Source organism: Rubrobacter aplysinae (assembly GCF_001029505.1).
GTDB lineage: Bacteria > Actinomycetota > Rubrobacteria > Rubrobacterales > Rubrobacteraceae > Rubrobacter_A > Rubrobacter_A aplysinae.
The window spans coordinates 1-57,671 of sequence record NZ_LEKH01000012.1 but is presented as its reverse complement, the minus strand read 5'-3'; the positions used below and the strand labels follow the sequence as shown (position 1 = coordinate 57,671).

The window sequence follows — 57,671 nt, the reverse complement described above, 5'->3', positions numbered from 1 at the left end:
ACTGTAAGGGAAAGTGTGAGACTCGGACCATCGCTGAAGACTGCCAAAGAGCAGCGGGCCTCCAAACGGGCTTCTCCCGCTGTACAACCCGAGCTGCGCTACGAGCTCATCCCCACCGAAGGGGCAGCGGGGGAGGCAAACTCCCTCCCACCGGGCACCAGGGTGAGCGTCACCTGCTCCCCCTCTTTCGGGCTGGACGCCTCGCTGGGGCTCGCGGAGCGGCTGGCCGCGAGGGGGCTGGAGGTCATCCCACACCTCTCGGCCCGGCTAATCGAGAGCGAGGAACACCTGGAGGACGTCGTGCGGCGGCTGGAGGCAACGGGTATCCGGGAAGTCTTCGTCATCGGCGGAGACTCCGAGGAGCCCGCAGGCTCCTTCTCTAGCGGGGCGGAGTTGCTCGGGGCGTTGGCCGGGTTGGATCACGGCCTCGAAAGGATCGGGGTCCCGGCCTACCCGGAGCCCCACCCGCTCATAGAGGAGGAGGCCCTTTTCGGGGCTCTGCTGGAGAAGCAGCGGTTCGCCTCTTACGCGGTTACCCAGATCTGCTTCGACCCCGGTGCCGTGCTCCGCTGGATAGAGTGGGCCCGCGAGCGCGGGTTCGATCTGCCGGTCTACGTCGGTATACCCGGCGTGGTCGGCAAAGCCCGGCTACTCCGCATCTCGATGAAGATCGGGCTCGGAGACTCTCTGCGCTACCTGACCAAACAGCGCGGGCTCGCCGGACGCTTGTTTGGTGCCGGGGCTTACCGTCCGGATGAGCTGATAGACGCGCTACTACCCTACATGGGCGATACTCGCTACGGCCTCGCCGGGTTCCACATCAACACATTCAATCAAGTGTCCGCCACGCAAGCCTGGCTCAGGAAGCGTGGACTATTCCAGCCCGCCGGATAGCCGGAGGAGTCCGCAGGGACGTAGATAAACCGTACAGCCTCTCCCAGAATCGGCGGAGCACCCGTACAATGACGAGGTGGTGGTAGAAGGCGGGCGCTGGACGGTCAGCGTCCCGGTGCGCGACACTCTGATTCGTAAGGAGCTTGGTATGGGGCGTGGCTCGACGGGAGACGCGGTAGAGCGGCAGGAGGAGAACGGGGCGTCTTCCAAGACGGGCACCTCCGCCCTGCGCAACGGCATATACGTCCTCCAGGCGTTTAGCCGGGAGGAGCCGGTGCTCGGGGTGAACGAGATCTCCCGCCGCCTCCAGCTGCACAAGAGCACCGTATCCCGGATACTCGCCACCCTGGAAGAGACCAGCCTCGTCGAGCGGGACCCCGCGAGCGGCCGTTTCCGGCTCGGCATCGGGGTCATCGCACTCGCAGGCCCGATGCTGGCGAACATGGACGTGCGGCGCGTGGCGCGGCCGTTTCTGGAAGACCTATCACGCGAGACGGGCGAGACGGCCGTGCTCACCGTGTGGAGTGTCCGGGAGACGGTGAGCGTCGAGCAGGCCGCAAGTCCCCGCAAGGTCAAACACACCTCCCCCGTGGGCACCCGCTACCCGGAGGCCGCCAGCTCTTCGGTGCGGGTCTTTCTCGCCGAAGATCCGGAGGAGGCCCAGAAGTTCGCCGAACGTGGCCTCGAAAGGCTCACCGAGCGCACCACCGTGGACCCCGACGCCTTTTTCGAGGACCTACGCCGTATCCTCCAGAGAGGCTACGCGATCAACGACGGTGAAACCTCTCTCGAGGAGACCGGCATCTCTGCCCCCGTCCGCGACAATCGGGACCGGGTAATAGCCGCCGTACTGCTGACCGCCCCGCGTTACCGCGTACCCGCAGACCGCACCCACGACCTGGGAAAGATGGTCAGGCAAACCGCAGAGCGGATCTCGATCAGCCTGGGCAGCCACGTAGACGCTCCGGAGGCCGACGCTCCCGGAAGCTGAGTAGGCCCGACTCATGTAACCCTCTCCCAAAAGGTGAGCATATCCCGGCGAACGCAGAACCCGACTCGCCCGCACGGGAGACCCCACCACGCGGACCAACGCCACTCTCCCCACTCGCGATACATCCGGTACGCTCCGCGTCCTCCAAGATATCCAAGAGCTCCAAAAGCTTCCTCAGCCGCATGGCCGATAACTGCCGATCCTGACACGCGACTACCCAGGATCATGGCGTGAGTCTCATTCCAGACACCGTCAAATCTGCGCTCGTCCCAAAAAAATTGTGAAAACTTACCCTGAATCGTTGACAGCCCTATTACCAGCGTTTACCTTGTTCACAACACCGTTGCTATAAATGCAACTGTATTTGTGGGAAAGGCCGGGAGGTACGATTTGTCGGTTCGAGGAGACGCAGCGGCGCCGGAGGCTCGGGCTTCCGCCGTCAGACGGGCCGTTACGGGCGCGGCGGTTGGGAACCTGATCGAGTGGTTCGACTACGCTTCTTACGGGTATCTGGCGGCCACGATCGGGGCGGTATTTTTCGCCTCGGGCAACGAGACGGCCGCACTTCTGGGAGCTTTCGCCGTCTTCGCGGTCTCGTTCGTGGTGCGCCCGATAGGCGGTCTGTTCTGGGGTCATTTCGGGGATAAGCTGGGCCGCAAGCGGATCCTGGCGCTAACGATCATCATCATGTCCGCCTCGACCTTCTCTATCGGTCTGATACCCAGCTACGCCACGATAGGGCTGGCCGCGCCGGCGCTGTTGCTCGTCGCCAGGCTGGTACAGGGGTTCTCAGCCGCCGGCGAGTATGCCGGGGCGGGCTCTTTCATAGCGGAGTACGCACCGGAGGGACGCCGGGGGTTTCTGGTGAGCATGGTCCCGGCGAGCACGGCGGCCGGTCTGGTACTGGGAGCCGGCGTCGCCTCGCTGCTCCAGTTCAACCTGGGGGAGGCCGCGCTGCAGGGCTGGGGCTGGCGGCTCCCGTTTCTCGCGGCGGGTCCGCTCGGGCTAGTCGGCCTTTACATCCGCCTGAAGCTGGAAGACACTCCGCTCTTTCAGGAGCTCGAGCGCAGCCGGGAGACCGTACAGGCGCCCCTGATCGCGGGTCTACGCCGCAACTACAAGCAGATCCTCGTCGCATTCGGCATCGTGTGCCTGAACGCCGTAGGCTTCTACATGATCCTGAGCTACATGCCGACCTACCTGTCCGAGGAGCTCGGCTTCGACCCCGTCGCCTCGATTCTTACCACGATAATCTCGCTTGCCGCCTACGTGATCATGCTGCCGATAGTGGGATCGTTGAGCGACCGGATCGGCAGGAAGCCCGTGCTCATCAGCGCGTGCGTGCTGTTCGTGTTGTTCACCATCCCGGCGTTCGGATTGATGTCGCTCGGGGGCATAGGATTCGCCATACTCGCCCAGATACTGCTCGGCGCGATGCTCGCGGGCAACGACGGCGTGCTCGCCACCTTCCTCACCGAGATGTTCCCGACGACCGTGCGCTACAGCAGCTTCGCGCTCTCGTTCAACCTCGGAAATGCGATCTTCGGCGGCACCGCCCCTTTCATCGCCACCTTCCTCATCGCCCAGACCGGCAACGACTTCGCCCCCGGCTTCTACCTGATAGCGGCGGCCATAATAGCCCTGGTGGCGATGCTGATGACACGAGAGACGGCCTGGCAGCCCCTGCAACAGGAGCAGGACGAGAGCCCCGCAGCAGATACCGCCCCCCGGCCAGAACCGGACCTCATGCCGGAGGCCAGAGCGACCAGGGTGGATAACACACCGGACAAGACTCTATAGGTCCGCAGGACAGAGAAGGAGGTAAAAGGATGACGGCATCCACGACCAGGACCACCGTACCGGGGGTCACGCACAACGTGCTGGACTCTATAGGTAATACCCCGCTGGTAGAGCTTGAGGGCTTCTACGTCAAGCTGGAGTACCTGAACCCTTCGGGCTCCGTAAAGGCCCGGATTGCCCGGTACATGATCGAAAAAGCCGAGGAGGAAGGCCGCATAAAGCCCGGAGACACCATCGTCGAGGCCACGAGTGGAAATACCGGCAATGCGCTCTCGATGGTCGCCGCGGTAAAGGGCTACAACATGCTCGTCGTCATGCCGACCGGCCTCTCCGGCGAACGGGTCGCAATCAGCCGGGCGCTGGGGGCCGAGGTCCTGGAGGTCGGCCACTTCCACGTTGACGAGGCGCTGGCAAAGGCTCGTGAGCTCGGCCAGCAGGACGGATACTTCTGCCCCGCCCAGTTCGAGAGCGAGCACAACGTCGAGGAGAACCGGACCTGGCTCGGCCCGGAGATACTCGCCGGCTTGCCGGAAGGTGTCGTGCCGGACGCCCTGGTGATGGGCGTCGGGACCGGGGGCACGCTGGTGGGCGTCGGACAGGCTTTCAGGGAGGTCAACCCGTCGGCGAAGCTCTTTGCGATGGAGCCCGACGAGTCATGCACCATTCTGTGCGGCGAGATCGGCCAGCACCTCGTGGAAGGAATCTCCGACGGGTTCGTGCCCGGCATCTACGAGCGTCACCGGAGTATGGTGGACGGGGTGCTGCCCGTGAGCTCCGAGGAAGCCGTCTCCGAGATGCGCCACCTGGCGCGCACCTACGGGCTGTTCGTCGGTCCTTCGAGCGGGGCGAACCTGGTGGCGGCGCGGCGGGTGCGCCGAGAGCACCCGGAGCTCGAAAACATAGTCACCCTGCTCTGTGACGAGGGCGAGAAGTACATCTCAGAGCACTTCACGCAGGGTTACGCCGGAGGATGAGAGACGCCCCCTCAAGCAGAGACATCTTGAGCAAGGATACGGCATGACGTAGGCCGGAGGGTCCGGCGCGGAGTGTATTTCAAACCCCAGAAGAGAAGGAGAGCGACATGCAGCAGATAAGCGACCTGCCGAAGACGAAGCTGATCCACAACGGAGAGAAGGCGACGCCCACCTTCTCGAACGAGGAGATGGAGCGCCGCAACGCCAGGCTCCGGCGGCACATGGCTGATCAGGGCATAGAGGCAGTGCTGTTCACCTCCTACCACAACATCAACTACTACAGCGATTTCCTGTACACCCAGTTTGGCCGCAGCTACGGGCTGGTGGTAACCCAGGAGGAGAGCATCACCCTCTCGGCCAACATAGACGCCGGCATGCCCTGGCGCCGCAGCTTCGGCGAGAACCTCGTATACACCGACTGGCACCGGGACAACTTCTTCTACGCCGTGCGGCAGGTTCTGGAGGAGGCCGGTCTCACACGGCTGCGCCTCGGCGTCGAGGATGACGACATGACCCTGGAGACGAGGCGCAAGGTGCAGGACGCCCTGCCCGAGGCCGAGCTCGTGGACATCTCGCAGGCGACGATGGCCCAGCGTATGATCAAATCCCCCGAGGAGATAGACCTCATAAAGAACGGCGCCCGCGTCGCGGACATCGGCGGCGCAGCGGTCGTGGAGGCGATACACGAGGGCGTGCCCGAGTACGAGGTCGCCCTGGCCGGCACACAGGCGATGGTGCGTGAGATCGCCCGCACCTACCCCCACGCCGAGCTGCGCGACACCTGGGTGTGGTTCCAGTCGGGGATAAACACCGACGGCGCCCACAACTGGCCGACCTCCCGCGAGGTCCAGCACGGCGACATCCTGAGCCTGAACTGCTTTCCCATGATAGCCGGGTACTACACCGCACTCGAAAGGACGCTGTTCTTCGGCGAGGCCTCGGAGAAGGCACTGGAGCTGTGGGAGGTCAACTGCCAGGTTCACCGGCGCGGCCTGGAGCTGATAAGGCCCGGCGTGCGCTGCATGGACATCGCGGGCGAGCTGAACGAGATCTTCCGCGAGCACGGCCTGCTCTCGAGCCGCACCTTCGGCTACGGCCACTCCTTCGGCGTACTCGGCCATTACTACGGCCGCGAGGCCGGGCTCGAGCTGCGGGAGGACATCGAAACGGTGCTGGAGCCGGGCATGGTCGTCTCCATGGAGCCGATGATCATGGTCCCAGAGGGCGAGCCCGGCGCCGGCGGCTACCGAGAGCACGACATCCTCGTCGTCGGGGAAGACGGCGCGGAGAACATAACCGGCTTCCCGTTCGGCCCGGAGCACAACGTCATTGGAAGCTAGCCAAGTATAAAGCCTCGGAGCGTGGCGGAACTGGTGGGGACCGGGCCGCGCTCCGAGGATAAACGAGGGAGACACGCCCATTCTTCGAGACCAGGGTAAAAGCCGGCGGGGTCGGGGCCGGATCCCCCTCCCGCCAGCGGGAGAAACCCACGGCGGTTGTGGAGCAAACCTGGGCCCGAGGGACGTGAGAGCGGCCAAGAAATCAGGACAAAGCAGGGAAAGGAGCGCAAGATGAGCCAGAGTCAGGCGGCAAGACAGGAAGAGAGCAAGCAAGACTACCCGCTGCAGGCGGTGCCACAGGGCGCGCGGAGGTCGGACTGGACGATAGCCCTGATCCTGCTCGGGTTTACCTTCTGGGTGGGCTCGATGTACGCCGGGGGCCAGGTCGGTCCCGGCTTCTCTTTCTGGAATATGGTCGGCGTCGTGATGCTGGGGAGCGCGATGCTCGGCGCGTACGTCTGCGTCCTCAGCGTCGCCGCCCAGCGCAGCGGCCTGAACACGGTGCTGCTGGCCCGTTTTAGCTTCGGCGAGAAGGGCAGCAAGATTGTGGACAGCCTGCTCGGCTTTACCCAGATCGGCTGGTACGCCTGGGCGATAGCCCTGCCCGGCGTGATCCTGGCCGACATTATAGGCCCGGGGTGGTTCATACCGCTGGTCATCCTGTTCACCCTGGCCTTTACCTGGACGGCGTACATCGGCATCTCCGCGCTCGCCATACTGAGCCGCGTGTCGGTACCCACGATGCTGATTCTGATAGGCATAAGCCTGTGGCTGGCCACCGGTGACGCCGGCGGCCTCTCGGACCTCACCGGCATCGGCGCGACCTCCGAGGTCGGCATCGCGCTGGCGTTGACCCTGATCATCGGCACCTTCGTAAGCGGTGGCACCCAGATCACCAACTGGACCCGCTTCTGCTCCACCACAAAAGGCGCCATCCTTGCTGGATTCGTCGCCTTCACCCTCGGCAACGGCCTCTTTATCTTCGCCGGAGCGATGGGCGCGCTGGTGTATCAGGAGGCGGACCTGACCCGCGTGCTCGGCATACAGGGCCTACTGGCCGCCGGGCTCCTCCTGATGCTACTCAACGTCTGGACCACCGCCGACCGGACCGCCTACGCCTTCTCCGTAGCCGGGGCGAACTTCTTCCGCACCGAGAAGCGCCGGGGGATCGTCATCGGCGGCGCGCTCATCGGCATCGTGCTCGCCATCAGCGGCTTCTACAACTTCCTGGAGAGCTACCTGATCCTCCTCGGCACGTTCATCCCGCCGGTCGGCGCCGTGATAGCCGCCGACTACTTCATCAAGTGGCGGGCCAACGTCCCGGATCTGGACTCGGTCCGACTTCCGGCGTTCAACTGGGTCGGCATCGTCACCTACTTCGCGGCCTGCCTCGTGGCGCAGTTCTCGCCCGGCGTGCCGCCGGTAAACGGCCTCATAGCCGGTGTCGTGATCTATCTGATCCTCAACAAGATCGCCGAGAAGGCCGGCGCGACGCCGGAGTCCGTCGTCCGTCAGCCCGAACCCCGCAACGCCGAGCCGCGCGCCGAGCACGAGGAGGAACCCGTACGGGAGTAGCGGTACCGAGCCCAACAGCCGCGACGCATCGAGGAGCCCGGGTGGAGTATGTCTCCCGGTCTCCTCCGCGGTAAGCCAACGCCTGGATAGCTAGATAGGAGAGAAAGTGGCACAGAGAACCAGGACGCTATCTGAGATGACGTGGCCCGAGGTCGAGGAGGCCATCGGGCGCGACGCCGGGGTGTTCATACCCATCGGGGCGACCGAGCAGCACGGCTACCACCTGCCACTGGCGACGGACACCATCCTCGCCACCGAGCTATCGTACGCGGTCGCCGACGAGCTGGATTTCCTCGTCGCACCGCCCATCGAGTACGGCTACCGCTCGCGTCCGTTGAGCGGCGGCGGCCAGGGGTTCGTCGGCACCACGTCTCTAAACGCCCGGACGCTGATGTCACTGGTGGAGGACGTGGTCGGGGCGCTGGTGGATCAGGGCTTCAAGCGCCTGGCGCTGGTCAACTGGCACTTCGAGAACCAGAACTTCATCTACGAGGCGGCCTACCTGGCGCTGGAGCGTCACCCCGATAGTGGTGCCCGCATAGTCCTCGCAGAGCATCCCTTCGCCGAGCTATCCCAGGAAACCCTCGACGTGCTCTTCCCGAGCGGCTTCGCGGGCTGGGACGTGGAGCACGCCGCCGGCATGGAGACCTCGCTCATGCTCCACCTCCGGCCCGAGCTCGTCATTTTCGACCGGGCGGTGGACGACGCCTCCGAGCGCCACCCCTGGTACGACGTGCTCCCCGTCCCCGACGACTTCGTACCGGAGTCCGGCACGTTGTGGAAGGCGACCCAGGCCAGTGACCGGCAGGGTAAGGTGGCCTGGGAGGAGATAGTAGCGCAGTTCCGCTCGGCCGTCGCCACGGAGGTATCTCCCGCCAAGGACAAGGCGCCGGGAGTGTAGAGTCCGGCCCCCATAGGAGGTTTGGCGGACGCGAGCCTTGAGGCGTTTGCTGGCTCCACGTCCGCCTCTATAAGCCCACGCTCCCGGTCCGGTACCCGGCCGGTCCCCTACGGAGCACGAGACGACGTGGGGTTCCGGCAGGGAGGCACGGAGTTGTCAGACGTAGCCGCCTCTCACCAGCCGTAGACGGGGCTCGCCGCGTAGACCGCTTCGTGAACCACACGTACCACCGCATAGGAGACGTCGGCCTCCGCTCCGTGGGTGGGCGCGTCGGGCTACACCAAGAGCCGCGTGATTGGAGCCTATCCGGTAGCCGGGGGCTAAGTTAGGAGGTTATGCTAGTATCTGGCGGCATTGTCAGGCCCCGCCACAAACAGGATCATACCGGAGACCGTACTAGAGCCGCCACGTCAGAGCAGTAGCGTGGAGGAGCCCCGAGAGGCGGCTCCCGGGGTGGCGATGACCTTCGACGATGGGCCAGACCCGATCTGGACCCCGCTCGTGCTGCGGGCGCTGGAAGAGGCGGAGGCCAGGGCCACGTTCTTCGCCGTGGCGCCGCTGGCCCGACGTTATCCGGGTTTGATCCGCTCTGCTCTCGGGAACGGGCACCGGGTGGAGCTTCACTGTAGCCGGCACGTACGCCACACAGAGATGACCAGGGACGAGGTCGAGCAAGATGCCCGCGCCGGGCTGCGAGACCTCGCGGAGGCCTGCGCGAGCCCCACGCTCTGGCGTCCGCCGTGGGGCGTCTGTGCCCCGTGGACGCAGGAGGTGGCCGCCGATATGGGTCTCGGCCTGGCCTTCTGGACCGAGGACACCCACGACTGGCGCGGAGACGCCGCAGGCGAGATGCTGGACGGCATCGGCGACGATATCGGTCCCGGCTCCGTGGTGCTGATGCACGACGGCCTCGGCCCCGGAGCCCGTCGTAAGGGCTGCGAGCAGACCGTCGCGCTGGTCGGGAAGCTGTCCCGGCGTATCCGCGAGCTCGGCTGCGAGCCACGGCCCATGTCCCCCATACCCCACGTGACCGACGTGACCGGCGGCGCGGACTCTCTGGAGGGGAAATGAGATCTACGACCGGCGATACCCGCGAGACCAGTAGGCTGGATGAGAGCACCCCGCTTCCGGGTCTGGATCACGCCGTCCTGGACGACGCCCTCGCCGAAATACGGCGCGGCGCGGCCGGGCGTGACGAATCCCCGGCTTTCCCCCACCTCCCTTTCGAGTTGCTCGCACGGGCGGGGGCGCTCGCCCTGCCCGTACCGGAGCCGGTATCGGGCCCCGGACGCCGGGCAACGTTCAGGAAGGAGTGGTCCGCGCTCAGAGCGGTAGCCGATGCCGACGGCTCCGTCGGACGGATCTACGACGGCCACCTCAACGCCGTCGAGCGGCTCTCCATCGCGGCCCCCGAGCCGCTACGCAGCCTGGAATTGGAGAGGGTCGCCGGCGGTGGGCTACTGCTCGGGCTCTGGGGCGCGGACCCGGTCCCCGGCGAGGGCGAGCCCGCGCGGCTAGCCGGGGCCGGAGATAAGACTACCCTGCACGGCGTCAAGACCTTCTGCTCCGGCGCGGGCGGCGTGGACCGGGCCCTGGTGCTGGCCCGAGGGCCGGAGGGCTCTCCGCCAGGACCACCGTATCTGGCGTACGTGGACCTCTCGGGAGCGCCCGAACGCCACGAGATAGACCGGGGCTGGTACAGGAGCGCGGGCATGCGCTCCTCGGAGAGCCACCGAGTCGTTTTCCGGGACGCTCCGGTGCTCGCCGTGCTCGGTGGTCCGGGTGAGATCTCCCGCGACCCATATTTTGGCCGCGACGCGGTCCGAACCGCCGTCTCCTGGGCGGGCATCGCCGACCGCGCCGTGGACTCGGCCCTGGCGACGCTGGCGGAGAAGACGGGCGGAGATCCCGACGACATAGTCTCGCTCGCCGCCGGCAGGATGCTGGCCGAGCGGGGCACGATGGACCGCTGGATCGAGCACGCCGCCACCGTCGCCGACGCGGACGCGGAGGCGTCGTTCGCCGGGCTCTCGATCCGGCTCCGCTCGACGATCGCCGACTCGTGCCGCAGGATGCTCGACGAGGCGGCCCGGGCCTGCGGCTCGCGCCCGTTCGCCGTCTCCGGCCCGCTGGACCGCGCCCGGCGCGACCTAGAGCTGTTTCTGCTCCAGCATCGCCTCGAACCGGCCCTCGCCCGCGCCGGCCGGGAGGCGATCCTGGACTCCAGGGGAGCGGACGAGCGGTGAGCCGCGCCGGACGGCTGGATCGCGAATACTTCGAGGGACTGTACAGAGCCTCCGACGACCCGTGGAACTTCTCTACCAGTGACTACGAGCGGAAGAAGTACGAGGATACCCTGTCCGCGCTCGGTGGTCGGCACTTCGGGCGGGCGCTGGAGATCGGGTGCTCCATCGGGGTGTTCACCGCGATGCTGGTCCCGTACTGCGACAGCCTGCTCGCCGTGGACGCCTCGGAGAAGGCCGTTGCCCTGGCCCGCGAGCGGCTAGCCTCCGTACCGAACGTCCGGGTCGAGCGTCGCACGATGCCCGAGGAGACGCCGGAAGGCCCGTTTGACCTGATCGTGGCCTCAGAGGTCCTCTACTACTTCGACCGGGAGACGATGCTCGCCGCGCTGCGTGGTCTAGAATCGGCGCTCGCCCCCGGCGGCACGCTGCTCGCCGTCCACTGGCGGCACCAGACGCGGACGTACCCGCTAGGGGGCGACGAGGTACACGAGGCTATCCGGGCCAGCACCATGCTCTCCCCGCGGATCCAGCGGGCGACGCCGGACTACCGGCTAGAGCTGTACGAGGACGACCGGAACGGAGACACCGAATGACCCAGCAAGCCCGTCAGAACCAGCAAGAGCGCGTGGTGATCGTAGGCGGCGGCCCGGGCGGTATATCGGCGGCTAGAGCCTACCGGGACACCGGCGGCACCGGGCACGTGACCCTCCTGGCCGGGGAGCAACACCCGCCCTACCGGCGGCCGCCGCTGACGAAAGAGTACCTGCGTGGCGAGCTGGAGAGAGACGAGCTCCCGATGCAGCCCGCGACCTGGTTCCAGGAGAACGGCGTGGAGCTCAGGCCGGCGACTCCGGCCTCCTACCTGGATGCCGGGCGCGGCGTCGTGGGTGTGGAGGGCGGGGACGAGATCCCCTACGACGCCTGCGTGCTGGCCACCGGCTCCGAGCCGATCCGGCCACCCATCCCCGGCGCGGAGGACCCGGAGGTCCTCACCATGCGCACCGTCGAGGACTCCACCAGCCTCTCCTGGCTGGCCGCAAATGGTAACAGCGTAATCGTCGTGGGCTCCGGCTTTATCGGCTGCGAGGCCGCCGCCTCCCTGGCGATGCGCGGCGCCGAGGTCACGGTGGTCAGCCTGGACGAGCTGCCGCAGGGGGCCCTGCTCGGCGAGGAGGCCGGCGGGCGCATCCGGCACTGGCTGGAAGAATACGGCGTCCGGCTCCGGCTCGGTGCGGAGGTCGAGAAGATAAGCCGCTCCGAAAAGGGCTTCGAGGTCGCGCTTGGCGGCGGCGAGCCGCTCGCGTCTGGCGCGGTCTTGCTCGGGACGGGCGCGAGGCCCCGGCTGGAGATAGCCCAGAACGCCGGCCTTACCGTCGAACCCGGCGGCATCCTGGCCGACGCCGCGATGCGCACGGAGGCGCCCGGCGTGTACGCCGTCGGCGATATCTCCTACGCATACAACCCCTCCGCAGGCCGCAGGCTGCACGTCGAGCACTGGGGGGAGGCGCTGAGCATGGGCAGTGTGGCGGGCACGGTCATGGCCGGCGGCGAGGCGCGGTGGGACACCGCCCCCGGCTTCTGGTCCACCATCGGGGGACGCACGATCAAGTACACCGCTTGGGGGGACGGCTCGGACGAGGCGAAGTTCGTCCCCCACGACGGCTCGGAGGAGTCCTTTACCGTGTGGTACGGACGCGAAGATATTTGTGTGGGTGTGTTGACACATAACTTCGATAAGGACTACGAAGAGGGCCGGCAGCTGGTGGAGTCCGGGGCGCCCATGCCCGTATGAGCGGCGTAGAGCTTCCACCTCTCGGGCCTCCCGAGCCGAGCCTCAAGGTCTCGGTCGTGGTACCGGCAAAAGATGAAGAGGATCTCATCGGGCGCTGCATACGCTCGCTGGCCGTGCAGAGTGGGGTAAAGCCCGAGGAGTACGAGGTGATCCTGGTGCTAGACGGCTGCTCAGACGCCACCGCGGACCGGGCTCTGGAGGCGGCCTCCGGTTACCCGGAGTTAAGGCTTGCCCTGCTTGAAGGTCCCGGTCTCGGGGCGGGCCACGCTCGGCGGGCGGGCATGGAAGCGGCCTGTGGGCGGCTGATCTCCCTCGGGCTCCCGGACGCTCTCATAGCCTCCACCGACGCAGATACTGTCGTCGCCCCGGACTGGGTCTGCCGGCAGCTCCGGGCCGCGGAAAGAGGAGCGAGGGCGATCGGGGGCCGGATAGAGCTCTTGGACGAAGACGGACTATCAGACGAGGTACGATCCTGGCGCGAGCGCCGGGGCGAGGCACGTCATCAGGATATCCTCGGGCGGCGGGACGATCCAGGCTCCGACTCCCGGGCAGAACACTGGCAGTTCTCGGGCGCCTCGATGTCCCTGACCGCCGAGGCGTACCAGGAGGTCGGCGGCCTGGAGCCCCGGGCCGCCCTGGAAGACGAGCAACTGGAGAGCGCACTGGAGCGTTGCAACGTACCGATACAGCGCCCGCTAGACGTGCGGGTCTCGACCTCGCCCCGGCTCGTCGGGCGTGCGAGCCGGGGGCTCGCACGGGACCTCTCCCTGGCCTCCTGGCTAAAGAACAATACCTACCCCGAGCCACCGGAGAACCTGGTGACCGGCGGGCGCGTCACGGTCAGCATAATAGCGCCCACGCACGATGAGACCCCCGGTCCCCTGGAAATGCAGGATCTGAGGGTTCTGACAGGGCTCACGGAGTTCACAGACGCGGAGCCAACCCTGATACCGGTCCCGGTACGAGGCGGCGGCGCGCCTCTAACGGAGGAGTTGGGCCTGGTAATGGGCAGGGGCGACGCGCTGTGGCGGGGACTATCTGAAGCGGACGGGGAACTCGTCGTCCTGCTGCCGGACCCGCATCCAGGGTCTCTGGCAGCGGTCCCGGCTCTGCTCGCCCCACTGCTCGAACGCCGCAGCCTGCACATGGTCAAGGGGTATTCGCCGGGTGCCGGCTCCGAGCTATCCAGGCTGGTGGGAGTGCCCATGATCAACCTCCACCACCCCGAGCTAGCCGGGTTCACCGAGCCCCTGTCACACTTCGTAGCCGCCCGCCGCCCGCTGCTGCGCTCGCTCCCCTTCCCCGTCGGCCCCGGAGTGGACGCCTCGCTGCTGCTCGATGCGGTATCCCTGCACGGGATACACGCCACGGCCCAGGCCGCAATCCCGCCGCAGCCGGACCGCTCCCCCGCAGCCGTCGAGGAGTCCCACGCGATGATCTCCGCCTTTCTCTCCAGAGTCCCGGGGCATACCATCCCCTCCCCGGCTCCCCTGATCGTGCCCGGTGTGGGCACGGAGGGGCCAGAAGGCTTCGACGTCGTCCGGGTGCAGACGGCGGAGCGGCCCCCGATGGGCAACTCGGACGGTTCCGGGAGATCAGAGAGGATAAAAACGTACCAGTCCCCGGATACAGCCGGGTCGTGGGTATAGTCTCCTGCGCCTCGACGGGCCAGGACCGCAGCGAGATTGCATCGCTCGTGACACGCTCTATCCCGTAGAGTCCGGAAAGACAAGGACGTTGAAGGCCGCATCATCTGGCATGGGCTCTCTATCCTGGTTGAAGATGGCCCATCTGTCCCTGCTGGCGTCGTACCATACTCCCACGGAATGGTCATTGTAGGTTCCGCCCTGGCCTCCCGGGTTCCAGCTCTGCGTAACGACTACGACGACCGCAGGGTTACCGTTGGTTAAAGGGTTGTCCAGGTAGGTGCTATTGGCTGAATTGTTCTCTGGTGTTACGCGGTGGACGAACACGGTAGACTCTCCCGGGAGGCCCGCCGAATCCTCTACCGCGGAAGTGGAGCCAGAGTCCACAGAGCCGGAGTCCGGGAGACCCGAGGGGAGGTTCGCGTAGTACGAGTAGAGGTAGTATCCCTCTGTAGTAAGTACCAGAATGAGGATCAAGACCAGCGACAGCTTTACGACAGACCTGATTCTCATCGGCCCCCCAGGTTATTCTCACGCAAGCCTACTTATCTAACAGGCCACGCAGAGCCTCTCTTCCGAGATGCATGGCAGAACACAGAGGACTGCCGTTCTAGAGCCTCGCGATCCTCTCAACCCTCCCATAGCTCTCGTAACCGGTGCCCCGTCGCGCCCCGAGGTTAATACTCTTTCTTCTTGTTCGAGGCACTCCCGTACTCTTTCACCGGGCAAGACACCCGAGGGCAGTTCGGGCGCCCCATCTCCTTACCCCATCATTCCTGGAGCCGGTACGCGATTCTGCCCAGTTACCGAACGTACACAACGCACCGAGTAACGTCGTGTAATAGGCGACTATACGGGTTCAGCGGCGTCCTACCTGCCTGATCAAAAGCATGCCGGCTCCGAGCATCGCTAGACCCGCCAGGCTCAGGAGGAGGGCGGGTCCGCCCGTATCGGGGAGCACGCTTACCGCCTGGCTCGCGGATCCCGCGGCGGCTCCCGGCTCACCAGACTGGGCGACCGAGGCGCTTGCGACATCTCCGGAACCGGCGCCTTCGGAACCAGTGTCTCCCGAACCGCTCTCGCTTGGACCAATCGAGCTTGCCGGATTCCCATATTGCTCGTCGGCGGGAGGGCCTCCCTGTTGCGCCGCCGCTACCGAAGACCAGGACAGCGTCAGCGCCAGCGTAGCGGCTATGATTACCATCATACGAAGGCTCGTCTGCAGGATACCTTCTCTACTCATCCGTTCTCCTCCGTTTGCTGCCGCTGGAAACATCTACGTCGTTTTTCCTGTAGTGTTATTCATCACCTATTTTTATAAGCTAACCACGACTACCAGGGGCTGAAAAGGGCCTCACCTCCCCTCTTTACCCGCAAGGCACCTTAAGCATGCAAAGGGGTCAAAGAATGCTAACCCTGCGGCAGCACCTAAGTGCTAGATAACTCGAGCATAGGTCTTCTGAACAGGGAGCCGCAAGGATAGAGGAGGCAGCCTTACGAGGCGGCTCCGAGCTCTTCTGCCCGTTTCTGCAGTTCCGGGTCCAGTGGGTTGAGCTCTATGGCCTCCCGGTACATCTCACGGGCCTTCTCGGTCTCGCCCTGACGCTGGTAGAAGACGGCGAGGATCTCAAGCGGCGCGTAGTGCTCGGGGTTAAGACGGGCGGCCTCAAGGTACGCCGTCTCCGCTCTCTGGGGGTCATCCGCCTGTAGCGCGAGCTCCGCTTCGCGCTGGTGCGGACGGGGATCGAGGGGGTTAAACGTCTGGGCCCTCTCGACAGCCGTTAGTGCCTCACCGGTGCTCGCGGTAGGGTTTGTACTCTGGTTCAGGTAATAGCCGGAGAGAGATAGCGGCAGGATAGCCGCCACCGCGAGCACCGAGATGCCGAGGCCCGCCGCGCGCAGCGGCCACCCGGCGGGCATATTCCTGGACCGCAGCCAGGGCAGCACTAGCACGGCCAGGTACACGAAGGCGGGCATCGTTACCGCCGGGAGCTGCCAGAACCACTCCGCGCTCGCGTGGACGAACCAGTAGGAGACCGCGGCCACCAGCGCGCCGACCTGGGCCTTACCCTGGGCGTTTAGTCCCGTGAAACGCTCCCACAGCCCGGCGGCGACGCACACGGCCATGAATCCCGCGAACAATACCCCGCCGACGAGGCCGCGCTCGGCCAGTATCTCTAACGGTAGCATGTGGGGCTGTTGCACGTAGCCGGCCACCGTATCCCGGTCTTGGTAGTAGGTGGCCTCGTAGTTCTGGGTCCCGACGCCTAGCGCGGGGTTCTGCGTAAAGTCCCCCCATGCCACCTCCCAGAGCGGGAAGCGGCCCGTCCCGGAGGCACTCAAAAAGCGACTCTGATCCTGCCCGGTGGTGTCGCTCGTTCTGAAAGCCTCCCACTTGTCCTGGGCCAGCGCGACCGGGCTCCCGACGCGTTCGTCCACGGCCACCAGTCCCGCGATGCACAGCACGGCGGCACAGACGAGTGTGGCCGCACCCGCCATCCTCACCAAAGCCTGAGGCGGTGTCCAGCGGCGGTCCAGCAGCCCCCAGAGCAGGCCGTAGAGCCCGGCTCCGGCGGCGGAGGCCCAGGCCAGCAGGATCACCCGGTCGAGCGTTACCCCGGGGCTCTCACCGTCCAGAAAACGCAGGTATACTTCGTTGAGCGCGGGGAAGGCTATGGCAACGGCAACGGCAACCGGGAGAAGGGCGAGCAACCCGCGCAGACGCTCGCCGGAGAAGACGAAGAAGACCAACGCAGACACCGCAAGCGCGACCATCGCCCCGCGAGATTGGGTAAGAACGGCCAGCTCGATGCAGAGGGTGGCACAGATCAGAACGCCAGCGCGCAGCACCGGGTTTATGGACCGAGACCCCGCCAGATACACGGCGACCCAGAAAGGGACGAGCAGAAAAGCCGCTTCACCGTTGTAATAGCCGACGGTCCCGACGAGCCTATTATCCTTGAAGAGCATCCCAACCTGTGAGGGTAGGCTTGAGAAGGTCAGCGCCGCCACTATCCCCGGCCCCGCAACCGAAGAGGCCAGGGCCCAGCGTCTTGAGGCTCCGAGTCGGATCAAGGCCGCCGCGACCAAGAATGAGAGGAGGTAGAGTAGCGCCTGCCCCGCGCCGAGCCAGGCCGCGCCCCCGTTTGGCGACCAGAGCATGGAGGCAAAGGTCCATGCCGTGTAAGCGGTCAACAGGCCTAGCGCGGCCACACTCCAGGGAGAGCCCGCCTCCCGCAGCAGACCCGTTACACAGAGGAGCAGCAGTAGTAGAGCCAGGATCAAGGCCACCGCCCCCCACTCTCCTACATAGTACCCGCCGCCCAAGTCTCCCATCCAAGTCACCATCAGGACGACCGCTACGAGTGCCAGGGACGGTGCCAGGCGGTTGTTTGTAAGAGTTTTGAAAGTGGTTCGCAGTCTGGAGAGGGCCTTCATCTTCTCCCGAATACTTTAATGTGCGACAAGTATATCGTCTCCGGCCGCGTAGAAGCACAGAAATGCGGTAGCGTGGCTGATTAGAGTCAGAAGTTAGAGTAAGAATGATCCCGCACAATAGAGGAAGCGTAGAATGTGGAGGAGTGTGGAATACAATTCTCCTGGAAAGTAGTGTTCGGATTGGTGAGCCTTTGAAAGGCAACGAACCGGGATATGCCGTCTCCCTGACAGACTTTCTCCGTATACTCTGGAGAAGGCTGTGGATAATAGTGCTGGCTGCGCTGCTCTTCGCCGCGGCGGCGGCGGGCGTGAGCCTCACGCAGACGCCGCGGTACGAGGCCACCACGACGATACTGGTCAGCCAGAGCCCTTCGCAAGACTCCACGAGCCTGGGGAGCGACGTGGCCGGCGTACAGAGCCTGGTGCAGACGGTCGTGGAGGCGGTTTCGAGCCGTCCTATAGCCGCTTCCGTGGTAGACAACCTCGGGCTCCAGGTGGAGCCGCAGGCCCTACTGGAAAACACCAGCGTAGAGGCCGTGCCGGACACCCAGTTCATAGAGGTCGTTTACACGGACACGGACCCCGCCCGGGCCGAGCAGGTGGCGAACTCCATCGGCCAAGTTTCATCCAACCAAGTTTCCGAGGTGAGCGGCGGTGTCATAACCGCGGAGGTCTGGGAGCCTGCGGTGCAGCCAACCTCCCCGGCGAGCCCGACCCCTATACTGAATGGACTGCTCGCCCTGGGTCTCGGGCTGATGTTCGGGGTGGGACTCGCTATATTGCTGGAGTTCATGGACGACAGCTGGCGCTCCGCGGAGGAGGTAGAGGAAATCTCCGGCGTGCCCACCTTCGGCATTATCCCCGAATTCGGCGCCTCGTCCGGCAGGAAGACGTCCAAGGTATCTAAGAGGTCCGGCTCATGAGTGAAGACTTCCAACGCCCCCAGGAAGATCCCCAGGACCAACAGCAACAGACCTCCGGCAGCGGCGTATCCGACGGTCTCGTGACCTTCCTCGACCCGGAAGGCGTCGCCGCCGAGGCGTACCGAACCCTGCGTACGAACCTGATCTACGCCCTCGTGGACGAGCCCCCAGAGGTGATAGTGCTAACCAGCGCCAATCCCCAGGAGGGCAAGAGCACGGTCTGCGCGAACCTCGGGGTCGTGCTCGCGCAGGCAGAGAGGAGCACCCTGATCCTGGACTGCGACCTTAGGCGGCCCTCTCTACACCAGATCTTCGGCCTGCGCAACATGCGGGGCCTGGTAGACGTGGTCGCCGGCGGCCGGGAGCCCGCCGGCGTCTGGCGGGAGCCGGTCGAGAACCTGCGGGTAATAACCTCCGGCCCTATACCGCCGAACCCGACGGAGCTTCTGGGCTCCAAACGGTTCTCGGAGTTTCTCTCTGCAATACGCCGGGAGTTCGACTACGTGCTGCTCGACGCTCCCCCGGTCGGGCTGGTCTCCGACCCCTCAATCCTCGCCAGTCAGGGCGACGGCGTACTGCTAGTGCTCGACGCTCAGAAGACCCGCAAGGCGGCCCTACGCCAGAGCAGGCGCAGCCTGGAGGCCGTCGGGGCGAAGGTGTTCGGCACCGTTATGAGCAACGTCGGCGGCTCCACCGCCGGATACTACGGCAAGCAGGCTTACAAGTGAGATGTCTCCCGACCCCGGCGTATCCCCGGTAGAGCGTGCGTATCTCCGGTAACGCGCCCGGCCATCTTTCGGCGAGAGTGTGGGCGCTGGTCATGATACTCGCCGTGGCAGGCGGCGCCGGGTTCGTGTACGCGCCGCTGCTCGCCCTCCTGGTCACCGGCACGGTCTTCGCGCTCGGCTTGTGGCTCATGGTGCGCGACAGCAGGATGAAGACGGAGGGGGATTGGACCGTTGGGCTTACCGGCGGTGCGCTACAAGGGTTCGCCAGCCACGTCTGGGTCGGAAGGCTGGTCGGAGCATACCTACTCTTGTTCTGGGTGATCATGGTCATACCAATGCTGGAGGTCGCCGAACGGGAGGTCGGGGACCAGGCGGTCCAGTCAGCCGCCTCCGGTTCGCTGCAGAACCAGGTGATGGTAGCCTCCTTCGGCATGCTCGGGATGCTGTTCCTACCGGCGGCGATGATGAAGTTCGAGGGGGCCTTCCGCTGGGCTCTGGGGCTGTGGGTGGTATATCTGGGCTGGGGATACTCCACGCTCTTCTGGACCACCTACGAGCCTCTTAGCACCCGGGGTCTCGTGGCCTTTGCCCTGGTCTCTCTCGGTAGCCTGGGCTTCGGGGCCGGATTCTACGGTGCGAGGCCGGATGGAGCCAGACTACTGCTCAAGCACATCTTTCTGGCGGGCATGCTCTCGGCTCTCGTGATCATACTGCCCCTACCTTTGCATCTGGGGACGTACAACCCGCTCGATCCGAGCCAGCGTCTGATCGTCGCTGGAGACTTCACCAAGTACATTTCCCGGCCGGTGCTCTCCGCCGTGCTCGTGCTCGTGATGGGCGCCGTTATGGGGCTCACGAGGTGGCGGCCTCGGGACTGGCTCTGGATCCTCTTCCTCGTCGCGCCCATACTGATCCTCAAGACCCGGGGTCCCATGCTGTGGGCGATGCTCGCCTTCGGCCTCGTCTATCTGCTCTACCGGGCGCGGGCCCACGAACGGGCCTTCCAGGCCGGGCTGCTGCTACTAGTAGCCTTCGCGACGTACATCTCCTACTCACGCGGGGCGCTGGATCTTTTGATCCCGTTTCTGGCCCGCGGAGACGTGGAGCAGACCCTGACCCTGACCGGCAGAACGGACCTCTGGGCGGCGCTCATCCCCGAGTTCCTGGAGCGTCCGTTTCTGGGCCACGGCTTCGCGGCCTTCTGGAACCCGGTAAATCTGCAAATCATGGAAGGAGCGGCGGGCTTCCCGGTGGTCTCCGCCCACAACGGCTTTCTCGAAGAGTTCCTCTCCACCGGAGTAATCGGGTTCCTCCTCTTTATGGCATTCTGGATCTACGTGATGCTCCTAGCCACTAACAGGGGCCGCCGGGGAGAGCCGCTAGGTTGGATGTTGCTGCTCTTTATGGTCTTCTACCTCTTCTTGAACGTCTCCACTAGCCTCATGCAGAACTACATGGAGATCCCGTTCATCATCGTCTTCGCTCTACTCGGGCTTATGGCGAGTCGCTCGGCCGCGAGTCCGCCTGCGGAGCCTGGTGACGAAGAGGCCGGTCCAGAAACTCCAGAGGACCCGAGTCGGGAGCCTGCCTCCCGGCATCCGGCTGTGAGATAATCGCGTTCAGCTGTTAGAGGGCAGTATGGAGGGTAAACCTTTGCAAAACTACGCGGCGCGGTGGCCTAAAATATCCATAGTCACCCCTTCCTTCAACCAGGCCGAGTACATCGAGAAGACTATTTTGAGCGTTCTGGATCAGGGCTATCCAAACCTGGAGTACATCATCATGGACGGTGGCTCCGACGACGGGAGCGCAGAGATAATAGAGCGATACTCGGATCACCTGGCGTACTGGCAGAGTCAGCCCGACGAGGGCCAGACCGACGCTCTTGCAAAGGGCTTCGAGAAGTCAACCGGAGACATCCAGGGCTGGCTCTGCTCGGACGACCTGCTTGAGCCCCACACCCTTCAGGAGGTCGCAAAGACCTTTACCCGTAATCCCGACTGGCAGGTCGCCTACGGTGACAGCCTGTGGATAGACGGCGAAGACAACCCGATCCAACCCAAGAAAGAGATACCTTTCAACCGCTTTATCTGGATGTACGACTACAATTACCTCTCGCAGCCCTCTACCTTCTGGCGCCGCGAGCTGTACGAGAAGGTCGGCGGCCTGGACCCGAGTTTCAACCTGGCGATGGACGCCGACCTCTGGGCGCGCTTCGCCGAGCACACCGGACTGCACCACGTACCGAGGCGCTGGTCGCGGATTCGGTTCTACCCGGAGCAGAAGAATCAGCGTCTACGGGACCGGAGCGATGAGGAAGACGCCGCCATCCGAGCCCGCTACCTGCCTAACGAGCCGCCCTGGAGCCAGCGGACCAAAAAGGTTCTCGCCAAAGGTATGAGGGTGGCGCTCAAGCTACGTCGGAGAGCCTACTGGTAACGGGAGAACTGGTCGTTCTGAAACAGCTAGACCTCCTAAACCATGCACGATGTTTCTCGAGTACATCGTTAGATGCTTTGTGCGCGTAATTCGAGGAGTCTAGTCACAGCGCTAGTCTTATGGTGCGACATGGTGCTAGCATTTTCATATACTTTGATGTTAATAAAGTGTAGTCGTGTGTAATTCCACTTCCATTTTCATACGCTCCTCTATATAAGTTACACCAATGTTGGTGACTAAAAGTTAAGAAACATAGCGAGTCGCTTACCGTCTTACAGTACGACTTCGCCAGACTATAGAGGAGAGGGGAGCGGACATGGAAACCGTTTTGCGTATTTCGGTTTCAGGGGGAGTATTCAGAGTAGGGCGTCTCATAATAACGTTCGCCGCTCTGATCGCCGCAATCGCGTTGTACCTCGGTTTTCCTTCCACTGCTCTAGCCCTCGAAGAGACGCCGGACGAGGGAACCTGGCACGTAACCGGTGGGCGGGTCGAAACTTCTGCTCTCTCCGAGGACGGACAAACCCTCTACATCGGGGGCAATTTCAACAAGGTTTGGCAGCAAGCTCCAGGAACAGGGGGGCAGAGCTTCGCCGCTAACGGACTCGCCGCCATAGATGTACAGAGCGGCGCCGCCATCCAGAGCTGGAACCCGCAGGCCAGCGGTGGTGAGGCACATGTCTACTCTCTCGCAGTAGAGGGCAATAGCGTTTTCGTTGGCGGCAACTTCTCATCAGTCAATGGTCAGCCAAGGCAGAACTTGGCAGAGCTAAACGCGATAAATGGCTCGTTGACCTCTTTCGCACCAGTGGTTGATGATGGGAACCTCGACATTACCGTTATCGTCCGGGCTCTTGAGGTCAGCAACGGCAAGCTCTACGCCGGAGGTCAGTTCCAGAGGATAGACGGCAGCCTGAGGAGTAACCTCGCCGCCTTCGACCTCCCCAGCCGAGATCTCAATCCGCAGTGGAAGCCTAGGACCAGGGGAGTCGTACGGGCTCTGGAGCCTGCCGTTGATGCGCAAACGATCTTCGTAACCGGAAGCTTCGACAACGTTATAGGTTCTACCGACGAGAATTTCAGCGAGCGCAAAGTAGTGGCGCGCTTTGACTCTGCCAGCGGAGAGTTGAGCCCCTGGTACGTCCCGAAGAATTTGCTGCGGGGAGATGAGCCCCAGACCGGCTGGGTCCTCCTGGCTACCTCCAACCGCCTGTACGGGGGTTTTGGAGACAGAGGCTCCAACTACGTCAAGTCCTTCCGGCTCGACAGTGGTAACCAGGCCGCGCAGGACTGGTCCTTCAATACCGTAGGAGACCCGTACGCCCTCGCTTTCTCTCAGGATGGCTCCAGGCTGTTCGCCGGCGGACACTTCGGTACCGTCAGGCTTACGCAGACCAACTGCGGTGAGGCTGTTAGGGGCCTGATCTCCTTGAATCCGCAGAACGGTCAGCCGTACTGTGACTGGATCCCGAAGATGGAACTTTTCAACCAGGATCAGTGGAACGGGCACACGGTTCACACCATACAGACCCCTGGAAACTACGCTTGGGTGGGTGGCAGGTTCTACTCGGTCTCCGGCGTCGAGCAGAGGAGCCTCGCCAGGTTTACGGTCAACCAGCCTCCCGAGCCGATTCCGGCCCCCGAGCCCGTAGGCGAGGTCAAGGTCAACTTCCAGACCGGGGAGGCCCCGGTCCCCGAGGGCTACGTCAAGGACTTCGGCGAGAAGTTCGGCTCTCGGGACGGTGAGAACCAGGGACAGGGACTCTACTACGGCTGGGTTGAGCCCGGGACAGATAACCGGATCTCGCTGATAGGCGACGGCCGCGACCGGGACACTAGCCCCGACCAGCGCCTCGACACCCTGATGCACATGCAAAAGAGCGACGAAGGCGCCTGGGAGATACTGGTGCCAAACGGCGAGTACAGGGTTACGGTAAGCGCCGGAGACGCAGGCTTCACGGACGCTGTCTACCAGCTAAACGTCGAGGGCGAAGCTACCATAGACGGCGCCACCCCCACGGACAACGAGAGGTTCTTTAACGCCACCAGAACGGTCGAGGTCACGGATCAGCGCCTGACCGTGGACCCCGTCGGCGGCCAGAACACCAAGATCAACTACATAGACATCAAAAGCCTCGACGCGAACCTCGTCGCCGACTCTCAAGCCCTGGACTTTGGTAATAAGGGCCTTGGGTTTAACTCTAAGACAGACGAGTTCGCCCTAAAGAACACCGGAAACTCGGCGATAACCGTGGGGGACATTGCAATCCAGGGTGCGGACAAGGGAGACTTCAAGGCTACGCTGCCTGGTGATGGCACCATCGCCCCCGGCGAGCAGGCCACCGTGCAGGTTGAGTTCCGCCCGGAGTCGGTCGGAGCAAAAGAAGCGACGCTCGTGGTGAACCATAGCGGAAGCAACCCCGCAGTAGAGGTCGGTCTCTCCGGTAATGGCGTCTCCAACGGAGCCGGTTGTACGATAATAGGCACTAGCGGAGACGACACGATCGAGGGCACTGCAGGTGACGACGTGATCTGTGGCTACACCGGAAATGACACCATCTATGGTCGCGGCGGCAACGACGAGCTCCAGGGCAGAGCCGGAGCAGACAAACTCTATGGCGGTCCTGGAAACGACAAGCTTTACGGTAACGGAGGTAATGACGAGCTCTATGGCGGAGACGGGGACGACCTGCTGGTAGGCGGGTCGGGCAACGACCTGCTTAACGGAGGACCCGGTAACAACGACGAACGACAGTAACATCCCACTCGCAAGGACGGCCGGAGTGGATGCTCCGGCCGTCCTTGCGTACGGTTCTGTTACATCGGAGTCTGAGCCAGATATCCCTCTTAGGCTCTGCAGCAGCTCGATGTACAGGTTTCCCACGAGCTGCTCTCGAACCAGGGGCTCACAAATGAGCGTCGAAGTAGATTAGGGTGTGAAGAGATGCCTAAGAAGATATTGATTCCAGCGGGTCTTCTCCTGACATTCGTCCTCGTAGCTACGGTTCTTGGGTTATGGGGGGATGTCTCGGGCGAGAGTCTGATAGGAGCAGAAGATTCCGCCGATGGCCCTGAGAGCTCCGTCGCCAAAGCACAAATAAAACAGCTCATAGATCAGGCAGAGCCCGGGGATACGGTGAGAGTGCCCGGAGACCGGGTATATCGGGAAACGGTAGTAGTAGACAAACCAATAACGCTGGTCGCCGAAGAAGGAGCGGAGATCCGGGGCTCCGACGTCTGGAAGGGCTGGCAGCCTGACGGCGGCGTGTGGCGCTCGGAGAAGACCTATCCCGAGCTGCGGGTCGAGGGCCGTTGGCGGTGCGAGGAAGGCACCGGCCAACGGTGCAAGCAGCCGGAGCAGGTATATCTCGATGGCGAGCCGCTGGAGCAGGTCCGGCTCGGACCCGGGGAGGGAGAATTTACCCTCGATGGGGATCGCAGGGTGCTGCTCGGCGAGAATCCGGCGGGAAAGACCGTGGAGGTTAGCGTCCGCGACAAGTGGATAGAGGGACGTTCGGAAAACGTAACCATCCGAGGCTTTAGCATGCGCCACAGCGCCGGAACAGGGATCAAGAACAACCTCCAGGCCAACTGGCGCGTTATAGGCAACGACCTCTCTTACGCCCACACAACGAACGTAACTCTCTCACAAGGACCAGGAATGGTCATCGAGAACAACAACTTGCATCACGCTGGACAGATGGGCCTTTCATCATACAAAGCACAGATAAAAATCCGCGACAATCGAATCCACCATAACAACACTGCCTCCTTCAAAACCGGCTGGGAAGCCGGGGGAATGAAGATCAGCGCCGCAACGGACGTGCTCATAGAGAAAAACGAAGTCTTCGGGAACAAGGACATCGGTATCTGGACCGACGTGGCTACGACCGGCCCACAAAAGATAATGATCCGTGGCAACCGGGTTCACGGCAACCCGAGACAGGGTATCCGGGTGGAGATCTCAAAGAACGCTGAGGTTACCGGCAATGTCGTCTACGACAACGGCATGGGTTACCCGCCGGACGATCCGAGCGGCGCAGGCATCACCCTTTCCGGCACCTACGATTCACAGGTCTCGGACAATACGCTCGCATACAACAACAGCGGTATCGTGGTGGTCAACGCGAACCGGGAGAAAGGCTTCCACACGGTAACCAACGTGGTCCTATCCTCAAACGACGTGATACAGGAGAAGGGTCTGGCAGTGGCCTGGATGAAAGCGTACCCCAGCGGCGACATTTTCAACATAGCCTCGGGCAACGGAGGTCAGGATAATCGCTACTACTACCCGGACCCGCCCAGCGGCGAGAGCCGCTACAAGTGGGAACGCTACTATGAGAGGCTTTCCGGCTACGAAGAAACCCCCGCCGAATATAATGGTAGCCAACTCTCGGATAAAGAGAAAGACGCCGTGCTGAAAGAGAATAGTATTACTCGGGAACGGTAAAAAAGCTCTTACGAGCCGAGCTCGGTTATTTTTCTGAATCAACAGATTTCAGCTAAAGTTTCCCCTACGCCCTACCGATAATTGATTCTATAAGAGCGATAAAGGCAAACTCGCCGTGAGGCGGGGACGCAAAGCCTAAGGACCTCGAAGCTCTAACAGAGACGAGGTAGCCTGGTTGCCGCGAGATTTCTTACGCGTTTGCGTCCCTGCCACCCAGACAGTCTGGAGGGGACGCATGTTCAATAGTTCGATACCCGCTTATCCGAGAAGCCTGAAGAGGGCTTCTCCGCGCCTTGTACTATCATGCGCTATCGGCGTAATTGCGGCCGTTGTACTGGCGTTGGCTTACCCTGATCGGGCGGAGGCTCTCAAGCCGGATTGCAAGGTTTCTTTGCAGAAAAAGGTCAACGCCGCATCTCCAGGAGACGTAGTAAATACCCCGGACAGATGCATCTTTCGCGAGAAGGTTACCATCAACAAACCCATTACTCTCAGGGGGGGTCGCGGAACCGAGATCCGCGGCAGCGAGCTGTGGAAGAGATGGCGTAGGACGAGTAGCGGGCTCTGGCGCTCGGAAAAGAGCTACCCTAGGCAGCGCGTCGAGAGTCGCTGGCGCTGCAAGTCGGGCACGAACAGCTGCCGCAAGCCCGAGCAGGTCTACATCTACGGTAGAAAGCTAGATCTCACCAACGACAGGCCGGAGGCAGGCGAGTTTGCCCTCGATGGGCAGCGGCGCATACTACTCGCTAATAACCCGCGTAACAAGACCGTGGAGGTCACGTTGCGCAACAGGTGGATTTTCGGTGGAGCTCCCCGTGTGACCATAAAGGGCTTCACCATGCGTCACTCGACAGGGGCGGGAATAAAGAACGATCGCAAGAACTACTGGCAGGTTCGCAACAACAACCTCTCCTACGCTCACACCGTCAATCTCGCGCTCTCAAAAGGGCCCGGGATGGTCGCCGCGGGGAACCGTATACACCACGGTGGTCAGTTGGGCTTCGCCTCGAACGAGGCGAGTGTAATCCTAGCCAATAACAGGATAGTCTACAACAGCATCAAAGGTTTCGACCCAGGTTGGGAAGCGGGAGCGATGAAGATAAGTCAGGCCCGGTACGCCCGTATCGTGCGCAACAACGTACACCACAACGGCCACTTCGGCATTTGGACGGACGTCATCCAGGAAGGCAGGCAACGGGTGAGGATCGTTGGTAATCGGGTCCATCACCACGCCCGGCAGGGTATACGGGTTGAGATCACCAAGAATGTTCTTATCAGGGGCAACAAAGTCTACAATAATGGTCTCAGGTACGGGGGGGATCCAAACGCTGGATCGGGCATCGGCCTTTCAGCTTCATATAATGTAAGAGCTATCGGCAACGTGCTCGCGCGCAATCGTAATGGCATCGTGGTGGTTAACGCAGATCGCGGTTCTTACGATCACGTGAACAACGTCAGGCTAAATAGAAATACCGTCATCCAGAGAGACGGCAAGGCCGCTGCATGGTTTAAAGCCGTGAGAGGCGGCAATATCTATAGAAAGTCAGCGAATAATGGCGGGTACCGCAACCGTTACTGGTACCCCGGTAGGAGGGGCTCAGAGGGAGACGGCGTCCGCTACAAATGGTCGGACGGATACCAGAAGCTCGCCAAATACAAGCGTAGTGGACCAGATTCTGGATCGTACTACCTCACCAACAGCGCAAAAAGGGCGGTGCTAAAGAACCACAAAATGTAGAGCACATCGTAGTAGAGCCGGGGGAATTATGGACTCTAGCCCCCGCTCTTTACAGACGAGGTTCTCAGGAACCACTCGTAGGTTTGCTCGATGCCGTTGCGCAGGGGAGTCTTCGCCCGCCAGCCGAGACTCTCCAGGCGGCTAACGTCGAGTAGCTTGCGCGGAGTGCCGTCGGGTTTAGAGGTATCGTAGGCGAGTCCGCCCTCGAATCCAACAACGCCGCGCACGAGACCCGCGAGCTCCCCGATGCTTATATCTTGACCGACACCGACGTTCACGGGCTCGTCGCCGGAGTAGATCCGCATAAGATATACGCAGGCGTCGGCCAGATCGTCAACGTGCAAAAACTCCCGGCGTGGGGTTCCGCTGCCCCACACCTCCACGCTCTCCGCGCCGCGCTCTTTAGCCTCGTGGAACTTACGGATCAGCGCGGGCAGGACATGGCTGTTTCGTAGGTCGAAGTTGTCTCCGGGGCCGTAGAGGTTCGTGGGCATGACGCTTATATAATTGCTTCCGTACTGGCGATTGTAGGACTGGCAAAGCTTTATGCCCGCGATCTTCGCAATGGCGTATGGCTCGTTGGTAGGCTCTAGCTCGCCGGTCAGTAGATGCTCCTCTTTCATGGGCTGCGGCGCGAGCCTAGGGTAGATGCAGGAGCTTCCCAGGAACAGGAGCTTCTCTGCATCGTGACGGTATGCGGCGTCTATGACGTTTAGCTGTATCGTCAGATTGTCCCGGATAAAGTCCGCCGGGTAGGTATCATTGGCCATGATGCCGCCGACCTTCGCCGCCGCCAAGAAGACGTACTCCGGTTTCTCGGAGGCAAAGAAGTCCTCTACGGCTCTGGCATCGGTAAGGTCAAGCTCGGCGCTGGTGCGCGTGATCAGATTTTCATAGCCTTCGCCTTGTAGCCTGCGGAGGATAGCGGCGCCGACCAGGCCCCGGTGTCCGGCGACGTAGATCCTGCTGTCTCTGTCCATCTGGTCTGCGGGGCTCACTGGCTCGCTACTCCTCTCGGGACGAAGGCGTGTCCAGCCTCTTTGAGCGTCTTCTCCTGGCGGGCTAGCTCGAAGTCGAAGTCGACCATGCGGCGGACGAGTTCATCTATGCGTACCCTGGGCTCCCAGCCGAGTGTCTCGCGAGCTTTGGTGGCGTCGCCTTCGAGCGCCTCGACCTCGGTTGGACGGAAGTAGCCGGGGTCTATCTCGACGTGGGCCTCCCAGTCTAGCTCCAGGTAGCCGAACACTCGCTCGACGAACTCGCGCACGGTGTAGGACTCTCCGGTTGCGATGACGAAGTCTTCCGGGGAGTCCTGCTGGAGTATGCGCCACATCGCCTCGACGTAGTCTTCGGCGTGGCCCCAGTCGCGGCTGGCGTCGAGGTTGCCGAGGTACAGCTTGTCCTGGAGCCGGAGCTTTATGCGGGTGGCGGCGCGGGTGATCTTGCGCGTCACGAACGTCTCTCCCCGGCGCTCGGACTCGTGATTGAAGAGGATTCCGTTGGCGGCGAACAGGTCGTAGGCCTCACGGTAATTTACCGTCATCCAGTGTGCGTAAACCTTGGCCACGGCGTAGGGGCTGCGGGGATAGAAGGGGGTAGAGTCGGATTGTGGCGGCGGCGCGGCCCCGAACATCTCCGAGGTCCCGGCCTGGTAGAACTTTATCTTCTTGCCGCTCTCGTTCTGGACGTCCCGGAGGGCTTCGAGGAAGCGCAGCGTGCCGAGGGCGTCGACGTTGCCGGTGTACTCGGGCTGCTCGAAGGAGATCTTGACGTGCGACTGGGCCCCGAGGTTGTACACCTCGTCGGGCATCACCTCTTGGAGAACCCGGCGGAGACCACTGGCGTCGGTAAAGTCTCCGTAGTGGAGCCGCATGCGGGCTTCGGGGTCGTGGGGGTCGCGGTAGAGGTGATCTATGCGGTCGGTGTTGAAGACTGAGGCGCGGCGGATTATGCCGTGTACCTCGTAGCCCTTGCTCAAGAGCAACTCTGTCAGATACGAGCCGTCCTGGCCGGTGATGCCGGTGATCAGAGCCTTCTTGTTCTCGTCAGCCACGCGACCCTTCTTTCTCGTCTCTCTTTTTCCCGAATCTTCCGTATTCCCTGACCAACTGTAGCGCGAGCAGCGCCACGAACCTCGGGTTGTGTCGAGCGTAGCGCCTCCAGAGCCTCCTGGGCTCCCGGTACAGCCTGTACGCCCATTCGAGCCCGGCAGACTGCATCCAGCGCGGGGCCTGCGGGATACGCCCGGTGTAGAACTCGAACGCGGCCCCGACCCCGATCATAGCCGCCGGTATACGCCCCTGATGTGCCGCCATCCACCGCTCCTGCTTGGGACATCCGAGCCCGACGAACAGAATGCGCGCCCCAGACTCCGCTACCTGACGGGTAAACTCCTCATCCTCCTCGGTGGTTATCTCGCGGAAAGGTGGCGAGATGCCGCATGCCACCTCGAGGCCCGGAAAGCGTCGCCGCAACTCCTCCCCTAGCTCTCCGAGCACCTCTGGCTTGCTGCCGTAGAGCCCGACTGGGAGGCCTTCCTGAGCGGCGCGGGCGGACACCTCCGCCACAAGATCCGTACCGCGCACCTGAGAAGCGCATTTCACCCCGAGCAGCCGCAAGGCCCACACCAGCGGCCTGCCATCGGGGGTCACGAGGTCTGCCCCGCCCACCACCCGCAGAAACTCTGGCGATTCGGCGGCCTCCATCGCCATGTGGACGTTGGCGACGCATACGTAGGCCGAGCGGCGCTCCGAGGCCCACCGGACTATCCGCTCCGAGGCATCATCGTAGGATGTCGCGTCCACCCGCATCCCGACCACCGCTCTGGATGTGAGACTCGCGCCACCGGGCGACGCGCCGCCGGAGTTCAAGCACGCACCCCCGCCCCGGCGGCCGACTCGTAGATCCCGATAAGACGTCGGTAGTTCTCCTCGGCGGTGTACTTCTCTTCGAACTCGGCACGGGCCGCGCGGCGCATCCTGGCCCGGCCTTCGGGCTCTCCTAGCAAGCGTTCCACCTGAGAAGCAAGGTCCGCTGCGTCTCTGGGCCGGAAGCGGAGCCCGGTGCGCCCGTGCTCGACGAGTTCGGCGACCGCGCCATGATTAGCCGCGACTACCGGGGTACCGGCGGCGAAAGATTCCGCCGCGACCCGCCCGAAAGTTTCGTAAAGCTCTGATGGGAAGACGAGGGTGAGAGCCCCCCGCATGAGAGCATTCACCTCTTGCATCGTTTTTCGCCCGAGCCACTCGACGCGAGGATTGGTTTCCGCAGCCCGAGCCACGAGGTCAGCGAGTGGCCCGTCGCCGACGATCTTGAGCGGTACACCCTTGTCCAGCCTCTGCCAGGCCGCTAACAGGGTCCTAATTCCCTTATCCTTTGAGAGCCGGCCGACGAAGAGCGCGTAGCCCCCCTCCCCGTTCCCTGGCCCGGGGTCCGAGTAAACGAAGTTCGGCTTGACGTGTAGCCTCTCCGGGGGGAGCCCGCCCTGCACCATCTTTTGCCGGGAGAATTCTGTGAGGGCTACGTAGGCGTCCACCTTGCTCGAGTAGGTTCCAAGGGCCCGATGGGCGGAGAGCATCGCCGCGACGAGGCCGGTGGCCGCGCGGCTATTCCGGTAGCAAGCGTGCAGAACTCCGGGCCAAGGAACGACCTTGCCAAGACAATCCTCGCAGGGAGCACCGTCACGATAAAAGAGCCCGTTTGGACACAGCAGCCGGTAGTTGTGGAGGGTCTGCACGACCGGCACGCCCTCGGAGGCGGCCGCATAGTAGGCCGAGGGTGAGATCAGGGGAAAGGTGTTATGCAGGTGCACCACGCCCGGGCGCTCTGTACGCATGACATCCCGCAGTTCCCTGTAGGATGCGGAGCTCCAGAGCGTCTCTTTGGTCAGGGCGGCATAGCCAAGCTCCTCCACCCGGTCATTGGTCGTGCGGTACCGCATCACTTGGTGACCGCGGGCCTCTAGCAGATCCGCCTCCTCCTCGAAGACCAGATCCTCGCCCCCCGCTTGCTGATACTCGTTGTGGACCGTAAGCACCTTCATGGTTTACAGGATAATGCAATCTTTTCCACGGGGTTTGCTAAAGAGGCGAGCCATCGTCGAGAAAGCTCTGTATTCGATCGAGGAACCAGCGCCATACCCTGTCTTCGCCCGCGTCCGGCTCTATAACCCTCGCCTCGCCGTAGAGGAGGCTAACGTCCAGCAGGTAGGCCAGATATAGCCATGGGAGATGGCGTCGCCCCTCGGGCCATATCCTCCGTAGCAGGCTTTCGATCTCGTCCCGGCCCGGCAGATGCTCCCTCCGGCCGAGCAAGGCGGACTGTATGGAATGGAAGTAGAACAGATCATGCAAGGGTGTGGCGCGCTCTGCGGTATAGTCCCAATCGAAGACGAAAAGCCCTCGCGTCCCTATCCGGGTGTTCCAAGGGGCGAAGTCGCCGTGGGCCACGGAGAGCGGGACCCGGATCTCCCCTAGGCCGTGCCCCAGGCGATCCGCCGCCCTGTACAGCAGGCTGGAGGTCTCCTCCGGTAGCCCAGACTCTATGCGCTCCAAGGTACTAAAGAGGCGCGTATACGCCGGACTCTCCGAAAATACTCTGCCGGGTTCATCGGGGACTGAGCACTCAAAGAGAACCTGACAGAAGTCCAGGTGAGGGCCCGTAATGGAGTCGGGGCCGGGCCACGGCGGCCCACCGGAGATGACGAGTACTTCACTGGCGTCGCAGTGGAAGTGGCCGAGCACCCTTGGAACCCGGCCGTGAAGCTCCGGGGAGCCGGAGAGCCAGAGCAGATTGTGGCGTTCGGCCTCGAGCTTCGCCCGAGTGCGGGGGTTGGTAGCTATTCGGGCAAAGGCCAGCGTACGGCCCGTGGCATCGAGTACCAGCGCGGTACTCTTGCGGTACGCCCCGGGCGAGCCGACATAGAATCCGAGGTCCACCTCAGCACCGAGAATGCCGGCGAGCTCGTGCTCGAGTTTCTCTAACGGCTCTTCGGCAAGCGATACCCGCTGCCCCCGGAAACCGCCGCTAGCCACCGCGGCCCGGAACGCCCGTCCCTTGAGGCTCCGAGGGTGGAAGAACTCCCGGAGCCCGGCGCGGCGAATCTCCTTGCGGCCGGCGGGAAAGAGCCAGCGCGCCCCCCGAAGATTCGGATAAGCGGCGTAGGCGCGGCCCCCGTCGCCGAGGCTTACCTCAAGCCCCAGCGTATCGGAGACTGGTTCGTGAGGCTTGTCTTTCAGCTCCTCCTCCTTCGGGCGGCCTAGCTCCGGGGAGCGTCCCACAAATCCTACACGGTCCGGGGTGTCCGGGCTCTCTGTGCCAGTGGATCTAGATGTCTTCGCGGACCGCACGGCTATAGTGGAAGCCGGATCATCTTTAGTGCCCGTTAGTACGCGTCTTTGGACAGTAGGACACTCCCGACAGTGCGGGCGAGCAGCAGAATGTCTAGCCAAACCGACCAGTCGCGGACGTAATAGGCGTCCATCCGCACCCGGTCTCCGAAAGAGGTGCTAGAGCGCCCGGAGACCTGCCACGGGCCCGTTATGCCGGGCGGCACGCGCAGGATCTCGTTCTGCGTACCCCCAATGTCCTCGGACTCGCGCGGCAGGTACGGCCGGGGACCGACGAGGCTCATATCACCCCGGAGAACGTTCCATAGTTGTGGAAGCTCATCCAGGCTGGTCTTGCGTAGGAAATTCCCGACGCGGGTGATCCGGGGGTCATCTCGCAGCTTATGGTATAGCTCGTACTCTTCGCGGGCGACGGGGTCTTCGTCGAGCAGACGTTGTAGCCTGTCTTCCGCGTCCGGCACCATTGTCCTGAACTTCACGCACGAGAATAACCGGTTGTCCCGCCCCATCCGCTTGTCCTTGTAGAATACCTTGCCGCCACGAGAGTCCAGGTACACGAGCAGGCCCAAAAGTGCCAGCAGCGGCAGGAGCACTACCCCGCCGAGCACGGTCAATAAGATATCCAGCGCGCGTTTGAGCCGGAGCGCCCACGGGTCCAGCAGGTTGTACCTGACCTCGACGGCGAGGTTTCCTGCCAGGTCCCGGGCAACCACGGCGGAGTTCGTCATGCCGGCGAGGTTGGGCATGATCAGGACATGCCGGAAGTTGACGCTGGCCCAGCCAACGAGCACGGAGAGCTGCTCCCGGCGCACGTGGGGCATGGCGAACAGCACGGTCTCCACGCCGCTTTTGCGGGCCAGCCCCGCCGTGTCGAGAAGGGTGCTCTCGCCGTCGGGAAAACCCTCTTCCGTCAGGTGCCCGTCATACTCCTTTAGGCTATAGTCGAGCAGGGCAACGGGGTGGTATCCGAGCTCCCATTCCTCTCTCAGAAGTTTGGCGGTACGCCCGCCGTTGTCGCCGGAGCCCATGATCACCACCGGCTTGCCCCACACCCCGAGACGCCGGAGCATCGCCTTCGTCGCGTGGCGAGTTAGGGGAGAAAGCACCAGGAGCCCGAACAAGCCCGTAAAGAGCATCAGGCGCGAGAGGGTGTCCACGAACTGGAACATGGTCGCGAAGACGATTATCGTGCCACCGGAGGCGAGCACCGTGTTCGTGTGACGCTTTAGCTGGTGGACGGAGTCCAGACCGTACCCTGGATACAGCCCCACCAGGGCGCGGAGGCCGATCCAGACGGCAGTTAAGGGCACTATGGCTACCACGGAGCTCTGGGATAACTCTCCCTGACCCAGAGCCCCTTGCAGAACGTAGGCGGCCCACCAAATCAGCGACGCCAGCACGAGATCCGAACAGAGCAAGCCACATACCGCCAGACGCCACCGCCACGCCTGCTTAAAGAGGTTCGTCTGATGACCAAACGACCTCTCTACCCTCGTTGGGACTAAAGTTACATCAGCCTGGCGTAATCGCTGTTCCACGTTGCTCCTGTCGCATACAACCGGCGCGCCCGCGCTCGAGAATCAATAGAGTCAGCTCATACTCTTCCCTGAGAACCTATGAGAGCCATGTAATCCTGTATGACGGGCTCGTTAAAGGGCTTATCGGGGTAAAAGCGGTTAAATGCACGTTAAACGGTGCAAAGTGCCGTCCCAACGTGCGTGCTTGGGTAGCACCAAAGTAGTAAAGATTCGGCAAACTCCCCGGTGACCCGCTTCCGGCTCCCGGTGATGGGTTTGGATTATTATGCTGGGGGTTATGAAGCTCTCGGACACGAAGGCCATAGCAGGGCCGGCATGTGCCCGGACGGCGGTACACCGTGAGCTCTGAGTCACGTCCACCAGGCATCTCTTCGCTCAGGAACCGGCTACTGTCCGGCAGCGCCTGGGCCCTTGGGGGCAAGGTCGGGGCGTCGGTTATTGGGCTCACGACGAACGTCATCTTGGCCCGGATGCTCTCACCCGGGGAGCTTGGAGCATACTTTCTGGCCCTGAGTATCGTCTCCTTCGGCGCGATAGTAGGGTGCTTCGGGCTGAACAGGTCGGCGGTCCGGTTCGTGGCAGAGGCACTTGGCCTCGAACGCCGGGATCGGGCCCGCCGCATCGTGGCGCTGGTGATCGGCATCGGGGTGGCCGGGGCGCTCGTGAGCAGCGGGGCTTATCTGCTAATCGGTCCGCTAATCGCCGAGAGGCTTTTCGGATCTCCGGCGCTGGTCGCGGTAACCGGGCTGGTTGCGGGTTGGATCGCGCTCTCCACCGTGCAGGAACTCTTTGCCGAGACCTTCCGGGGTTTTCACGACATCCGGCTCGCCACGCTTTTTGGAGGCGTCGCGACCGGCGGGAACAGCGCGGGCCTGATAATGCGGGTGATGCTGATCTTCGCCCTCGCCACGGTGTGGCTCGCGGGCGGGGAGACCGACCTGACGACCGTAATGCTCGTAATGGTCGGCTCTGCCTCGGTCACCACGTTCATGTCGGTCTTGGCGCTCAGGGTAAGGATGCGCTCTGTGGGCTCGACCCGTTCGGGTAGAGGCGAGGCGTCTGTCCGGGAGGTGCTGGGGGTCTCCGCCCCGCTGTTCATAAACAACATTACCGTCTTCTTTCTAACCCAGTCGGACCTGTGGATAGTGGGAGCCTTCGGCTCCGGGGAGGAGGTTGCGATCTACGGCGCGGCCTCCCGATTCGTTGCGCTGGTCACCATGCCGCTACTGGTGGTCAACGCCGTCCTGCCGCCGGTCATAGCGGAGATGTACGCACAGGGCGAGCGGGGGCGCCTGGAGGGCATGCTACGGCCTTTCGCCACGCTCGCCGGGATACCGTCGGTGATCGCGCTCGCGCTCTTCGCCCTCGCTGGCGGCCCGATACTCGGCCTCGTGTACGGAGAGTTTTATGCGGGCGGGGCCCTGGTGCTCGCGCTACTCAGCCTCGGCAAGCTCGCATTCGTGGTGTCCGGCTCGTGCGGGCTCACGCTCCAGATGACCGGCAATCAGACCTTGATCATGTGGATCTCCATCCTGAGCGGGGTCCTCTTCTTCGTCGGGGCGATCTGGGCCGTACAAGCCTACGGGGCCGCCGGGGTTGCATCGGTCTCTGCGGGGTCCGTGATCTTCCAGAGCCTCCTGATGGTGCTAGCCGCCAAGTGGAAGACCGGGATCTGGACCCACGTCAACCTCTCGGTGGCCCCCGTGCTAAAGGTGCTTAAACGGAGATGACCCTTGCAGAGTCAGAAAACTTGATCTTATAGTTACCAACACTTGGTGGCTTTAAACAGACGTTGGAGAGAGGTAAAGGAGCCTGGAGATGAGAGTGATCGCGAACTCCGTACCGAAGAGCGGGACCCATCTGCTGCTACGATTGATGACGCTGCTCGGTCTGGACCTGGTGGACTTTGGCGGGCTGAAACCGACCTCCGTATCCGGTGCCGGGCCTTTCTGGTCTAGCAAGACCTTTCAGAAGATGTTGGGCACCCGCGAGCCGGGCAAGTTCCTCGGCATCGGCCCTTATCTGGTAGAGGGCGGACGCGTGCCCCTGGTGCGCCGGGCAGTAAGAACGAGCGGGCGCGAGAAGGTTACCCTCGGCGTGGACTCTCCGCGCGAGGCGAGCCGCCGGTGGCTCGGCCGCCGTCTGGGCCAGGTGCCGGGAGGCTCGGTGGTAAGCGCCCACTGCGTCTACAGCCCGGGGTTCGGGGAGCTACTGCGCGAGCAGAACATGGAGATGGTGTGCATCCTGCGCGACCCCCGGGATACCGCGCTCTCCCACATGCGCTACTTGCAGGAGAGGCCCCGGCACCAGGCCTTTGAGCAGTACATGGCCCTCGCCGACGACCACGAGCGTCTCATGTACTCCATCCGGGGCGGCTGGCTCGGCGATTATCCGCTGCTGTCTCTCGACGAGCGTTACCGTAGGTTCCTCGACTGGGAGCGCCAGGCGGGCGCAGCGCTCGTAAAGTTCGAGGAGCTCGTCGGCCCTGAGGGTGGCGGCGATGAGGGGGCACAGCGACGGGCGACGCAGCGGGTCGCAGAACATCTGGGAATCGAGCTCGGGGAGGAGAGGCTAGAAGAGGTATGCGGCGGGCTCTTTGGGAAAGGTCGGACGTTCAGGAAGGGTCAGGCCGGGGGCTGGCAAGACGGTTTCGCCCCGGAGCACCGGGAAGCTGCCAAAGAGGTGGCCGGCCCGCTGCTTGTCGAGCTCGGCTACGAGGAGAACGTTGACTGGTAGTCCGGCTCAGGGGACCGGGGGGCCAGGACCCGTATTCCTCCTCTCTCTGCCCCGGTCGGGCTCTACGCTGGCCCAGCGTATCCTGGCCGCACATCCCGAGATACACTCCACGCCTGAGCCCTGGCTACTGCTGCCGCAACTCTACACGCTGAAGTATCGCGGGGCCTACGCCGAGTACGATCACGTCGCCGCTGCGTCGGCCGTCGAGGAGTTCTACGGTTATCTACCCGGTGGACGCGAGGAGTACGTAGCGGGACTGAGGGAGATGGTCTTGAAGCTCTACGAGGGCGTCTCGCCCGAGGGTACGCGATACTTCCTCGACAAGACACCACGCTATCATCTAATCGTAGACGAGATACTCGCGGCCTTCCCGGATGCGAAGTTCGTCTTTCTGTGGCGTAACCCGCTGGCCGTGGCGGCCTCCATGATCGAGACCTGGGCCGGGGGCCGGTGGAACCTTTACCGGCACAAGGTGGATCTCTTCGACGGCCTGGAGAACCTCGTGGCAGCCTGTGAGGCGAACAGTGATCGCGTATGCGCCGTACGCTACGAGGACCTCGTCACCGCCCCGGAAGAATCCTGGCACAAGGTCTTCGGTTACCTGGATCTGCCCTTCGACGGCTCTATGCTGGAGACCTTCAGCTCCGTGGAGCTCAAGGGGCGCAAGGGGGATCCATCCGGGACCCGAGGCTATGGCCGGGTGGTAAGAGAGCCCCTTGAACGATGGCGAGAGAGCCTCGGCAACCCTTTTCGTAAGGCGTGGTGCCGCCGGTACCTGCGATGGCTCGGCCCCGAACGCGCGGCGGTAATGGGATATGACCTGGATGTCCTGCTAGAAGAACTAGACTCCGTAAAGACCTCGGCTCAGGGTACGGGCTCCGACCTTGGTCGAGCCGGTTATGGAATCCTCTACGATCTTCTCGAGCCCGCCATACTCCGGCGCAAGCTGGGGATGCTCCCCCAATGGAGACGGGTCCACGCGCACAAGTAGGCTAATTCTGTAAGAAGCTCTGTATCTCCATATGGTTTCGGTTACACTCGCGACGCTGGAGTGGGGCGTAGAAAACGAGGAGACAGCCGTGCCATTAGCGCAGGAGTCAAGCCCAATACTAGTAACCGGCTCTCATCGCTCGGGCTCCACGTGGCTGGCTAACATGCTATCGCTCGCTGACAATACGCTCGTTGCCCATGAGCCTTTCAACATAGAGCCCTGGGCCTACTCCCTCGACGGGATGGCGGAGCAGTGGTTTACCTACGCCCCGGCCCTGCCGCAGCAGGCCGCTCTGAAAGCCTTCGAGAAGGTCCTGGATCGCCGCGCCAGGAAGGTGTTTCTCAAAGGGCAACCGCAGCACTGGCTTCCCCCGCTAAGGCACGGACGTCTGATCGTCAAAGACCCGATAGCGGCACTTTCCAGTAACTGGCTCGCGAGTAACTTCGAGCTAGAGTTAGTCGTACTGATACGCCACCCGGCAGCGTTCGCCGCAAGCCTCAAGCGTCTGGGTTGGACCCATCCTTTCGAACACTTTCTGGGGCAGGAGATGCTTATGCGCGACCTCCTGGAGCCGTATAGGTCAAAGCTCACAAGCGCGCCGGACGATGTAGTAGAGCAGGCGGGGATCATCTGGCTCTGCCTGTATGGGGTCCTCTCCCACTATCTGGAGAAAAACCCTGGCTGGCTCCTCAAAAAGCATGAGGACCTCTCCAGAGATCCGATCCCCCAGCTCAAGGATCTGTACGAGAAGCTGGGGCTAGAGTGGACCGCCGCCGTCGAGAGTAAGGTGAAAAGCTACACTCGCAGCGCCAACCCGGTCAGCGCCCCGGAGGGTACCGCTCACCAGCTCAAGCGGAACAGCGTCGCGAACATCTCGGAGTGGCAAAGAAGCCTCTCCGAAAAAGAGGTAGAGCGGGTGTACGAGTTGACCCACCCGGTGTCGGACCTATACTACCCAGACGAGGAATGGGGCTACTGAGACCGAACGGCTACCGTTAGGCAATCGGTCTTCGCAAGATACAACGCTCTCCACCTGGTTTAAGAAGCAAGACGTAGACGGTGTAGACAGTATCCAGATCCAGGTCTTCGTCACAAGAGAGTCACAAGTCCTCAGAGGTGACACTCTGCTCACGATAGGCGAAAGCTCAGAATGCTACTGTAAAGTGGATGATAGCTCCCAGTATGGAGCGTTTCGGCTACCCTCGATCATGGCGAGCCCGATTCATACGAGCGAATGGACCTGGCAAGATTGACGAGGCAGGATATAGCAAAACCCTACAAGGAGACGGCGTGATAGATGTCAGCGACGGCCTACGGCGGTATGTAGGGGAGCATCCCCGGTTGTTCTTCAGCCTCTACGGCGCGCGTCCAGCCTACCGAGAGCTGCTGGTGGACCGGCAGACCAGGATCGTGATAGAAGGCTTTCCAAGATCCGGCAACACCTTCGCCGTTTACGCCTTCGAACAGGCCCAGAGGGAGAGTGGCGGAGAAAAGGTACGCCCGGCCCACCATCTCCACGCACCCGCCCAGGTAATACGGGCCGCCTGCTGGAGGATACCGTGTGTGGTGCTGATCCGGGAACCCACCGAAGCGGCGTTGTCTCTCGTAATACGCGAACCCCGGATCTCGCTCTCCAAGGCTTTTCTCCATTACATATCATTCTACGAGGCCGCCGAGGACTACCGCGATAGCTTCGTGCTCGCCTCCTTTGAACAGGTCACGGGAGACTACGGCGCCGTTATAGAGCGGGTAAACGAGCGTTACGGGACCGGATTTCTCCCTTTCCAGCACGACGAGTCGAATGTGGAGGAAGTCTTCGCCACCATAGAGGAGGCGCACCGGCGCAAGCGCGAAAAGGTCGCCGAAGAGCGCATCTCCCGGCCTTCTAGGGCAAAGGAGGAGAGAAAGGCGAAGCTAAGAGAAGCCCTAGAGGGTCCGGAGGTCAAGCCCCTGGCCGAGAGAGCGAGAGCGGTGTACGGACGTTTGACCTCATCCTGAGCCCCGCTGGGCTCCGGTTACCTGTTCACGGGCGCTCCCGGTCCAGCCTGTCCACGACGCTTTCGACACACTCGAAGATCTGGCGCATAGATGCCCGGTAGGTGAGGATACTCTGGCCGTAGGGGTCAGGCAGCTCCCGGCCATCCCTTATTCCGGAGGCGTACTCCTGCAAGAGTCGGACCTTCTCCGTGTCCCCGAACCTGCGCGAGAGCTCCGTGGCGTGACGGGGGCCCATCACGAGCACCAGGCGGGACTTCCGCACCATCTCCTCGGTAACCTCTCTGGAATGATGGTCGCTCGCAGGGATACCGGCTTCCTGGAGCACCTCGCGGGCGTTGGAAGACATCGGTGCACCGCCAAAGTTCGAGACACCTGCGCTCTCGGCGCGGTAGGGCAGCTCGCGCTCTCCGGCGAGAACGTCGAATATGGTCTCGGCCATCGGACTCCGGCAGATATTGGCCGTACAGACAAACAGGATAGTTCCCGGCTCTTCCGTCAAGTTGCGCCTCTGGCCTGCGCCCCGGTGACCCGCAAGAACTCGCGGACCGCTACAGCGTTCACTCTGTTCTCCAGTCCTCGGGGGATATTTCGGGGCCCTGGTCGTGGAGCGAACTCCCTACGAGCCCGTACGCCTCCTCCTCCGGCATGGGCCTTGCGAAATAGTATCCCTGGCCCATGTCGCAGCGTAGCTCCCGGAGCCGTTCGACCTGAGCCTCTGTCTCCAGGCCTTCGGCTATGGTTTTTATACCAAGGGTCCTGGCTACCTCCACGATAGCAGACAGGAATACCGGGGCGTCTTCTCCCCCATCTTCTAGCCCGGAGACGAAAGACTGATCTATCTTGAGGTAGTCCACGGGGATTCTCTGCAGGTAAGAGAGCGAGGAGTAGCCGGTGCCAAAATCGTCGAGCGCCAGCCTCACACCGAGGCCCTTGATCTTCTGCAGGCTCTCCGCGATGTATGGCGTGTCGTCGAGCAGCAGGCTCTCGGTGATTTCGAGCACGAGCCTCTCGGGCTCTATCCCCGTCTCTTCCATGATAGACGATACTTCCTCGGCCAGACCGGGTTGCTGAAATTGCCTGGCAGACAGGTTGACGCTGATAAGCGCCCTGCCGAACACGGTATTCTGCCTCCAGCGTACCGCGCTCCGGCAAGCCTCTCTCAGGGCCCAGGTCCCGATTGGTACGATCAGACCCGTGTCCTCCACCAGATCTATGAACTCCTCCGGGGTTACGGTACCGCGCCGGGGATACTCCCAGCGCAACAGTGCCTCTACCCCGACGACTTCCCCGCTCTCCAGGTCCACCTGCGGCTGATAGCTGAGTGCAAGCTGGCCGCGCTCGGCCGCCCGCCACAGGTCGCCTTCCAGCTTGAGACGTTCGAGATCCGCTTCGGAGGCGTACCCGCCGAATATCTCGTAGCCGGCGCCGTTTTCGCGGGCTCCCCGTACGGCGGAGGCTGCGGCAGCCATAAAGTCTTCGCCGGATCCCAGACCCGTCGCCTCGCTGGAAACTATCCCTACGCTGGCCGTGATGTGGAGCATTCGTCCGCCGAGCAGTATAGGCTCTTTCAGGCTCTCCGAGATTCTCTCCGCGAGGCGGATTGCGCTACCCACCTCAAAACCCTTACCGGGGAGCACCCCGAACTCACCGCGCCCGACCCGGGCCAGGGTATCTTCCGGCCTGAGACAAGACCGCAGCCGCATACCGGCCACGTAAAGCATCTGGTCGCCTACGGCGAGCCCCAAAGCGTCGTCGACCGCCTCAAAGGTATCTATCCCGAGGAGTATCAGGGTCGTGCTCTCGAGGTGCCGGGCATGCCGGTCATCGTGGGCGAGGACGCTCTCGATGCGGTCCACGAAAATCTCCCGGCCGTCCAGAATATCTCCGGGATCCTGTGGATCACGCCAGAGCACCGGACGGGGCGGCGCATTCCGTACTCCGGGGTCTTCTGGCAAGCGCACGCGGTACGTTCCTCCGTCACCGGCCGGCTCGTCTCTGGGAACGACCCTGGTAGCCTGCAATCCGCACCAGGAACCGTCGGCGTGGCGCATTCTAAAGTCCACCACCTCCGCCGTCATCTTTCCTCTCTCGCTCGTAAAGCGACCAATGTCTGCCGGATGCAGGTAATCAGTAAGCTTGCGACCGGTCATCTGCCCGGGGCTGTGTCCCAGAACCTCCTGCACGGCGGGCAGGGCATGGCGTACGGTGAGACCGCCATCCAGTACGAACATCGTGCCTGGCTTGCTCAGGGCGAGACTGGCGAAAGGTTCGTCGCCCCTTGGTTGCGCCGTGTAATGCAGGCTCCTCGCACCGAGAAACCGGTGGACCGAGCCCGCCCCGTATCCGAGCGTGACACCGCCCAAGAACAAAGCCGCCATCACGGCCCGCCTCCGTCGAGTCTCTGGGCCTTTGGGCGTCATCCGTTCCACGTCCCCTCACCCAAAGCCCGCTCCCATCGGAGGGAGATGTAGCCTCTTCCTACCCGCGGACTCGTTTCCGCCAAGCCGTCTCTCCTATCTAGCAGGGCGGCTCTCCTTAGCATAGCCTCTCCAGCAGTATCCCTATCTGGCCCCGAGAGTCGGAGTCACGCTTCCGCAGCGTACGCTGGCCGCTGCACGCCGCGATGCACGCCAACTAGCCGGCCGCCGGTGCCGGGGCGGGCGGGAGGATCTTAACGCTGAGATTTAACCCGAGTTGTAGAGCGGTGTAATCTGGAAAGGCGCTAGGGGGCTCAAAAAGGCACTTAAGATAGCCTAACGTGCATCCTGGTGCTAGAAGCTCTTCAAACACCAAAGTGCCGGGCGGTCACCTCCTGGACATGAGGCACGACATGTTGGCCAAAAATCCCCGTGGTGTCTTTTCTAGAGCGGGTTGCTGCGGAAGAGTATCGCCGCTTCGGTACGATTGCGGACCCCGAGGGTCTTGAACGCTGAACGCAGATGCTGCTTTATCGTGAACTCCGACAGATAAAGGTGTTGGGCTATCTGGGAGTTTGTCAGCCCGTCGGAGACGAGCCTCAGGATCTCCAGTTGCCTGGAGGTGAGTATTGCGAGATCCACGGGGGCTTTCTCCTCGACCAACCCCTTGAGCAGTTCTCGCGGCACCACGACCTCTCCTTTACGGGCGACGTTGAGGGCCCGGACTATCTCGTTTGGCTGCATACCGGCGTGAATGAATCCGTGAGCCCCGGCACCGAGCGCGGCTCTGGCTAATGGAAGCTGTGCGTGCATGCCAAAGGCCAGTAAGCAAGCCTCTGGATACCTGGAACGCAGGCTGCGAATTTCATCCGCCGGTTCTTCGGCATCACAACAATAATAGATTATGGAGTGTGGATCCCAGCCCTCTGGAGGGCCGTATCCGGGGTGCACCTCCGCCTCCCCCTTGAGTACCTCCGTCAGCCCGAGGCTAACAACCGGATACCCGGAGTGGATCCAGATCCCGCCCGGATCAGACTCGGTCTCCGCCACTTATGCTACCTTCTTTCTACCAATAGGCTCCGCCGGTACTCCCGGTCAGTCCGGGCTTATCTAGCTTTTCATACACTCGTAAGTGCCAACATCTTTATGCACTTTCGGGCTAGTATAACCGCACGCATCCAGCCCATCAAACCCCGGGGAAAGACACGTCGGATGGCGTTGAGGGTGTGCGGAGACGGATACTGGTCTGGAGGATAACCGGACGTACTTCTAATCGGGACCGGCTGCGTTTGGCTGCGCTTGGCTGCGCTTGCAGAACCTTACGATCCCGCTGGCTAGAGTGCACCGCGCCCTGTTATACGCTGTTCTTATACGCCGCGACCAGCGCGGAGAGCGCCTCGCCGGCCGGGCTCCGCAACGTGTAGTCTGCATGGGGCGTGAGCGGCGTGGGCTCCGGGTTCACCTCGACGACCGTGGCTCCTCCCGAGAGTGCGGCCTGCGGCAGGGATGCGGCGGGCTGCACGAGGCTGGAGGTCCCGACTGAGAGAAACAAGTCGCTCTCGCGGGCTTCCTCCTGAGCGGTCTCGAATGCCTCGACCGGTAGCGCCTCCCCGAACCACACGACGTCCGGGCGCAGGTAGGCTCCGCACTCTGGGCAAGAGGGCGGTTCTCCTTCAAGCCCTTCAGGGTCTCTGGTAAGACGCTCCCGCGAGCAGATGGTGCGCGAGATGTCGCCGTGCAACTCAAGCACGTTGTGGCTACCGGCGCGGCGGTGCAGGCCATCCACGTTCTGGGTCGCCAGGGTGAAACGCGGCACGAGGCTTTCGAGCTCCGCCAGCGCCCGGTGCCCGGCGTTCGGCTCCACGCCGCCGACCAGCTCTCGTCTCCAGGCGTACCAGCGCCACACCAGCCCGGGGTCTCGGTCAAAGGCTTCGGGGGTGGCGAGATCCTCTGGCCGGTAGTGCTCCCAGAGCCCGGTCTGGGCGTCGCGGAAGGTAGGGACCCCGCTCTCCGCGGATATTCCGGCCCCGGTCAAGACCGCCACGGACCGCGCCTCGCGCAGCGCCTCGATGAGAACCTGCGGCACCTCTGCGGCCACGGCTAGCCGGACACCGCCCGCAGAATATCCTCGTGTCCGCCGGAGATGAAAATTTTGCCTTCCTCTCCCGTACTCATATCTCGCAACTTTGCGACACCGGAGGCTAACTCCTCTTCTCCCATAACCACCGTCCACGAGGCTCCGGAGCGGTCGGCCTGCTTTAGCTGGCCCTTGGCGCTGCGTCCGGCGTAGTCCAGCTCGCAGGCCACCCCTTCCCGGCGCAGGGCGCCGGCGAGCGAGAGCGCGGGCATCCGGGCGTCTTCGGAGAGAGCGGCGAAGTACACGTCCACGCCCGGTACGTCCGAGGGCCCTCCGGCGGCCATCAGCACCCGCTCGACCCCGCTGCCGAAACCGATACCGGGCGTGTCGGGACCTCCGATCTCCTCCACGAGTCCGTTGTAGCGGCCGCCGCCGCCGACGGCGTCCTGGGAGCCGAGCACCGGGCTCTTGGCCTCGAAGACGGTCAGGGTGTAGTAGTCGAAGCCGCGCACCAGCCGGTCGTCCACCCGGTACGGGATGCCGAGGGCGTCCAGCCCCTGCCGGACCGCGGCGAAGTGCGCCGAGGCATCTTTCGTGAGGAAGTCTTCTATGGACGGCGCCTCCGCGAGCAGCGCCTGGGTGCCCGGATCCTTGGAGTCGAAGGTACGCAGGGGGTTGGTATCCAGCCGGGCCACGGAGTCCGGGTCCAGGTCGGAACGGTGCTTGTCGAGGTACGCCTTGAGCTCCGGAACGTAGCTCTGGCGCGTGGCGAGATCCCCGAGGTTGTTCACGTGTATGACCTCTTCCAGCACGCCGGCCGCCTGGTGGATGTCGTACAAGAGCGCCATTACCTCGACGTCCATCAGCGGGTCATCCGAGCCGAGCGCCTCCGCGCCGAGCTGGACGTGCTGGCGGTAGCGTCCCTTCTGCTGACGTTCGTAGCGAAACATCGGTCCCACGTACCACAGCTTGAGAGGCTGGGCGAGCTTGTCCAGCGAGTGCTCGACGTAGGAACGGACGACGCCGGCGGTGCCCTCGGGCCGCAGGGATAGCTCCCGCCCGGCGCGGTCGGTGAAGGTAAACATCTCTTTGCTCACTATGTCCGACGATTCCCCCACGCCGCGCACGAAGAGGCGCGTCTCCTCAAAGAGCGGCATGCGGACCTCGGTGTAGTTGTAGCGCCGGAAGGTGTCGCGGGCGATGGACTCGACCCAGGCCCACATCTCCGGCCGCAGGTGCGGGTCGCGGTCCGCAGCGCCGGGGACCACGTCGTAGGTGCCCTTCGGGGCCCGGTAACTCTGAGAACTCTGAGAGCTTTGAAAATCGGCCACTACACTACCCCTGAACTATCCCGAGCGGCAGGTACGGGTTGGTCTCTAGCTCGTCGTGGGCCACGAGCACGTCGCCGTGGCCGCAGTACAGGCGGGTGCTTTCGGTCCACAGCGGCATCACCCGGCGTACGGAGTCCGAGATGTCTGACCAGGAGGTGCCCGGAAGGTCCGTGCGGCCGACGCTGCCCGGCAGCACTAGGTCGCCCACGAGCTGGTCCCGGCTCTCGTTCTCCACCACGAACGTCACCGAGCCCGGCTCGTGGCCTGGGGTGTGGATCACCCGCAACGTCTGCCCGGCTATCTTTAGCTCCTGATCGTCGGAAAGCGGCTCGTACACGCCGATCTCCGCGTCTATGTCGGGGTGGGCGTAGACCGGGGCCGGGGTCTCGCGGCGTACGTCGTCGAGCGCGGCGACGTGGTCCGCGTGCCCGTGGGTAATGAGGATCGCGGCGACGGGCTGGCGGACGGCGGACAGGATCCTCTCCGGTTCGGCCCCGGCGTCCACTATTATGTCGCCCTCGGGCGCGTGTATGACGTAAGCGTTCACGCCGAACCCGCCCATGTCCAGGGCAACCTGCTGTATCTCCGACATCTGGTCCCTCCTGTTTTAGTGACCTGAATACTCGATATACCCGACGCTCGGTGCAGCGAGAGCCGCCCCGGGCTCCCGCTCTCTAAAGTTCTCTGGCTAATTCTCCAGCGGGGTGCCGTCTCGGGAGACGCGGTACGCGTCGTAGACGTCCGGGATGTCGCGTACCTTGCGGAGTATCTCGTCCACGTGCGTCAGGCTCGCCGCCTTGAACGCGAACCGGCTCAAGGCCGTGCGATCCTCGATGGTATCCACCCTCGCCGACATTATGCTCACGTTCGCGTCGGAGATGGTGGACGTCACGTCCTTGAGAAGGTGCATCCGGTCCAGCGCCTCGACCAGAAGCTCCACGGTAAACAGCCTGCCGCTCCCCGAGGCCCACTCGACCTCGACGAATCTTTCGGGGTCGCGATGGCCCAGCGCCCGGGCGTTGGCGCAGCCCGCGGCGTGCACCACCACCCCGCGACCGAGCGAGACGTAGCCCACTATGTCGTCGCCGGGCATCGGGCTGCAGCAGCGGGCCAGCCGGGTGAGGACGCCGCTCGACCCCACCACCCGCACGCCGGTCTCCTCGCCGGTACCGTCTCCCCCGTCCACGCCGTCCCGGAGCGGCAGCGGCGTCTTGGCCGGGCTCTCGCCGCCCCGCGCGGAGCCGGGCCGCTTGCCGTTCTCCGAATGTTCCTCGCCGCCCCCGTCCTTATCCGGCTGCACCCGGTCGAGCAGCCGATTCGCCACCCCCTCCGCGGAGGCCGCGCCCGCGCCCACGGCGGCGAGCATGTCGTCAGGGCCAGGATACCCGGCGCTCTCCGAAACCTCCTTCCACACGCTCTGGGAGACCTTGGGGGCGTGACGCTTCTTGAGGTAGGTCTGTACCTTCTCGCGGCCCGAGGCCAGGTTGTCCTCGCGGTCGGCCTTGTTGAAGAACTGCCGGATCTTGTTCCGCGCCCGCCCGCTCTGCACGACGGTGAGCCAGTCCCGGCTCGGCCCCGCCGAGGACCTGCTGGTTATGATCTCGACCCGGTCGCCCGAGACTAGCTCGGAGTCCAGCGGCACGATGCGGCCGTTCACCTTGGCCCCGACGCAGTGGTGCCCGATCTCGGTGTGGACGTGGTAGGCGAAGTCCAGGGGTGTCGCCCCGGAGGGCAGGCTCTGCACGTCGCCCTTGGGGGTAAAGACGAAGACCTCGTCTGCTATCAGCTCGCCCTTCAGGGACTCCATGAACTCCGAGGAGTCGGTGGTCTCCTTCTGCCACTCGAGCATGCTCTTGAGCCACTTCAGGCGGTCGACCTCGCCGTCGCCGCCGTGCTTGTACATCCAGTGCGCGGCGATGCCGTACTCGGCGGTCACGTCCATCTCGCGGGTTCGGACCTGGATCTCCAGGAGCTTGCCCTCGTTGGACATTACCGTCGTGTGCAGCGACTGGTACATGTTGAACTTGGGCATCGCGATGTAGTCCTTGAACCGCCCGGGTATGGGCTTCCAGGTCGAGTGGATAGCGCCCAGCGCCCCGTAGCAGTCGCGCACGGAGTCCACCACGACCCTGAGGCCGGCGAGGTCGTAGATCTCGTTGAACTCCTTGTTGCGGCGGACCATCTTGTTGTAGATGGAGTAGAAGTGCTTGACCCGCCCGTGCACCTCGGCCTCGACCCCGGCCTCCCCGAGGTGCTCCTGAAGCTCCTCGGCCACGCCGGTTATGAAGGACTCCCTATCGCCCCGGCGGGCGGCGACGAGCCGCTTTATCTCCTCGTAGCGCCGGGGGTGGAGGGTCGCGAAGGAGAGGTCCTCTAGCTCCCACTTCAAGGAGTAGATGCCCATACGGTGGGCGAGCGGAGCGTAGATCTCCAGCGTCTCCGTCGCCTTCTTTAGCTGGGTCTCGCGCTTTAAGTAGTCCAGGGTGCGCATGTTGTGCAGCCGGTCGGCGAGCTTGATGATAATGACGCGCACGTCCTTGCTCATCGCCACGATCATCTTCCGCAGGCTCTCGGCCTGCGCCTCTTCGAGATTTCCCGACGGCAGCCGCTTTAGCTTGGTAACGCCGTCGACCATGTCCGCGACCTCGGTGCCGAAATCCCGTTCGAGCTCTTCCTTGGTGACCTCGGTGTCCTCGAGCACGTCGTGCAAGAGGGCAGCCGAGATGGTCACGGGGTCCAGGCGCAGGTCGGCGAGCAGGTCGGCGGCGCAGAGGGGATGATGGACGAAGGACTCGCCGCTCTTGCGGTGCTGCCCCCGGTGCGAGGAGTGCGCCACGCGGTAGGCGCGGGCGATCATCTCCTCTTCTGGCTCCGGGCTGTAGGAGGCCACTTTCTCTATAAGCGAGGAGATGGTGACCTCGGAGCCTGCGTCCTTGCCGGGACGCGCCTTGCCGTCAACCGCCTCCAGCTGTTCCTGGATCACATCATGTTTGTTGGTCGTCTCCACGACTTGATTCTAGCATCGCTCGGGCAAGTTCCGGCTGCCCTGCGTGCCCTCCGGTTCCTCCCGGTAACTCACGAGCTGTACGAGAGCTGTGCACGGGCTATATCCTCCGGTCACGCAGGATGAGCAAAAGGAGTATCCCCCCGAGCACGAGGGCGATGGAGAAGCCGGCGAAGGCCACGAGCGGCACGCCGAGAACCGGCACCTGCGGGCCGCCGCGGTCGAACGCCCCGAGCATGGAGGAGCCGACGAGCAGGGCCCCGGTTATGAGCGCGAACACGAGCCGGTTGGCGAGCACGTCCACCTCCCCGGTAAGCTCGTCCAGGCCGCCGTGCTTGAGGCGAACCTGCATCTCGCCGTCAGAGAGCTCGGCGAGGACCTGCCGGATCTGACGCGGATAGTCCTCGGCGTAGCGGGCGTACTCCAGGGCGCGCTCCCGGCTCCGGTCGTGGATGGCTTCGGGGGAGTAGCGGCTCCGCAACAGCCGGCGCGCGTAGGGCCGGGCGACCTCGTACACGTTCAGGGAGGGGTCTATGGAGCGGGCCAGACCCTCCGCCGTCGCCAGGGCCCGGGTCATTAGCGAGAAGACCGGCGGCATGGAGACCCGGTTGCGGCGGGCGAGCGAGATCAGTTCGCCCAGGGCCTGGCTTATGGTCACCTCCCCGACGGAGAGACCGGCGTACTTGTAGAGAAACTCCCGCAGATCCTGGACGAGCGCGGACCGGACGTGGGCCGAGTAGCGGATGCCGAGCTCTTCGAGGCCGCGCAGGGTCGCCTCCGCATCCTGCTGCATGACGGAGACGAAGAGCCGGCCCAGGGCGTCTATGTCGCCGCGGCTCATGTAGTCCACCATCCCGAAGTCCAGGAGAGCCAAGTTGCCTCCGGGGGTCAGGATCAGGTTCCCCGCGTGCGGGTCACCGTGAAAGAAACCGTCCTCGAAGGCCATCTTGAAGATAGCATCCGCCCCCATCCCGGCGACGCGGCGCCGTTCGGCGGGCGGCAGCGATAGCGGGGTTATGTCGTGAAACCGGGTGCCCGCGACGTACTCCATCGTGAGTACCCGGCCCGTGGAGTACCCGGTGTAGACGCCGGGGATCACCACCGGCGTGTCGGCGAAGTTGGCGGCGAAACGGCGGGCGTTGCGGGCCTCGGCCTCGTAGTCGAGCTCGCGCCGGATCACTACCTCGAACTCCGCCACGAGGCCGCGCACGTCCACTATGGTCCGGTCCCCGAAGCGGTGGTGGATAAACGAGGCGAGATCCCGCATCAGCGCAAGGTCCGACTCCACCCGGCTCCGGGCCTCGGGCCGCTGCACCTTGACGGCGACCTCTCTAACCTCACCCCCGCTCCGCAACGTCGCCCGGTGGACCTGCCCGATGCTCGCCGAGCCGAGCTCCACGGTCTCGAAGCCCTCGAAGACCTCCTCCACCGGCGCGCCGAGCTCGCGCTCGATCACGCCCCGCACCACCTCCACCGAGACCGGCGAGGTCGCGTCCTGCAGACGCTCCATCTCGATCAGCACGCCCTCGGGCAGCACGTCCGAGCGGCTCGAGAGTAGCTGACCGAACTTTACGAAGGTCGGGCCGAGGTCTTCGAGCGTGCGCCGCAGCCGCACCCCGAAGTTAGGCCCGAGGATCTCCTGCGCCCCGAGGCTCTGGCGGCGGCCGCGCCGCACGTCGAACACGAAGCCGAAGCCGTGCCGCACGAGGACGCGGCTGATCTGGGAGAACCGCCGCACGTTTCCCTGGCGGACCACCTCCGACGGGTCGGGGCGCTCCTCGTACAGCCGCTCCGGTGTTCCGGCGGCGTTGGAGGGGGTCTCCAAGCCGGGCTACAGGAGGCGGATCTTACAGTCCCTACAGGCCCGGGGCCGGAGGGTCTCCGCCCGGCGTGCCGTTACCGGGGGCATCCGAGCGCCCCGGAGCCGACGCCGCCCCGCCCCCGGTCTCCAGCACCCGCAGCCGGTGCTCCAGCTGCTCGACGCGGAAGACGAGGTCGTCGTAGTCGTCGCGGTTGGGCACGCCCGCGCCCCGGAGGCCCTGCTGCACCGAGGTCTCCACTACACCCCGGGCCCCGCTGGAACGCTCGCGCGCGCGGCGCATCACGTCCTCGACCACGCCCCGGCCCTCCTCACGCTCTATCCTGCCCTGCTCCACGAGCTCGGAGACCGCCTGGTCTATCCGGTCCCGGGTGGCGGCGGCCGCCCCGATCTGGAGCAGTATCAGACGCTCAAGCCTCTCGCGCATTCGCATCTCCTCTCTCGGCGTCTACCGGCGGGCCGTCAACGGCCACCCACCACATTTTATCCGATCCGCGCCCGGGAAATCTTCCGTGAGCCTCCCGGACAACTGGTAATAGGCCGGAGGCTCTGCTATATCCCTTGAGGGCCGCAGTTCCCCGGTTAGAATCCACCGGACCAGAGGCCCGACGACACCGCGAAATAGGAAAAACCGAAGGAAACAGAAAAACAGACCGGAAAGGGATACGAGCCCCGGAGATGAGCACCGTCACCCGCAGGGACTTTATAAAGACCGCCGCCGGCGGCACGGCGGGACTGGCCTTTCTCGGCTCCGCGGCCGTCGCGGGCTCCACCTACGCGACCTACCTGCCAAAGGGCGGCTCGCGCATGAACGTGGTAGTGGTCAACCTCGGCAACCTGCGCCGGGATCACGTCGGGGCCTACGGCAACGAGTGGATAAAGACTCCGAGCCTCGACGCCCTGGCAGAAGATTCCCTGCGATTTACCCGGCCTTCCCCGGAGTCCATACCCACCTTGGACGGGCGACGTACGATCTACACCGGCACCCGCACCTGGCCCTTCAGGGGCTGGCGGCCCTCAGCGGTCGGGAATCGCCCCGCGGGCTCGTACTGGATACCAGAAGATCAGAGCAGCTTCACCGAGACGCTTACCGCCAACGAGTACACCGCCGCCCTCGTAACCGACACCTACCCGCAGTTCGAGCCTTCGATGAACTTCCACCGGGGCTTCTCCGCCTTCGACTTCATCCGGGGCCAGGAGCTCGACCGCCTCGCCTCCACCACGAGCGTCTCCGAGAGCGAGGTGGACCGCCTCACCGTCCCCGGCAACGACGAGGCCGCCAGGAGCAAGGCGCGCCAGCATCTGGCGAACAGGGCAAGCAGGTCGAACACGGCGAACAAGGCGACCCGCGCGGACGAGGAAGACCACTTCACCCCCACTGTATTCCGGCGCTCGATGGAGTACCTGGAGCAGGTTAGCAAGGTCGAGGGGCCGTTCTTTCTCATGGTGGACTCCTTCGACCCGCACGAGCCCTGGGACCCGCCGGAGCTCTACAGAAGCATGTACGGGGATCCGATAGGCCGCCGGGAGCCGGCGGTGCCGAACTACGGCGAGAGCGGCTACCTGGAAGAGGCCGAGCTGCGCCGGATGCGCGAGCTCTACGCCGGCGAGGTGACGATGACCGACCGCTGGCTCGGGGAGCTCGTGAACAAGCTGGACGAGCTGAGCCTGCTGGACGAGACGCTGCTAATAGCCTTCTCGGACCACGGCGTCGCCCTCGGCGAGCACGGCTACACCGGCAAGGTCCCAGAGGCCCTGTGGCCGGAGCTTACCGGAAACGTCCTGTACATCCGCCACCCCTCGGGCCGGGGCGCGGGCCAGACCAGCGGCTATCGGGCCTCCCTGCAGGACCTCGCGCCGACCATACTCGGCGTCGCCGGCGGCGAGCAGGAGACGGAAGGGCAGGATCTCGGCGTGATCCTCTCCGGTGGCGAGCCGGAACATCCCCGCTCCCGCACCACCCTCGGCTTCGGCAACTACTCCTGGGCGGAAGACGAGGATCACGCGCTCGCCGTCCGCAACGACGGCTCCGAAGCCCGCCTCTACGACCTGCGGGAGGACCCTGAGATGCACGACGACATTTCCTCGGGTAACCAGGATATCGTGCGCCGCATGTACGAGGACTACATCGTCGCCGACGCCGGCGGCGAGCCGCCACCACTGTACGAGTCTAGTGAGATCTATTGAGATTTTTGAGGCACCCCGCAACCACCGAGACACTGCATGGACTCGCCGGCCCGGCGTTCCCGACCTATAATGTTGCCGCTCTACCAGAGGAGCCAGAATGAACGTCGTGGTGGTGATACTGGATAGCCTGCGCCGGGACCACGTCGGGGCCTACGGCAACGAGTGGATAAAGACCCCGAGCCTCGACGCCCTGGCAGAAGACTCCCTGCGATTTACCCGGCCTTATCCCGAGTCCATCCCGACCATCTGCGCCCGGCGGGCGATCCACACCGGGAGGCGCACCTGGCCTTTCAGAGGCTGGACCCCGCCGCCGGGCGAGCCCTTCAGCCCGGCGGGATGGCGCAAGATCCCGGAGGATCAGACCACCCTCGCGGACGTACTGTCCGAGAACGGCTACGAGACCGCCCTGATCACCGACACCTTCCACCAGTTCAAGCCCTCCTATAACTTCCAGCAGGGCTTCGACGTGTTCGAGCAGGTCCGCGGTCAGGCCGTCGACGCCTACAAGGTGCCGCTAGTCCCCGAGAGGCGGGTCGAGAACCACGCCGTGCCGGGCAACGCCGCCGGCACCCGGGACAGCATCCGGCAGTACCTCGCAAATATCCCCGAGGACCGCGACGAGGACGGCTACTTCGCCCCGAGGGTGTTCTCGCGCGCCATGGACTATCTGGAGACGGCCAAGGATAGCGATCGGCCCTTCTATTTGATGATAGACAACTTCGACCCGCACGAACCTTGGGATACGCCCGCCCGGTACTCGAACATGTACGGCGAGCCCATCGAGGGCTACGAGCCGATATTCCCCGAGCCCGGCAGGAGCGATTATCTGAGCGAGCGGGAGCTGGAGAGGATGCGCGCCCTCTACTCCGGGGAGGTAACGATGACCGACGAGTGGTTCGGCAAGCTCGTGGACCGGATGGAAGACCTCGGGCTCATGCGGGACACGTTGATGATCGTGCTCTCCGACCACGGCGTCGGCGTCGGAGAGCACGGCTACGTCAGCAAGGTGCCCGAGGCGCTGTGGCCCGAGATCACGGACATCGTCTACTACGTGCGGCACCCGGAAGGCAAGGGCGCCGGCCGGACCAGCAGCTTCTACGCCTCCACCCACGACGTCGCCCCCACGGTGCTCTCCGCCCTAGGTATCGAGCGGCCCGGGCAGATGAACGGCCAGGACCTCACCCCGATACTCGAAGGCGGCCCTCCAGAGATGGAGCGCCCGCACTTCAGCCTCGGCTACCACAACTACTCCTGGTGCCGGGACGAAAACTACGCCATGTTCTGCCTCAACGACGGCTCCGAGGCGAAGCTCTACGATCTGCGAGAGGACCCTGAGATGCACGACGACGTCTCCACGGGTAACCGGGATATCGTGCGCCGCATGTACGAGGACTACATCGTCGCCGACGCCGGTGGCGAGCCGCCACCACTGTACTAGGCTTACTAAGCGTACTGGGCCACACCGGAAAGGTTCGCGTCTATGGGGAGTCTCGCTTCGAGAGTGGTAAAGGGTGTCTCGTGGCTGGCGGCGCTCTCCTGCCTGCCAGGGGGCGCGCTGTGGGCGGTCTCTCCCCTCGGGGTCGTGCTCGCCGAGTCCCGGCTGCAGGAAGGCAGCGACCTGTTCTGGAAGCTGTTCCCCGCCGCGCCGCTCGCGCTGGCGCTGGGGGTAGTCGGCCTGCTATGGATCGGGGCGCTCGGCTCCGGCTGGCCTTCCCGGGCCGGTGCGGGCGTAACGCTGCTCGGGCTCTTGATGGTGGTCGCGGGCGTCGTGGGTCAGTTCTGGCTGGGACTGGACGAGGCCTATACGGTGCTGGCCCCGGCCTACTATACGTTCCGTGCCGGGCTCGTGGTGCTCGCGGGCGGCTCGCTCGTCACGGGGCTTGCCGGGATGTTGCGGGGCTCGCTCCCCGCCTGGGGGGCGCTGCCTTTCGTGGCGGCGGCGCTATGCGGGCTCGTGGCGTTCGTGTGGGAGCTCGGTACGATAGGGTCCGGGCTGTGGGCCGTCTTTGGGGCGGGTTGGATGTGGCTGGGTTTCAGCGTCGCCGCCTCGGGGCTAGCGGGCTCCTTGAGGCGCAGGACCCGTGGAGCCTCCCACCCCGGAAAGAGCGGCGCAGAGGCCGGGTAGGTCCCTAGATCTCCCCGGCCTCCACACCGCCCTCGGGCGACGGTCCGCCGACCGAGACGGCGTCCTGCATGATCTCGTCTATACGGCTCAGGTTCTCGTCGGAGAGCTCTACTTCCCCGGCGGGCGCCGTGCCCTCGATGTGATCCGGCCTCCTGCCGCCGACTATAGCGACGTCCACGGCGGGGTTCGCCAGAGTCCAGGCCACGGCGACCTGGGCGACGGTCAGGCCGCGCTCTGCGGCGAACTGCTTGAGCTCGTCCACTTTCTCCAGGTTACGCCGGAAGTTCTCGCCCTGAAAGAGCGGGCTGCCCGCGCGCCAGTCGTCCTCGTCTAGCTGAGTATCCTGGCTCATCTTGCCGGAGAGCAGGCCGTGCGCCAGCGGTCCATACACGAGCACACCGACCCCATTCCGCTCGCAGTAGGGCAGGATGTCGCGCTCTATCTCGCGCCGGAAGAGGTGATACGGCGGCTGCAGGCCGTCGAGCTTGCGCGTCCTCTCGAACTCGGACATCTGCTCCGCGTCGAAGTTGGAAGCGCCGACGTACCGGATCTTGCCCTCCGTGACCATCTCCTCCAGCGCCCCGGCCGTCTCGGAGAACGGGGTATCCGGGTCGGGCCAGTGGATCTGATACAGATCTATGTAATCCGTGCCGAGGTACCGCAGGCTGTCCTCCACGCCCTGCCGGAGCCACTGCGGGCTGGAGTCGCGCACGAGCCCTTCACTCTCGTCCATCCTGAGCCCGCCTTTGGTGGCGAGCGCCACGCTCTCGCGGCGTTCTTTCAGCTCCGGGCCGAGGGCCTTGCCGAGCACCTGCTCGGCCGCCCCGAAGCCGTACCCCTGTGCGGTGTCGAAGAAGTTTATGCCGAGGTTGAGCGCCTTGCGGATCGCACCTTCTAGCTCCTGCTCGTCGGTCGAGCCCCACTCACCGCCGAACTGCCAGGTGCCGAAGGCTATCTTCGAGACCTCGAGGTCCGTCTCGCCAAACTGGGTGTATCTCAAAATCTGCTCCTCTAAACGCTCGCTCCACACGGATACCCGCACAGCTAGGCAGGTAAACGCCGGCTCACACCCACCTACACCGCCCACGACCGCGCCATTGCAGGCCCGGCCAATCTCTATTAGTATATCGTGCAACGATGTATCGAGTAGGGACATATAGCAGATGAGCCGGGAGCGCGACCCCCGACACGGTCCACAGGAGTCCCCATCTCTCTCGCCGGCCGTATTCGACATCCTGCTCGCCTTGTCCGACGGTGAGGAGCGGCACGGGTACGGGATAGCCAGGGAGGTGGAGAGTCGTACCGGCGGCGGCGTAAAACTTGGGCCGGGCACCCTTTACGGGGCGATAAAGCGCATGATCTCACAGGGGCTAATCGTAGAGGCCGAGGAGCAAGAAGATGGGAGATCCGAGGGGAGCGGGCACGAAGAGCGCCGCCGTTACTACCGGATCACGGGGACGGGCAGGCAGGCAGCCTCGATGGAGGCGCAGAGGCTAGAGAGCCTCGTGAGCACGGCGCGGAGCCGCGGACTGCTGCCCAACACCGCTCCCACCCCGGAGGAGGGATAGTACATGAGCTACCCGGACGACCATCTCTCACAAAGACATCAGAAGACCGCACGGGGCTCAGCCCGGCTCTACCGCAAGCTGCTCGTGGCCTACCCGGAGGATTTCCGGGAAGAGTACGCCGAGGAGATGGTCCGCTACTTCGGGGAACTCTGCGAGGAGTCGCTAAAGGAAGGCGGTGTACCGGCCCTGGTGGTCACCTGGCTCCGGACACTCTGGGAGCTGGCACGCAGCTCGCACGCGGAGAGGAGACGCAGCACCCCGGACGTGGAGGTGGATGCACCTTCGGCCACGGCGCTATCACTGCTGGTATTCTTCGGTGCAGGCCAGATCTACAACCGGCAGTTCATCAAGGGAACAGTGCTCGCGGTGCTCCCTATCGTGGTTTTGCCAACGATAGGGCTCTGGCCCTGGCTAGAAACGGAAATCTTAACGGTAATTGCGGCCACGTGGATCTACTCGGCAGTAGACGCTCTATTAAGCGCCCGCAGGATCAAGACTCTGCAACGCGCCGCCACCTCCAACTCGGATAGTTAAACGTTTGGTGTGAATCGTGAGTTCACCATCCCATCAAATCCGCGAACTTCAGCCGAGGACGGCCGAGTTGGTCGTTGAGCCAGATACAGAAGTTGTGCAAGGCTACCCTCGCAGCCAGCCGAG

Annotated in this window: 49 protein-coding genes, 1 pseudogene and 1 riboswitch (1 of these 51 running past the window's edge); of the genes and pseudogenes, 30 read left to right on the top strand and 20 right to left on the bottom strand. The window is 63.7% G+C overall.

The features are described from left to right. The 13 genes from ABD53_RS11930 to ABD53_RS11870 all read left to right on the top strand — a co-directional run. Window positions 1-7, top strand: the 3' portion of a protein-coding gene (locus ABD53_RS11930) for a serine hydroxymethyltransferase (protein ID WP_047866056.1). Its footprint begins 1,235 nt before the window's first position; only the last 7 of its 1,242 coding nucleotides appear in the window; its start codon lies off the left edge, out of view; its stop codon occupies window positions 5-7. Between the two features lie 8 nt (window positions 8-15). Next, on the top strand, window positions 16-894 hold the full coding sequence (locus tag ABD53_RS11925) for a methylenetetrahydrofolate reductase (RefSeq protein ID WP_160309687.1): 879 nt from the start codon (window positions 16-18) through the stop codon (window positions 892-894). Between the two features lie 76 nt (window positions 895-970). After that, window positions 971-1,885 (top strand): IclR family transcriptional regulator, encoded by a 915-nt coding sequence (locus ABD53_RS11920; RefSeq protein ID WP_235401573.1) that lies wholly within the window; start codon window positions 971-973, stop codon window positions 1,883-1,885. Between the two features lie 390 nt (window positions 1,886-2,275). Beyond that, the gene (locus tag ABD53_RS11915) at window positions 2,276-3,685 is read left to right on the top strand and encodes an MFS transporter (RefSeq protein ID WP_084709603.1); all 1,410 of its coding nucleotides are present in this window, start codon (window positions 2,276-2,278) and stop codon (window positions 3,683-3,685) included. 29 nt (window positions 3,686-3,714) lie between these two features. Continuing rightward, entirely contained in the window at window positions 3,715-4,659 is a 945-nt protein-coding gene (locus tag ABD53_RS11910) for a PLP-dependent cysteine synthase family protein (RefSeq protein ID WP_047866026.1), read from the top strand. A 107-nt stretch (window positions 4,660-4,766) separates the two neighbouring features. After that, on the top strand, window positions 4,767-5,999 hold the full coding sequence (locus ABD53_RS11905; RefSeq protein ID WP_047866025.1) for a M24 family metallopeptidase: 1,233 nt from the start codon (window positions 4,767-4,769) through the stop codon (window positions 5,997-5,999). A 231-nt stretch (window positions 6,000-6,230) separates the two neighbouring features. Then, window positions 6,231-7,574, top strand: coding sequence for a cytosine permease (gene codB / locus ABD53_RS11900; RefSeq protein ID WP_084709602.1), 1,344 nt, complete (start codon window positions 6,231-6,233; stop codon window positions 7,572-7,574). A 106-nt stretch (window positions 7,575-7,680) separates the two neighbouring features. Then, the gene (locus ABD53_RS11895) at window positions 7,681-8,475 is read left to right on the top strand and encodes a creatininase (protein ID WP_235401571.1); all 795 of its coding nucleotides are present in this window, start codon (window positions 7,681-7,683) and stop codon (window positions 8,473-8,475) included. A 354-nt stretch (window positions 8,476-8,829) separates the two neighbouring features. After that, entirely contained in the window at window positions 8,830-9,546 is a 717-nt protein-coding gene (locus ABD53_RS11890; RefSeq protein ID WP_152670752.1) for a polysaccharide deacetylase family protein, read from the top strand. Beyond that, window positions 9,543-10,721, top strand: a complete 1,179-nt coding sequence (locus tag ABD53_RS11885; RefSeq protein WP_047866023.1) for an acyl-CoA dehydrogenase family protein — start codon at window positions 9,543-9,545, stop codon at window positions 10,719-10,721. Before ABD53_RS11890 ends, ABD53_RS11885 begins: the two co-directional genes overlap by 4 nt. Continuing rightward, window positions 10,718-11,314 carry an SAM-dependent methyltransferase gene (locus tag ABD53_RS11880; protein ID WP_047866022.1) on the top strand — a complete coding sequence of 199 codons (597 nt, stop codon included), beginning with the start codon at window positions 10,718-10,720 and terminating at the stop codon, window positions 11,312-11,314. Before ABD53_RS11885 ends, ABD53_RS11880 begins: the two co-directional genes overlap by 4 nt. Then, on the top strand, window positions 11,311-12,513 hold the full coding sequence (locus tag ABD53_RS11875) for an NAD(P)/FAD-dependent oxidoreductase (protein WP_047866021.1): 1,203 nt from the start codon (window positions 11,311-11,313) through the stop codon (window positions 12,511-12,513). The genes ABD53_RS11880 and ABD53_RS11875 overlap by 4 nt, the downstream gene beginning before the upstream one ends. After that, window positions 12,510-14,162: a glycosyltransferase family 2 protein gene (locus ABD53_RS11870; protein ID WP_047866020.1), complete on the top strand. Its 1,653-nt coding sequence runs from the start codon at window positions 12,510-12,512 to the stop codon at window positions 14,160-14,162. The genes ABD53_RS11875 and ABD53_RS11870 overlap by 4 nt, the downstream gene beginning before the upstream one ends. Before the next feature lie 57 nt (window positions 14,163-14,219). Here the strand turns inward: ABD53_RS11870 and ABD53_RS11865 are convergent, their stop codons facing one another. From ABD53_RS11865 to ABD53_RS11855, 3 genes are all read right to left on the bottom strand, one after another. Beyond that, entirely contained in the window at window positions 14,220-14,672 is a 453-nt protein-coding gene (locus ABD53_RS11865) for a DUF7452 domain-containing protein (RefSeq protein ID WP_047866019.1), read from the bottom strand. A 346-nt stretch (window positions 14,673-15,018) separates the two neighbouring features. After that, window positions 15,019-15,402, bottom strand: a complete 384-nt coding sequence (locus tag ABD53_RS11860) for an LPXTG cell wall anchor domain-containing protein (RefSeq protein WP_047866018.1) — start codon at window positions 15,400-15,402, stop codon at window positions 15,019-15,021. A 251-nt stretch (window positions 15,403-15,653) separates the two neighbouring features. Beyond that, entirely contained in the window at window positions 15,654-17,495 is a 1,842-nt protein-coding gene (locus ABD53_RS11855) for an O-antigen ligase family protein (RefSeq protein ID WP_235401569.1), read from the bottom strand. A gap of 293 nt (window positions 17,496-17,788) precedes the next feature. On the opposite strand from ABD53_RS11855, the gene ABD53_RS11850 reads away from it, so the two are divergent. From ABD53_RS11850 to ABD53_RS11820, 7 genes are all read left to right on the top strand, one after another. Continuing rightward, window positions 17,789-18,520 carry a YveK family protein gene (locus ABD53_RS11850; protein WP_047866016.1) on the top strand — a complete coding sequence of 244 codons (732 nt, stop codon included), beginning with the start codon at window positions 17,789-17,791 and terminating at the stop codon, window positions 18,518-18,520. Next, window positions 18,517-19,248, top strand: a complete 732-nt coding sequence (locus ABD53_RS11845; RefSeq protein WP_084709596.1) for a CpsD/CapB family tyrosine-protein kinase — start codon at window positions 18,517-18,519, stop codon at window positions 19,246-19,248. The genes ABD53_RS11850 and ABD53_RS11845 overlap by 4 nt, the downstream gene beginning before the upstream one ends. A 92-nt stretch (window positions 19,249-19,340) precedes the next feature. Continuing rightward, the gene (locus ABD53_RS11840; RefSeq protein WP_047866015.1) at window positions 19,341-20,861 is read left to right on the top strand and encodes an O-antigen ligase family protein; all 1,521 of its coding nucleotides are present in this window, start codon (window positions 19,341-19,343) and stop codon (window positions 20,859-20,861) included. 40 nt (window positions 20,862-20,901) lie between these two features. Continuing rightward, complete coding sequence (locus ABD53_RS11835) at window positions 20,902-21,687, top strand: glycosyltransferase family 2 protein (RefSeq protein WP_053058009.1); 786 nt, start codon at window positions 20,902-20,904, stop codon at window positions 21,685-21,687. Window positions 21,688-22,003: 316 nt separating this feature from the next. After that, window positions 22,004-24,445: a calcium-binding protein gene (locus tag ABD53_RS11830; protein WP_047866014.1), complete on the top strand. Its 2,442-nt coding sequence runs from the start codon at window positions 22,004-22,006 to the stop codon at window positions 24,443-24,445. Between the two features lie 186 nt (window positions 24,446-24,631). Continuing rightward, window positions 24,632-26,137: a right-handed parallel beta-helix repeat-containing protein gene (locus ABD53_RS11825; RefSeq protein ID WP_084709594.1), complete on the top strand. Its 1,506-nt coding sequence runs from the start codon at window positions 24,632-24,634 to the stop codon at window positions 26,135-26,137. Between the two features lie 93 nt (window positions 26,138-26,230). After that, window positions 26,231-26,320: riboswitch (cyclic di-GMP riboswitch) on the top strand. 52 nt (window positions 26,321-26,372) lie between these two features. Then, window positions 26,373-27,875, top strand: coding sequence for a right-handed parallel beta-helix repeat-containing protein (locus ABD53_RS11820; RefSeq protein WP_084709592.1), 1,503 nt, complete (start codon window positions 26,373-26,375; stop codon window positions 27,873-27,875). A gap of 35 nt (window positions 27,876-27,910) precedes the next feature. On the opposite strand, the gene fcl is transcribed toward ABD53_RS11820, so the two are convergent. The 6 genes from fcl to wbaP form a co-directional block, all read right to left on the bottom strand. Continuing rightward, window positions 27,911-28,855: a GDP-L-fucose synthase gene (gene fcl, locus ABD53_RS11815; RefSeq protein WP_047866049.1), complete on the bottom strand. Its 945-nt coding sequence runs from the start codon at window positions 28,853-28,855 to the stop codon at window positions 27,911-27,913. Between the two features lie 14 nt (window positions 28,856-28,869). Next, window positions 28,870-29,928 carry a GDP-mannose 4,6-dehydratase gene (gene gmd, locus ABD53_RS11810; RefSeq protein ID WP_047866011.1) on the bottom strand — a complete coding sequence of 353 codons (1,059 nt, stop codon included), beginning with the start codon at window positions 29,926-29,928 and terminating at the stop codon, window positions 28,870-28,872. Then, the gene (locus tag ABD53_RS11805) at window positions 29,921-30,745 is read right to left on the bottom strand and encodes a WecB/TagA/CpsF family glycosyltransferase (protein WP_200900375.1); all 825 of its coding nucleotides are present in this window, start codon (window positions 30,743-30,745) and stop codon (window positions 29,921-29,923) included. The genes gmd and ABD53_RS11805 overlap by 8 nt, the downstream gene beginning before the upstream one ends. Next, the gene (locus ABD53_RS11800) at window positions 30,742-31,917 is read right to left on the bottom strand and encodes a glycosyltransferase family 4 protein (RefSeq protein WP_047866009.1); all 1,176 of its coding nucleotides are present in this window, start codon (window positions 31,915-31,917) and stop codon (window positions 30,742-30,744) included. The genes ABD53_RS11805 and ABD53_RS11800 overlap by 4 nt, the downstream gene beginning before the upstream one ends. A gap of 37 nt (window positions 31,918-31,954) precedes the next feature. Then, window positions 31,955-33,154 carry a phosphotransferase gene (locus tag ABD53_RS11795; RefSeq protein ID WP_047866008.1) on the bottom strand — a complete coding sequence of 400 codons (1,200 nt, stop codon included), beginning with the start codon at window positions 33,152-33,154 and terminating at the stop codon, window positions 31,955-31,957. Window positions 33,155-33,258: 104 nt separating this feature from the next. Further along, window positions 33,259-34,641 (bottom strand): undecaprenyl-phosphate galactose phosphotransferase WbaP, encoded by a 1,383-nt coding sequence (wbaP, locus tag ABD53_RS11790; RefSeq protein WP_053058008.1) that lies wholly within the window; start codon window positions 34,639-34,641, stop codon window positions 33,259-33,261. Window positions 34,642-35,099: 458 nt separating this feature from the next. On the opposite strand from wbaP, the gene ABD53_RS11785 reads away from it, so the two are divergent. The 5 genes from ABD53_RS11785 to ABD53_RS11765 all read left to right on the top strand — a co-directional run bounded on the left by ABD53_RS11785 (window position 35,100) and on the right by ABD53_RS11765 (window position 40,486). Continuing rightward, entirely contained in the window at window positions 35,100-36,491 is a 1,392-nt protein-coding gene (locus ABD53_RS11785; protein ID WP_160309686.1) for a flippase, read from the top strand. 88 nt (window positions 36,492-36,579) lie between these two features. Then, on the top strand, window positions 36,580-37,497 hold the full coding sequence (locus ABD53_RS17330) for a sulfotransferase family protein (protein ID WP_047866006.1): 918 nt from the start codon (window positions 36,580-36,582) through the stop codon (window positions 37,495-37,497). Continuing rightward, window positions 37,487-38,488 (top strand): sulfotransferase family protein, encoded by a 1,002-nt coding sequence (locus tag ABD53_RS11775; protein WP_047866005.1) that lies wholly within the window; start codon window positions 37,487-37,489, stop codon window positions 38,486-38,488. The genes ABD53_RS17330 and ABD53_RS11775 overlap by 11 nt, the downstream gene beginning before the upstream one ends. Window positions 38,489-38,576: 88 nt before the next feature. Then, window positions 38,577-39,467, top strand: a complete 891-nt coding sequence (locus ABD53_RS11770) for a sulfotransferase family protein (RefSeq protein WP_160309685.1) — start codon at window positions 38,577-38,579, stop codon at window positions 39,465-39,467. A 311-nt stretch (window positions 39,468-39,778) separates the two neighbouring features. Continuing rightward, window positions 39,779-40,486 carry a hypothetical protein gene (locus ABD53_RS11765; RefSeq protein WP_152670751.1) on the top strand — a complete coding sequence of 236 codons (708 nt, stop codon included), beginning with the start codon at window positions 39,779-39,781 and terminating at the stop codon, window positions 40,484-40,486. 25 nt (window positions 40,487-40,511) lie between these two features. On the opposite strand, the gene ABD53_RS11760 is transcribed toward ABD53_RS11765, so the two are convergent. The 9 genes from ABD53_RS11760 to ABD53_RS11720 all read right to left on the bottom strand — a co-directional run bounded on the left by ABD53_RS11760 (window position 40,512) and on the right by ABD53_RS11720 (window position 51,561). Further along, window positions 40,512-40,985, bottom strand: coding sequence for an arsenate reductase/protein-tyrosine-phosphatase family protein (locus ABD53_RS11760; RefSeq protein WP_268778286.1), 474 nt, complete (start codon window positions 40,983-40,985; stop codon window positions 40,512-40,514). A gap of 58 nt (window positions 40,986-41,043) precedes the next feature. Further along, on the bottom strand, window positions 41,044-42,864 hold the full coding sequence (locus ABD53_RS11755) for a GGDEF domain-containing protein (protein ID WP_160309684.1): 1,821 nt from the start codon (window positions 42,862-42,864) through the stop codon (window positions 41,044-41,046). Window positions 42,865-43,347: 483 nt separating this feature from the next. After that, a complete protein-coding gene (locus ABD53_RS17015; RefSeq protein ID WP_152670750.1) occupies window positions 43,348-43,953 on the bottom strand; it encodes a helix-turn-helix transcriptional regulator in 606 nt (201 codons plus the stop codon). Window positions 43,954-44,257: 304 nt separating this feature from the next. Continuing rightward, complete coding sequence (locus ABD53_RS11745) at window positions 44,258-45,001, bottom strand: SIR2 family NAD-dependent protein deacylase (RefSeq protein ID WP_047866001.1); 744 nt, start codon at window positions 44,999-45,001, stop codon at window positions 44,258-44,260. A 2-nt stretch (window positions 45,002-45,003) separates the two neighbouring features. Beyond that, entirely contained in the window at window positions 45,004-46,311 is a 1,308-nt protein-coding gene (gene hisS, locus ABD53_RS11740; protein WP_047866000.1) for a histidine--tRNA ligase, read from the bottom strand. A gap of 4 nt (window positions 46,312-46,315) precedes the next feature. After that, entirely contained in the window at window positions 46,316-46,903 is a 588-nt protein-coding gene (locus ABD53_RS11735) for an MBL fold metallo-hydrolase (RefSeq protein WP_047865999.1), read from the bottom strand. Between the two features lie 96 nt (window positions 46,904-46,999). Beyond that, window positions 47,000-49,318 carry a RelA/SpoT family protein gene (locus ABD53_RS11730; protein ID WP_084709584.1) on the bottom strand — a complete coding sequence of 773 codons (2,319 nt, stop codon included), beginning with the start codon at window positions 49,316-49,318 and terminating at the stop codon, window positions 47,000-47,002. Between the two features lie 97 nt (window positions 49,319-49,415). Further along, complete coding sequence (locus ABD53_RS11725) at window positions 49,416-51,140, bottom strand: ABC1 kinase family protein (protein ID WP_047865998.1); 1,725 nt, start codon at window positions 51,138-51,140, stop codon at window positions 49,416-49,418. A gap of 31 nt (window positions 51,141-51,171) precedes the next feature. Continuing rightward, the gene (locus ABD53_RS11720) at window positions 51,172-51,561 is read right to left on the bottom strand and encodes a phasin family protein (RefSeq protein ID WP_047865997.1); all 390 of its coding nucleotides are present in this window, start codon (window positions 51,559-51,561) and stop codon (window positions 51,172-51,174) included. 251 nt (window positions 51,562-51,812) lie between these two features. On the opposite strand from ABD53_RS11720, the gene ABD53_RS11715 reads away from it, so the two are divergent. From ABD53_RS11715 to ABD53_RS11705, 3 genes are all read left to right on the top strand, one after another. Beyond that, entirely contained in the window at window positions 51,813-53,321 is a 1,509-nt protein-coding gene (locus ABD53_RS11715; RefSeq protein ID WP_053058005.1) for a sulfatase, read from the top strand. A gap of 97 nt (window positions 53,322-53,418) precedes the next feature. Continuing rightward, entirely contained in the window at window positions 53,419-54,759 is a 1,341-nt protein-coding gene (locus tag ABD53_RS11710) for a sulfatase (RefSeq protein WP_047865996.1), read from the top strand. Window positions 54,760-54,822: 63 nt separating this feature from the next. Then, window positions 54,823-55,446 (top strand): hypothetical protein, encoded by a 624-nt coding sequence (locus tag ABD53_RS11705; RefSeq protein ID WP_047865995.1) that lies wholly within the window; start codon window positions 54,823-54,825, stop codon window positions 55,444-55,446. A 4-nt stretch (window positions 55,447-55,450) separates the two neighbouring features. Here the strand turns inward: ABD53_RS11705 and ABD53_RS11700 are convergent, their stop codons facing one another. Then, window positions 55,451-56,446, bottom strand: a complete 996-nt coding sequence (locus ABD53_RS11700) for an aldo/keto reductase (RefSeq protein WP_047865994.1) — start codon at window positions 56,444-56,446, stop codon at window positions 55,451-55,453. A 163-nt stretch (window positions 56,447-56,609) separates the two neighbouring features. Between ABD53_RS11700 and ABD53_RS11695 the strand changes: the two genes are divergently transcribed. Both ABD53_RS11695 and ABD53_RS11690 read left to right on the top strand, forming a co-directional pair. Continuing rightward, on the top strand, window positions 56,610-57,014 hold the full coding sequence (locus tag ABD53_RS11695) for a PadR family transcriptional regulator (RefSeq protein ID WP_047865993.1): 405 nt from the start codon (window positions 56,610-56,612) through the stop codon (window positions 57,012-57,014). Between the two features lie 3 nt (window positions 57,015-57,017). Then, window positions 57,018-57,548: a hypothetical protein gene (locus ABD53_RS11690; RefSeq protein WP_047865992.1), complete on the top strand. Its 531-nt coding sequence runs from the start codon at window positions 57,018-57,020 to the stop codon at window positions 57,546-57,548. A gap of 22 nt (window positions 57,549-57,570) precedes the next feature. Here ABD53_RS11690 and ABD53_RS18090 read toward each other — a convergent pair. Beyond that, window positions 57,571-57,671, bottom strand: a pseudogene (locus ABD53_RS18090) (IS982 family transposase); the annotation flags it as partial.

Bases quoted from the DNA above. Each gene is read 5' to 3' on its own strand.
- ABD53_RS11910 (WP_047866026.1), top strand. From the start codon at position 3,715: ATGACGGCATCCACGACCAGGACCACCGTACCGGGGGTCACGCACAAC.
- ABD53_RS11905 (WP_047866025.1), top strand. From the start codon at position 4,767: ATGCAGCAGATAAGCGACCTGCCGAAGACGAAGCTGATCCACAACGGA.
- codB (WP_084709602.1), top strand. From the start codon at position 6,231: ATGAGCCAGAGTCAGGCGGCAAGACAGGAAGAGAGCAAGCAAGACTAC.
- ABD53_RS11885 (WP_047866023.1), top strand. From the start codon at position 9,543: ATGAGATCTACGACCGGCGATACCCGCGAGACCAGTAGGCTGGATGAG.
- ABD53_RS11875 (WP_047866021.1), top strand. From the start codon at position 11,311: ATGACCCAGCAAGCCCGTCAGAACCAGCAAGAGCGCGTGGTGATCGTA.
- ABD53_RS11870 (WP_047866020.1), top strand. From the start codon at position 12,510: ATGAGCGGCGTAGAGCTTCCACCTCTCGGGCCTCCCGAGCCGAGCCTC.
- ABD53_RS11865 (WP_047866019.1), bottom strand. From the start codon at position 14,672: ATGAGAATCAGGTCTGTCGTAAAGCTGTCGCTGGTCTTGATCCTCATT.
- ABD53_RS11860 (WP_047866018.1), bottom strand. From the start codon at position 15,402: ATGAGTAGAGAAGGTATCCTGCAGACGAGCCTTCGTATGATGGTAATC.
- ABD53_RS11855 (WP_235401569.1), bottom strand. From the start codon at position 17,495: ATGGGAGACTTGGGCGGCGGGTACTATGTAGGAGAGTGGGGGGCGGTG.
- ABD53_RS11845 (WP_084709596.1), top strand. From the start codon at position 18,517: ATGAGTGAAGACTTCCAACGCCCCCAGGAAGATCCCCAGGACCAACAG.
- ABD53_RS11840 (WP_047866015.1), top strand. From the start codon at position 19,341: ATGATACTCGCCGTGGCAGGCGGCGCCGGGTTCGTGTACGCGCCGCTG.
- ABD53_RS11830 (WP_047866014.1), top strand. From the start codon at position 22,004: ATGGAAACCGTTTTGCGTATTTCGGTTTCAGGGGGAGTATTCAGAGTA.
- ABD53_RS11825 (WP_084709594.1), top strand. From the start codon at position 24,632: ATGCCTAAGAAGATATTGATTCCAGCGGGTCTTCTCCTGACATTCGTC.
- ABD53_RS11820 (WP_084709592.1), top strand. From the start codon at position 26,373: ATGTTCAATAGTTCGATACCCGCTTATCCGAGAAGCCTGAAGAGGGCT.
- fcl (WP_047866049.1), bottom strand. From the start codon at position 28,855: ATGGACAGAGACAGCAGGATCTACGTCGCCGGACACCGGGGCCTGGTC.
- ABD53_RS11800 (WP_047866009.1), bottom strand. From the start codon at position 31,917: ATGAAGGTGCTTACGGTCCACAACGAGTATCAGCAAGCGGGGGGCGAG.
- ABD53_RS17330 (WP_047866006.1), top strand. From the start codon at position 36,580: ATGAGAGTGATCGCGAACTCCGTACCGAAGAGCGGGACCCATCTGCTG.
- ABD53_RS11755 (WP_160309684.1), bottom strand. From the start codon at position 42,864: ATGGCGGCTTTGTTCTTGGGCGGTGTCACGCTCGGATACGGGGCGGGC.
- ABD53_RS11735 (WP_047865999.1), bottom strand. From the start codon at position 46,903: ATGTCGGAGATACAGCAGGTTGCCCTGGACATGGGCGGGTTCGGCGTG.
- ABD53_RS11720 (WP_047865997.1), bottom strand. From the start codon at position 51,561: ATGCGCGAGAGGCTTGAGCGTCTGATACTGCTCCAGATCGGGGCGGCC.
- ABD53_RS11715 (WP_053058005.1), top strand. From the start codon at position 51,813: ATGAGCACCGTCACCCGCAGGGACTTTATAAAGACCGCCGCCGGCGGC.
- ABD53_RS11710 (WP_047865996.1), top strand. From the start codon at position 53,419: ATGAACGTCGTGGTGGTGATACTGGATAGCCTGCGCCGGGACCACGTC.
- ABD53_RS11695 (WP_047865993.1), top strand. From the start codon at position 56,610: ATGAGCCGGGAGCGCGACCCCCGACACGGTCCACAGGAGTCCCCATCT.
- ABD53_RS11690 (WP_047865992.1), top strand. From the start codon at position 57,018: ATGAGCTACCCGGACGACCATCTCTCACAAAGACATCAGAAGACCGCA.